Source organism: Paralimibaculum aggregatum, from assembly GCF_030270585.1.
Classification (GTDB): Bacteria; Pseudomonadota; Alphaproteobacteria; order Rhodobacterales; family Rhodobacteraceae; genus Thermohalobaculum; species Thermohalobaculum aggregatum.
In genome coordinates this window covers 115,344-169,563 of record NZ_BSYI01000006.1, presented here as the reverse complement: position 1 = coordinate 169,563, position 54,220 = coordinate 115,344, and the positions used below count along the sequence as shown (strand labels likewise).

50 protein-coding genes, 1 tRNA gene and 5 pseudogenes (1 of these 56 running past the window's edge) are annotated in these 54,220 nt (G+C 71.8%); 28 read left to right on the top strand and 28 right to left on the bottom strand.

What is annotated here, in order from left to right; translation table 11 throughout:
- Nucleotides 1-133 precede the first annotated feature (133 nt).
- The 3 genes and pseudogenes from QSJ97_RS05635 to QSJ97_RS05625 form a co-directional block, all read right to left on the bottom strand.
- Nucleotides 134-370: a hypothetical protein gene (locus tag QSJ97_RS05635; RefSeq protein ID WP_285670662.1), complete on the bottom strand. Its 237-nt coding sequence runs from the start codon at nt 368-370 to the stop codon at nt 134-136.
- 143 nt (nt 371-513) lie between these two features.
- Nucleotides 514-2,106, bottom strand: a pseudogene (gene tnpC, locus QSJ97_RS05630) (IS66 family transposase).
- A gap of 15 nt (nt 2,107-2,121) precedes the next feature.
- Nucleotides 2,122-3,245 (bottom strand): annotated as a pseudogene (locus QSJ97_RS05625) (IS3 family transposase); the annotation flags it as partial.
- Nucleotides 3,246-3,307: 62 nt separating this feature from the next.
- On the opposite strand from QSJ97_RS05625, the pseudogene QSJ97_RS24960 reads away from it, so the two are divergent.
- The 3 genes and pseudogenes from QSJ97_RS24960 to QSJ97_RS05615 all read left to right on the top strand — a co-directional run.
- A pseudogene (locus QSJ97_RS24960) lies at nt 3,308-3,418 on the top strand (IS3 family transposase); the annotation flags it as partial.
- 214 nt (nt 3,419-3,632) lie between these two features.
- Nucleotides 3,633-4,127, top strand: a complete 495-nt coding sequence (locus tag QSJ97_RS05620; protein ID WP_285670661.1) for an IS3 family transposase — start codon at nt 3,633-3,635, stop codon at nt 4,125-4,127.
- On the top strand, nt 4,091-4,672 hold the full coding sequence (locus QSJ97_RS05615; RefSeq protein WP_285670660.1) for a site-specific integrase: 582 nt from the start codon (nt 4,091-4,093) through the stop codon (nt 4,670-4,672). The genes QSJ97_RS05620 and QSJ97_RS05615 overlap by 37 nt, the downstream gene beginning before the upstream one ends.
- Before the next feature lie 89 nt (nt 4,673-4,761).
- Here QSJ97_RS05615 and QSJ97_RS05610 read toward each other — a convergent pair.
- Nucleotides 4,762-4,836 (bottom strand) — tRNA-Thr (locus tag QSJ97_RS05610).
- 230 nt (nt 4,837-5,066) lie between these two features.
- On the opposite strand from QSJ97_RS05610, the gene QSJ97_RS05605 reads away from it, so the two are divergent.
- Genes QSJ97_RS05605 through QSJ97_RS05595 form a run of 3 tightly spaced genes read left to right on the top strand, consistent with a single transcriptional unit; the run spans nt 5,067 to nt 7,108 of the window.
- Complete coding sequence (locus QSJ97_RS05605; RefSeq protein WP_285670659.1) at nt 5,067-5,273, top strand: hypothetical protein; 207 nt, start codon at nt 5,067-5,069, stop codon at nt 5,271-5,273.
- Between the two features lie 18 nt (nt 5,274-5,291).
- Nucleotides 5,292-6,572 (top strand): UDP-N-acetylglucosamine 1-carboxyvinyltransferase, encoded by a 1,281-nt coding sequence (gene murA, locus QSJ97_RS05600; RefSeq protein WP_285670658.1) that lies wholly within the window; start codon nt 5,292-5,294, stop codon nt 6,570-6,572.
- A gap of 47 nt (nt 6,573-6,619) precedes the next feature.
- Nucleotides 6,620-7,108 carry a DUF2948 family protein gene (locus tag QSJ97_RS05595; protein WP_285670657.1) on the top strand — a complete coding sequence of 163 codons (489 nt, stop codon included), beginning with the start codon at nt 6,620-6,622 and terminating at the stop codon, nt 7,106-7,108.
- Nucleotides 7,109-7,147: 39 nt separating this feature from the next.
- Here QSJ97_RS05595 and QSJ97_RS05590 read toward each other — a convergent pair whose 3' ends face one another.
- The 4 genes from QSJ97_RS05590 to QSJ97_RS05575 all read right to left on the bottom strand — a co-directional run bounded on the left by QSJ97_RS05590 (nt 7,148) and on the right by QSJ97_RS05575 (nt 12,555).
- Nucleotides 7,148-8,824 (bottom strand): ABC transporter ATP-binding protein, encoded by a 1,677-nt coding sequence (locus QSJ97_RS05590; RefSeq protein WP_285670656.1) that lies wholly within the window; start codon nt 8,822-8,824, stop codon nt 7,148-7,150.
- Nucleotides 8,821-9,645 carry an ABC transporter permease gene (locus QSJ97_RS05585; RefSeq protein WP_285670674.1) on the bottom strand — a complete coding sequence of 275 codons (825 nt, stop codon included), beginning with the start codon at nt 9,643-9,645 and terminating at the stop codon, nt 8,821-8,823. Before QSJ97_RS05585 ends, QSJ97_RS05590 begins: the two co-directional genes overlap by 4 nt.
- A gap of 155 nt (nt 9,646-9,800) precedes the next feature.
- The gene (locus tag QSJ97_RS05580; protein ID WP_285670655.1) at nt 9,801-10,760 is read right to left on the bottom strand and encodes an ABC transporter permease; all 960 of its coding nucleotides are present in this window, start codon (nt 10,758-10,760) and stop codon (nt 9,801-9,803) included.
- A gap of 217 nt (nt 10,761-10,977) precedes the next feature.
- The gene (locus QSJ97_RS05575; RefSeq protein WP_285670654.1) at nt 10,978-12,555 is read right to left on the bottom strand and encodes a trimethylamine methyltransferase family protein; all 1,578 of its coding nucleotides are present in this window, start codon (nt 12,553-12,555) and stop codon (nt 10,978-10,980) included.
- Between the two features lie 172 nt (nt 12,556-12,727).
- On the opposite strand from QSJ97_RS05575, the gene QSJ97_RS05570 reads away from it, so the two are divergent.
- From QSJ97_RS05570 to QSJ97_RS05545, 6 genes are all read left to right on the top strand, one after another.
- On the top strand, nt 12,728-13,744 hold the full coding sequence (locus QSJ97_RS05570; protein WP_285670653.1) for a GlxA family transcriptional regulator: 1,017 nt from the start codon (nt 12,728-12,730) through the stop codon (nt 13,742-13,744).
- Nucleotides 13,741-14,703, top strand: a complete 963-nt coding sequence (locus QSJ97_RS05565) for a 2-hydroxyacid dehydrogenase (RefSeq protein WP_285670652.1) — start codon at nt 13,741-13,743, stop codon at nt 14,701-14,703. The genes QSJ97_RS05570 and QSJ97_RS05565 overlap by 4 nt, the downstream gene beginning before the upstream one ends.
- A gap of 1,153 nt (nt 14,704-15,856) precedes the next feature.
- A complete protein-coding gene (locus tag QSJ97_RS05560; protein WP_285670651.1) occupies nt 15,857-16,747 on the top strand; it encodes a hypothetical protein in 891 nt (296 codons plus the stop codon).
- 91 nt (nt 16,748-16,838) lie between these two features.
- Nucleotides 16,839-17,891, top strand: coding sequence for a C4-dicarboxylate TRAP transporter substrate-binding protein (locus QSJ97_RS05555; protein ID WP_285670650.1), 1,053 nt, complete (start codon nt 16,839-16,841; stop codon nt 17,889-17,891).
- Nucleotides 17,892-17,950: 59 nt separating this feature from the next.
- Nucleotides 17,951-18,691 carry a TRAP transporter small permease subunit gene (locus QSJ97_RS05550; protein WP_285670648.1) on the top strand — a complete coding sequence of 247 codons (741 nt, stop codon included), beginning with the start codon at nt 17,951-17,953 and terminating at the stop codon, nt 18,689-18,691.
- Complete coding sequence (locus QSJ97_RS05545) at nt 18,688-20,079, top strand: TRAP transporter large permease (RefSeq protein WP_285670647.1); 1,392 nt, start codon at nt 18,688-18,690, stop codon at nt 20,077-20,079. The genes QSJ97_RS05550 and QSJ97_RS05545 overlap by 4 nt, the downstream gene beginning before the upstream one ends.
- A 29-nt stretch (nt 20,080-20,108) precedes the next feature.
- On the opposite strand, the gene QSJ97_RS05540 is transcribed toward QSJ97_RS05545, so the two are convergent.
- Nucleotides 20,109-20,465 (bottom strand): hypothetical protein, encoded by a 357-nt coding sequence (locus QSJ97_RS05540; protein ID WP_285670646.1) that lies wholly within the window; start codon nt 20,463-20,465, stop codon nt 20,109-20,111.
- 214 nt (nt 20,466-20,679) lie between these two features.
- On the opposite strand from QSJ97_RS05540, the gene QSJ97_RS05535 reads away from it, so the two are divergent.
- Nucleotides 20,680-21,342: a glutathione S-transferase N-terminal domain-containing protein gene (locus QSJ97_RS05535; protein ID WP_285670645.1), complete on the top strand. Its 663-nt coding sequence runs from the start codon at nt 20,680-20,682 to the stop codon at nt 21,340-21,342.
- A gap of 162 nt (nt 21,343-21,504) precedes the next feature.
- On the opposite strand, the gene QSJ97_RS05530 is transcribed toward QSJ97_RS05535, so the two are convergent.
- The 3 genes and pseudogenes from QSJ97_RS05530 to QSJ97_RS05520 form a co-directional block, all read right to left on the bottom strand.
- A complete protein-coding gene (locus QSJ97_RS05530) occupies nt 21,505-21,687 on the bottom strand; it encodes an ion channel (RefSeq protein ID WP_285670673.1) in 183 nt (60 codons plus the stop codon).
- A 387-nt stretch (nt 21,688-22,074) separates the two neighbouring features.
- Nucleotides 22,075-22,545 (bottom strand): annotated as a pseudogene (locus tag QSJ97_RS05525) (GAF domain-containing protein); the annotation flags it as partial.
- Complete coding sequence (locus QSJ97_RS05520; RefSeq protein WP_285670643.1) at nt 22,542-23,777, bottom strand: trans-sulfuration enzyme family protein; 1,236 nt, start codon at nt 23,775-23,777, stop codon at nt 22,542-22,544. The pseudogene QSJ97_RS05525 and the gene QSJ97_RS05520, both read right to left, overlap by 4 nt.
- A 97-nt stretch (nt 23,778-23,874) precedes the next feature.
- Here QSJ97_RS05520 and QSJ97_RS05515 point away from each other — a divergent pair, with 97 nt between their 5' ends.
- Nucleotides 23,875-25,065 carry an MFS transporter gene (locus QSJ97_RS05515; RefSeq protein WP_285670642.1) on the top strand — a complete coding sequence of 397 codons (1,191 nt, stop codon included), beginning with the start codon at nt 23,875-23,877 and terminating at the stop codon, nt 25,063-25,065.
- On the opposite strand, the gene QSJ97_RS05510 is transcribed toward QSJ97_RS05515, so the two are convergent.
- Nucleotides 25,046-25,603: a thioredoxin family protein gene (locus tag QSJ97_RS05510; protein WP_285670641.1), complete on the bottom strand. Its 558-nt coding sequence runs from the start codon at nt 25,601-25,603 to the stop codon at nt 25,046-25,048. The two genes, QSJ97_RS05515 and QSJ97_RS05510, sit on opposite strands and share 20 nt — an antisense overlap.
- 233 nt (nt 25,604-25,836) lie before the next feature.
- Here QSJ97_RS05510 and QSJ97_RS05505 point away from each other — a divergent pair, with 233 nt between their 5' ends.
- On the top strand, nt 25,837-26,013 hold the full coding sequence (locus QSJ97_RS05505; RefSeq protein WP_285670640.1) for a hypothetical protein: 177 nt from the start codon (nt 25,837-25,839) through the stop codon (nt 26,011-26,013).
- Nucleotides 26,014-26,203: 190 nt separating this feature from the next.
- Here the strand turns inward: QSJ97_RS05505 and gatA are convergent, their stop codons facing one another.
- On the bottom strand, nt 26,204-27,685 hold the full coding sequence (gatA, locus tag QSJ97_RS05500) for an Asp-tRNA(Asn)/Glu-tRNA(Gln) amidotransferase subunit GatA (protein ID WP_285670639.1): 1,482 nt from the start codon (nt 27,683-27,685) through the stop codon (nt 26,204-26,206).
- Complete coding sequence (gene gatC / locus QSJ97_RS05495; RefSeq protein WP_285670638.1) at nt 27,682-27,969, bottom strand: Asp-tRNA(Asn)/Glu-tRNA(Gln) amidotransferase subunit GatC; 288 nt, start codon at nt 27,967-27,969, stop codon at nt 27,682-27,684. Before gatC ends, gatA begins: the two co-directional genes overlap by 4 nt.
- 178 nt (nt 27,970-28,147) lie before the next feature.
- Between gatC and QSJ97_RS05490 the strand changes: the two genes are divergently transcribed.
- Nucleotides 28,148-28,843 (top strand): metal-dependent hydrolase, encoded by a 696-nt coding sequence (locus tag QSJ97_RS05490; protein WP_285670637.1) that lies wholly within the window; start codon nt 28,148-28,150, stop codon nt 28,841-28,843.
- A gap of 48 nt (nt 28,844-28,891) precedes the next feature.
- Here QSJ97_RS05490 and QSJ97_RS05485 read toward each other — a convergent pair whose 3' ends face one another.
- Both QSJ97_RS05485 and QSJ97_RS05480 read right to left on the bottom strand, forming a co-directional pair.
- Nucleotides 28,892-30,034 carry a hypothetical protein gene (locus QSJ97_RS05485; RefSeq protein ID WP_285670636.1) on the bottom strand — a complete coding sequence of 381 codons (1,143 nt, stop codon included), beginning with the start codon at nt 30,032-30,034 and terminating at the stop codon, nt 28,892-28,894.
- Nucleotides 30,035-30,267: 233 nt separating this feature from the next.
- Nucleotides 30,268-30,984: a pyrimidine 5'-nucleotidase gene (locus QSJ97_RS05480; protein ID WP_285670635.1), complete on the bottom strand. Its 717-nt coding sequence runs from the start codon at nt 30,982-30,984 to the stop codon at nt 30,268-30,270.
- 84 nt (nt 30,985-31,068) lie between these two features.
- Between QSJ97_RS05480 and QSJ97_RS05475 the strand changes: the two genes are divergently transcribed.
- Nucleotides 31,069-31,902 (top strand): class I SAM-dependent methyltransferase, encoded by an 834-nt coding sequence (locus QSJ97_RS05475; RefSeq protein ID WP_285670634.1) that lies wholly within the window; start codon nt 31,069-31,071, stop codon nt 31,900-31,902.
- A 193-nt stretch (nt 31,903-32,095) separates the two neighbouring features.
- A complete protein-coding gene (locus QSJ97_RS05470) occupies nt 32,096-32,851 on the top strand; it encodes a GNAT family N-acetyltransferase (protein WP_285670633.1) in 756 nt (251 codons plus the stop codon).
- An 88-nt stretch (nt 32,852-32,939) separates the two neighbouring features.
- Here QSJ97_RS05470 and QSJ97_RS05465 read toward each other — a convergent pair whose 3' ends face one another.
- Nucleotides 32,940-33,497, bottom strand: a complete 558-nt coding sequence (locus QSJ97_RS05465; RefSeq protein ID WP_285670631.1) for a hypothetical protein — start codon at nt 33,495-33,497, stop codon at nt 32,940-32,942.
- Nucleotides 33,498-33,669: 172 nt separating this feature from the next.
- Here QSJ97_RS05465 and QSJ97_RS05460 point away from each other — a divergent pair, with 172 nt between their 5' ends.
- Both QSJ97_RS05460 and QSJ97_RS05455 read left to right on the top strand, forming a co-directional pair.
- Nucleotides 33,670-34,239, top strand: a complete 570-nt coding sequence (locus QSJ97_RS05460; RefSeq protein WP_285670629.1) for a hypothetical protein — start codon at nt 33,670-33,672, stop codon at nt 34,237-34,239.
- Between the two features lie 49 nt (nt 34,240-34,288).
- Entirely contained in the window at nt 34,289-36,001 is a 1,713-nt protein-coding gene (locus QSJ97_RS05455; protein WP_285670627.1) for a methyl-accepting chemotaxis protein, read from the top strand.
- Nucleotides 36,002-36,031: 30 nt separating this feature from the next.
- Here QSJ97_RS05455 and QSJ97_RS05450 read toward each other — a convergent pair whose 3' ends face one another.
- The 4 genes from QSJ97_RS05450 to mdoH all read right to left on the bottom strand — a co-directional run bounded on the left by QSJ97_RS05450 (nt 36,032) and on the right by mdoH (nt 40,918).
- A complete protein-coding gene (locus QSJ97_RS05450; RefSeq protein ID WP_285670626.1) occupies nt 36,032-36,886 on the bottom strand; it encodes a D-amino-acid transaminase in 855 nt (284 codons plus the stop codon).
- A gap of 28 nt (nt 36,887-36,914) precedes the next feature.
- Nucleotides 36,915-37,898, bottom strand: a complete 984-nt coding sequence (dgcA, locus tag QSJ97_RS05445; protein WP_352231054.1) for an N-acetyl-D-Glu racemase DgcA — start codon at nt 37,896-37,898, stop codon at nt 36,915-36,917.
- Complete coding sequence (gene dgcN / locus QSJ97_RS05440) at nt 37,895-38,890, bottom strand: N-acetyltransferase DgcN (protein ID WP_285670624.1); 996 nt, start codon at nt 38,888-38,890, stop codon at nt 37,895-37,897. The genes dgcA and dgcN overlap by 4 nt, the downstream gene beginning before the upstream one ends.
- 186 nt (nt 38,891-39,076) lie before the next feature.
- Nucleotides 39,077-40,918 (bottom strand): glucans biosynthesis glucosyltransferase MdoH, encoded by a 1,842-nt coding sequence (mdoH, locus tag QSJ97_RS05435; RefSeq protein ID WP_285670623.1) that lies wholly within the window; start codon nt 40,916-40,918, stop codon nt 39,077-39,079.
- Between the two features lie 104 nt (nt 40,919-41,022).
- On the opposite strand from mdoH, the gene QSJ97_RS05430 reads away from it, so the two are divergent.
- From QSJ97_RS05430 to QSJ97_RS05420, 4 genes and pseudogenes are all read left to right on the top strand, one after another.
- Nucleotides 41,023-42,009 (top strand): zinc-dependent alcohol dehydrogenase, encoded by a 987-nt coding sequence (locus tag QSJ97_RS05430; protein WP_285670622.1) that lies wholly within the window; start codon nt 41,023-41,025, stop codon nt 42,007-42,009.
- An 18-nt stretch (nt 42,010-42,027) separates the two neighbouring features.
- Nucleotides 42,028-42,444, top strand: coding sequence for a 6-pyruvoyl trahydropterin synthase family protein (locus QSJ97_RS05425; protein WP_285670621.1), 417 nt, complete (start codon nt 42,028-42,030; stop codon nt 42,442-42,444).
- Nucleotides 42,444-43,334 (top strand): annotated as a pseudogene (locus QSJ97_RS24955) (glycosyltransferase family 4 protein); the annotation flags it as partial. The gene QSJ97_RS05425 and the pseudogene QSJ97_RS24955, both read left to right, overlap by 1 nt.
- Nucleotides 43,335-43,464: 130 nt before the next feature.
- Nucleotides 43,465-44,235: a class I SAM-dependent methyltransferase gene (locus QSJ97_RS05420; RefSeq protein ID WP_285670619.1), complete on the top strand. Its 771-nt coding sequence runs from the start codon at nt 43,465-43,467 to the stop codon at nt 44,233-44,235.
- Between the two features lie 129 nt (nt 44,236-44,364).
- On the opposite strand, the gene aroB is transcribed toward QSJ97_RS05420, so the two are convergent.
- Both aroB and QSJ97_RS05410 read right to left on the bottom strand, forming a co-directional pair.
- The gene (gene aroB / locus QSJ97_RS05415; protein ID WP_285670618.1) at nt 44,365-45,489 is read right to left on the bottom strand and encodes a 3-dehydroquinate synthase; all 1,125 of its coding nucleotides are present in this window, start codon (nt 45,487-45,489) and stop codon (nt 44,365-44,367) included.
- A gap of 24 nt (nt 45,490-45,513) precedes the next feature.
- On the bottom strand, nt 45,514-46,137 hold the full coding sequence (locus QSJ97_RS05410) for a shikimate kinase (protein ID WP_285670616.1): 624 nt from the start codon (nt 46,135-46,137) through the stop codon (nt 45,514-45,516).
- A gap of 312 nt (nt 46,138-46,449) precedes the next feature.
- Here QSJ97_RS05410 and QSJ97_RS05405 point away from each other — a divergent pair, with 312 nt between their 5' ends.
- On the top strand, nt 46,450-46,590 hold the full coding sequence (locus QSJ97_RS05405) for a hypothetical protein (RefSeq protein ID WP_285670615.1): 141 nt from the start codon (nt 46,450-46,452) through the stop codon (nt 46,588-46,590).
- Between the two features lie 19 nt (nt 46,591-46,609).
- Nucleotides 46,610-47,530, top strand: coding sequence for a tyrosine recombinase (locus QSJ97_RS05400; RefSeq protein ID WP_285670614.1), 921 nt, complete (start codon nt 46,610-46,612; stop codon nt 47,528-47,530).
- Nucleotides 47,531-47,656: 126 nt separating this feature from the next.
- On the opposite strand, the gene QSJ97_RS05395 is transcribed toward QSJ97_RS05400, so the two are convergent.
- Complete coding sequence (locus QSJ97_RS05395) at nt 47,657-48,331, bottom strand: SOS response-associated peptidase (RefSeq protein ID WP_285670613.1); 675 nt, start codon at nt 48,329-48,331, stop codon at nt 47,657-47,659.
- Nucleotides 48,332-48,497: 166 nt separating this feature from the next.
- On the opposite strand from QSJ97_RS05395, the gene QSJ97_RS05390 reads away from it, so the two are divergent.
- Nucleotides 48,498-49,397, top strand: a complete 900-nt coding sequence (locus QSJ97_RS05390; RefSeq protein WP_285670611.1) for a DUF2927 domain-containing protein — start codon at nt 48,498-48,500, stop codon at nt 49,395-49,397.
- 169 nt (nt 49,398-49,566) lie between these two features.
- On the opposite strand, the gene hslO is transcribed toward QSJ97_RS05390, so the two are convergent.
- The gene (gene hslO / locus QSJ97_RS05385; RefSeq protein WP_285670609.1) at nt 49,567-50,577 is read right to left on the bottom strand and encodes an Hsp33 family molecular chaperone HslO; all 1,011 of its coding nucleotides are present in this window, start codon (nt 50,575-50,577) and stop codon (nt 49,567-49,569) included.
- A gap of 107 nt (nt 50,578-50,684) precedes the next feature.
- On the opposite strand from hslO, the gene QSJ97_RS05380 reads away from it, so the two are divergent.
- The gene (locus QSJ97_RS05380) at nt 50,685-51,140 is read left to right on the top strand and encodes an NUDIX domain-containing protein (RefSeq protein WP_285670607.1); all 456 of its coding nucleotides are present in this window, start codon (nt 50,685-50,687) and stop codon (nt 51,138-51,140) included.
- A gap of 1,765 nt (nt 51,141-52,905) precedes the next feature.
- Here QSJ97_RS05380 and QSJ97_RS05375 read toward each other — a convergent pair.
- Both QSJ97_RS05375 and QSJ97_RS05370 read right to left on the bottom strand, forming a co-directional pair.
- On the bottom strand, nt 52,906-54,201 hold the full coding sequence (locus QSJ97_RS05375) for a glycosyltransferase family protein (protein ID WP_285670605.1): 1,296 nt from the start codon (nt 54,199-54,201) through the stop codon (nt 52,906-52,908).
- On the bottom strand, nt 54,198-54,220 hold the 3' portion of the coding sequence (locus QSJ97_RS05370) for a glycosyltransferase (RefSeq protein ID WP_285670603.1). It continues 2,350 nt past the right edge of the window; 23 of the gene's 2,373 nt are visible here — the last part of the coding sequence; the start codon falls outside the window, past its right edge — the gene reads right to left on this strand; the stop codon is at nt 54,198-54,200. The genes QSJ97_RS05375 and QSJ97_RS05370 overlap by 4 nt, the downstream gene beginning before the upstream one ends.

The window sequence follows — 54,220 nt, the reverse complement described above, 5'->3', positions numbered from 1 at the left end:
CAGCCGCCCGCACACGGATCTTCCGTGATGGGCAATGGTGTATGGCGAATGGGCCGCCGAGCCTGTGGACAGATGGGGCGGGGGCTGATCTACGTTCTGGCGCGTAACGGTTTTCGCGGAAACCGTTGAGCGCTCAGCTTCCCGCACCGTGGATATTGCCAACAGCCTGGCAGATGCGCAGGAACAGGTCGTCGGGTCTTTCGCATTTCGCCCTGTTCACCGCCCAGAGCAACCACCGAACATTGCCCTCGACATATCCAACTTCAGGATCGATGCGATCCGGGCCTGGCGCCGGATGCGTGCCGCCGGCGCCCTCTGTCCGATGGTCGACTTCGAAGCGGATGCCGGCAGCCTCGTCAGCCACATCCACCGAAGGCGCACCCCAGGCAAAGTGATGCCGAGGCATATCAACCGCGGCAACGCCACGACGCCGAGACATCGCGCGCCCATCGAGCACGTCTTCGCGGTTCAGAAGCAGCCCAGGGTAAGCGGTACGTGCGCCCCACGGTGGCTTCAGCTTGAAGCGTGCCTGAAGTTCCAGGGGAGGAGATCGTCGAGGCGCTCGTTGGGGTGTCCTCGGGAGATCGCCTCGAGTGCTGCCTTGAGATTGGCGAAGGGCTCGACGCCATCTATCTTCGCGGTCTCGATCAGCGAGGCGATGCGGCCCCGGGACCGACCGCCCTTGTCATGACCTGCGAAGAGCGCGTTTTCCTGCTCAGAGCGATCGGGCGGATCAGGTTCTCGACGCCGTTGGTGTCTATCTCGACGCGGCCGTCGGTGAGGAAGGTCTGCAGCCCGGCCCAGTGACCGTGGATATAGGCGAGCTTCTCGCCGAGGCGCAACGTGGCTGAGACGCGGGCGCGGACCTCCGCCAGCCATGTGCCGAAGCTCTCGACGAGGGGCGCGGTACGCGCCTGGCGGGCGGAGAGGCGCTGCCCGGGGCCGGCGCCGCGGATCTCGCGTTCGATCTTGTAGAGCTCGGCGATGCGGCGGAGCCCTTCGGCGGCGATTGCCGAGCCGTCGCGCTCGAAGATCTCGCGCAGCTTGCGGCGGGTGTGGGCCCAACACTGGGCCACCTGAATGGGCGCCCCGCCCTCGCGTTTTGGCTCGGTCAGCCGGTTGTGGCCGGGATAACCGCCGAAGCCTTCCAGGAACGTTCGGCATGCTCGCCGCCGCGGCCGTAGAAGTAGACGACTCCGGGTGGGTCGGCGCCGCCCCAGCTCCGGTCGTTGCACGCGAGCGCCCATAGGAAGCCGGTCTTGCTACGCCCGCGGCCAGGATCGAGCACCGGCGCTATCGTCTCGTCCATGAAGAGCTTGGTCGATTGCTTCAGGTGCTAGGCGAGCCGATCGACCACAGGGCCGAGATGGAACGCCGCCTTGCCGACCCAGCCGGCCAGCCTCGAGCGATCCAGGTTGATGCCGGAGCGCGCGAGGATCTGGCATTGTCGGTTCAAGGGGCAGTGGTCGGCGTATTTCGAGACCAGCACATGCACGATCGCGCCCTCGGTCGACGGGACCCCATTCGAATTGCTGCGCAATTCGGTATGGGAACCCGGGCGGCGCGCATTCGATCAGATGCGGGACCGCCGGCGCCTGGGTGACGCCATCGGTGCGCGCCCGGCTGGCATATTTGGGCCGGATGGTGACAACCCGCGGCTGCGCGGGCACGATATCGAGCCGCTCAGTCCGGTCCTCGCCGATCCGGTGTATCTGGCCGCAGCCGCAGGGGCAGAGCGTGCTTGCGGGCTCGATCACCTCCTCGATCCGGGGGCAGGCTCTCCGGAAGGTTTCCGAGGTTCCGATTGACATGCGCGCGCTTCTTCCGCGACGCCGATGGCGTCGCAGGAGCCCGGTCCGCCGCCTCCTGAACCTTTGCAACCGCCACTTCCAGGTCCTCGAAAGAGCGCTGGCGCTCATCCTTGGTGAGCCGTTCCGACTTCTTCCCGAGGGCCGGGTGCTGAAACTCCTGAACCAGGTGCTCAAGGCGCTTGTTGATCTCGGCCAGTTCCGCGATCCGGGCCTGCTGCACCTCGAACACCGCCCGATAGGCGGGCGGTAGCGTGAGTGGCCTGGCCCAGTTGGTCCACGTTGAGTGTTGGTGCATTGGCGTTCTCTGGTCGACGTTGATGACGGCTTCTGGTGCGGGGAGTCGATGGCCCGGGGCGCTGTGTGGGCGTTTCGTGTTGTGGTGGCGAGGCCAGTTCTCGATGACGGTCCGGGCCTCTCCGGGGATGTGGACAATTGCTCCGTCGAGGCGTTCATCGCGGAACCGCCCGTTGAAGCTCTCGACATGACCGTTTTCCCAGGGTGACCCGGGTTCGATGCAGGCGGTCCGGGCGCCGACGGCGGCAATCCGGTCCCTCACCTTCCCGGCCACGAATTCCGGCCCGTTGTCCGGCCCGTTGTCCGGCCCGTTGTCCGGGCGGATGAAGGCCGGCACGCCGCGCATGATGAAGCGACCGGAGAGGACATCGATCCCGTCGAGCGAACCCGGCTTGTGGCCGACGCGAATCGCCAGGCACGCACGGGTGAACTCGTCCGGGATGTCGAGCGTGCGGAAGGCCCGGCCATCTTCGGTGCGGCGATGCACGAAGTCGCAGGACCGGACATGGTTGCGGCGCTCCGGCCGGAGCCGGATGCAGGATCCGTCGCCCAGCCACAGGCGGCCTCGCCCCGGCCGTCTCGCCGGCACCTTCAGCCCCTCGCGTCGCCAGAGCCTCTCGACCCGGCCATCGATGACCGACCGCCCCGCCTCACGCAGGCGTGCCGCGATCCGGCGACAGCCATGGCGACCGTACGGCCTGGCCGGCTCAATCATGTCCTCCGCCAGGCGCGCTTCATCTTCGCGGCCTCGAGGCACATCGCGTCGGGTGGAGCGGTGCCGGCCGAGCCTGCGGCAGGCGCGGCGCTCGCTCACGCCAGGCGTCTGCCGCACGCTCTCGACACATTGCCGGCGGCGCGCGGGGCTCGGAAGTTTCCCCTGGCTGCCTCCGCCAGGATGAGCTTGTCCGGGGTGAGATCCGCCACCGCCTTTCGGAGCCGCTCGTTCTCTTTCTGAAGCTGTTCGGGCTCGTGCAGCTGCCCGGTCCGCATGCCACCGCAGGTCTGGCGCCAGCGGTAGAATGTCAGCTCGGGAACGCCGATCTGCCGGATCGCCTCGGCCAAGTTCATGCCCTGGCCATGCAGCACTTCGACCTGGCGCAACCTGGTGACAAACTCTTCCGGCTTGTGTCGCTCGCTCATTCTCGGCTCCTCCCCTTCTCCAATCACAAAGGTGGACCAATCCGGATCGGGCAGATCACAAGGGGCGCCATGGCGCGTCGCCTATCCATGCGGAACTGCTGGCCCGGGGGCGGCGGATTGCCCGGAAGACGGTGGCCAGTATCATGAAACAGAACGATATCCGCCCGCCGCGTCGTCGCCGCCGCGGCCCTCGCACCACCGACAGCCGGCGCGAGCCGGGCATCGCGCCGATCCCGCTCAGGTGCGATTTCCACGCCGACGCGCCCGACCGGGCCTGGCTGGCCGGCATCAGCGACGACCCGACCGGGGAGGGCTGGCTCTATCTCGCCGCCGTCAGGGACATGGCGACCATGGAGATCGCAGGCCGGGGAGATCGCAGGCCGGGCCTTGTCCGACAGCCTGAACAAGGGGCTGGCGATCGGTGCCATGCGCATGGCGCTGCAGAACCGGCGGGCGGCGCCCGGGCCGGTCTGTCACCCGGATCGCGGCGTGCACTACGCCGGCGGCGACGACCGCAGGCCGCTTTCGAGCCATGGCGCCAGGGCCTCCAGAAGCGGCAGGGGCAAATGCCTCGACAATGCGCCGATGGTTCACGCCTCACGCGCGCCGCTTCGCGACGTCTTCGGCGCGCTGAAGACGGAGATGGTCCACAGCGCCAATGTCCGGTCGCGCCGTGAGGCGAAGGCGGCTCTCCTCGAATACATCGCAATCTTCCACAACCGACAGCCCCGTTACTCCCGCATCGGCGACCGGACGCCAGAGCGGGCCAGGATCGACATGACCCACGCCAAAGCCGCAAAGAAAGGGCTCCCAGTCCGGCTTCAGGGGGAAAGCTCACCGGCAGGATGTCGCCGAACCCGGATCCGCGCGAGCGCTGGCTGACCCGGAGCGAGGCCGCCCTGCTGCTGCGCGCCGCGGCCCCGCATCTCAGGCGCTTCATTCTGCTCTCGCTCTACACCAGCACGCGAAAATCGCCGCTCCTCGCCCTGCGCTGGCTGCCCTCGATCGATGCCGGCTGGATCGATCTCGAGCGCGGCGTGCTGCACCGGCGCGGGCCGGGCGAGCGGCGCACCAGGAAACGGCGCGAGGCTGTCCGCCTGCCTCGCCAGGTGCCGATGCAGGCCCGGATCTGGGCGCGCGACGGCGCCGCCCATGTCATCCACTTCCGCGGCCGGCCGGTGCACTCGATCAAGACCGGTTTCGCCGCCGCCAGGATCGCCGCCGGCCTGCCCGATGTCACGCCCCACGATCTGAAGCGCACCGCGGTGACCTGGGCCTTCCAGGGCGGCATGACCCTGCCCGACGCCGCGGACGACTTCTCGACCGACAGCGCGACGCTCGAACGGGTCTACCGCGCCCACAGCCCCGACCACCAGGCCCGCGCGGTGCGGGTGATCGAGCGCGGCGGGCGCGACGAAACTGGATGATATCCGGATTTTCCGTGAAGGCAGGGGCAGTCACGATTGCCGAGAAACCACTTAACGCCTTGAAAGTTCAGAGTGTTTTGCCTGACTGATGGTGCTGCCGGAGAGACTCGAACTCTCGACCTCTCCCTTACCAAGGGAGTGCTCTACCACTGAGCTACGGCAGCAGCCGTTCCCTGATCCGGTGACCGGGTCGGTCGGGCAGGAGGCGGGCGCAGGGAAATCCCACCTCCATGGCATCCGGGCGTGCCGCTCTCATCCCTCTCGAGGAGGCCCTTGTCAAGGGAGCGCGACCGCCGCTGTGCCACACCGGCTTCGGGCGCCCTGATGCCCCGATGCTCGGCGGAATGCAAGGGCAAACTGGACCGCCGCGGCGCCCCGCGATATGGGAGGTGAAATGACCGACGGGGATGACAGCAAAACCGGCAGGGGCGGCGCCCGGGGCGCCGATGCGCGGGCCGAACGGCTCGCCGCGGCGCTCCGCGACAATCTGCGCCGGCGCAAGGCACAGGCGCGTGCGCGCCGCGAAACCGCCGCCGGAACGCCGTCCTCCGGCCCCGATGCAGCCGCACCGGGCGACGATACCCTCCCCGGAGAACGCTGAGGCAGCAGAGGCCGCACCATGGACAGAATCAGGATCGAGGGCGGGCAGCCGCTGAGCGGGCGCATCGCCATCTCCGGGGCAAAGAATGCCTGCCTCACATTGATGCCGGCGGCGCTGCTGACCGACCAGCCGCTGATGCTCACCAATGCGCCGCGGCTCGCCGACATCGCCACCATGTCGGCGCTGCTGCGCTCGCTCGGCTGCGAGATCGCGAACCTGCAGGGCGGCCGCGTGCTGGCGATCTCGGCGGCGAATCTCACCAGCGACACGGCGCATTACGACATCGTGCGCAAGATGCGCGCCTCGATCCTGGTGCTCGGGCCGATGCTGGCGCGGCACGGGCGGGCGCGGGTCTCGCTGCCGGGCGGCTGCGCCATCGGCGCGCGGCCGGTGGACCTGCACCTGAAGGGGCTCGAGCGCCTCGGCGCCAGCCTCACGCTGGCCGACGGCTATGTCGAGGCGGAGGCGCCGGGCGGGCTGGTCGGCGCCGAGGTCGCGTTCCCCTTCGTCTCGGTCGGCGCCACCGAGAACCTGCTGATGGCGGCGACGCTGGCCCGCGGCACCACGGTGCTGAAGAACGCCGCGCGCGAGCCCGAGATCACCGATCTCGCCGCCTGCCTCACCCGGATGGGCGCGCGGATCGAGGGCGCCGGCACCGACACCGTCACCATCGAGGGCGTGCGCAGCCTCGGCGCCGCCACGCATCCCGTGCTGCCCGACCGGGTGGAGCTCGGCACCTACATGATCGCGCCCGCCATCGCCGGCGGCTCGGTGGTGCTGACCGGCGCCGAGCGCGGCCTCGTCGGCGCGCTGATCGAGCGGCTCGAGGCCGCCGACATCGCGGTGGAGGACGTGCCCGAGGCCGAGGGCGGGGGCCTGCGCGTCTCGCGGCGCAACGGGCGCATCCTGCCGGTGGAGATCGCCACCGCGCCCTTCCCCGGCTTCCCCACCGATCTCCAGGCGCAGATGATGGCGCTGCTCTGCCTCGCCGAGGGCGAGAGCCATATCGACGAGCGGATCTTCGAGAACCGCTTCATGCATGTGCCGGAGCTTGCGCGAATGGGTGCGCGTATCGATATCCATGGCGGCAGCGCGAGGATCACCGGGGTCGAGCGGCTCAAGGGCGCGCCGGTGATGGCGACGGATCTGCGCGCCTCGGTCAGCCTGATCCTCGCCGGGCTCGCGGCCGAGGGCGAGACCGTGGTGAGCCGGGTCTACCATCTCGACCGCGGCTACGAGCGGCTCGAGGAGAAGCTCGGCGCCTGCGGCGCGCGGATCGCGCGGCTGTCGGAGGACTAGGAACGCAAGCGGCACGTCCCGCGGGGGCGGCGAAAGGAAACGACGCGATGGATGCACGCTTCGAAGAGGTCGGGCACAGCGACCGCCCGCTGCGGCTGCGCGCCGAGAGCATCGACGATCTCGCGGTGATCTCGAGCCTGGTGCAGGACGCGCTGGCCCGCACCGGCGACATCAGCTGGGCGAAGTCGCGGCGGCGGCTGGTGCTGCTGCTCAACCGCTTCCGCTGGGAGGACCGGGCGGCGGCCGAGGCGGAGGGGCGCCCGCCGGAGCGGGTGCGCACCATGCTGATGATCGACGGCGTCGAGACCGTGCGCGCCCGCGGCGTCAGCCCGCAGGACCCGGAGACGGTGATCGGCCTGCTCACCCTCGCCTTCGCGGGCGCCGACGACCCGGAGGACCCCTCGGGCGTGCTGACCCTGGCGCTGGCCGGCGACGGCGACCTGGCGGTCGGGGTCGAGGCGCTCGACGTCACGCTGGAGGATGTCACCCGGCCCTGGATCTCGACCACCGGCAGGGTGCCCGCGCACGAGGACTGACCGGGCGCCCGCCGCCCGGCGCGCCCGCCATCGCCGGGGTCAGTTGCCGGCGGAATCCATCCGCCGCGAGGCCAGCGCCCGCTCGAGCCAGCCGAGCTTCATCTCCGGCACCGATTTCAGCAGCAGGTCGGTATAGTCGTCGAAGGGCGGGGAGAGCACCTCGTCCTTCGGACCGAAACGCACCACCCGGCCCATGTACATCACCGCGATGCTGTCGGAGATCGCGCGCACCGTCGCGATGTCGTGGGTGATGAAGAGATAGCTGACCCGGGTTTCGGCCTGCAGCTCCATCAGCAGCTTGAGGATGCCCTCCGCCACCAGCGGGTCGAGCGCCGAGGTCGGCTCGTCGCAGAGGATCAGCTCCGGGTTCGCGGCCAGCGCGCGGGCGATGCAGACCCGCTGCTTCTGCCCGCCGGAGAGCTCGGCGGGGTAGCGGTCGGCAAAGCCCTGCCCCATCTCGATCTGGTCGAGCAGCTCGGCCACCCGCCGCGCCCGCTCGCCGCCCTTCAGCCCGAAATAGAAGCCGAGCGGGCGGCCGATGATCTCCGCCACCGTCTGGCGCGGGTTCATCGCGGTGTCGGCCATCTGGTAGATCATCTGGATCTGGCGGAGCTGCTCCTTGCTGCGGCGCGAGAGCGCCGGCGGCAGCGGCTCGCCCTTGAAGCTGACGGTGCCGGCGCGCGGCGGCAGGAGCCCGGTGATCACCCGCGCCGTGGTCGACTTGCCCGAGCCCGATTCGCCCACCACCGCCAGCGTCTGGCCCTTGGGCAGGTGCATCGAGACATCGAACAGCACCGGCACCTCGCCATAGGCCGCGTCGATCCCCTCGAGCTGCAGCAGCGCGCCGGACTGGTCCTCGGCCTGGGGCTTGATGTCGGAGCGGATCGAGAGGAGCTCGCGCGTGTAGGCCTCGCGCGGCGCCTCGATCATCTGCTGCACCGGGCCGTATTCCACCGTGTTGCCGTGGCGCAGTACCATGATGTCGTCGGAGATCTGCGCCACCACCGCGAGATCGTGGGTGATGTAGATCGCCGCGACATCGGTTTCCTCGATGGCGCGCTTGATGGCCGCGAGCACGTCGATCTGGGTGGTCACGTCGAGCGCCGTGGTCGGCTCGTCGAAGACGATGAGATCCGGCGCCGGGCAGAGCGCCATCGCGGTCATCGCGCGCTGCAGCTGGCCGCCGGAAACCTGGTGCGGGAAGCGCCGGCCGAAGCTGTCGGGGTCCGGCAGGCCGAGGGTCTCGAACAGCATCCGCGCCCGCTCGCGGGCCTCGCGCCGGCTCATCAGCCCGTGCTTGAGCGCCGCCTCGACCACCTGGTCGCCGAGCCGGTGCGCCGGATTGAAGGCCGCCGCCGCCGATTGCGCGACATAGGTCACCCGCCGCCCGCGCACGCCCCGGATGCCGGATTTCGGCAGGGCGAGGATGTTCTCGCCGTGGAGCCAGACCTCGCCGCCGGTGATGCGCACCCCGCCGCGGCCATAGGCCAGCGCCGCGAGCCCGATGGTGGACTTGCCCGCCCCCGATTCGCCGATCAGGCCGAGCACCTTGCCCTTCTCGATCGCGAAGCTGACGCCGTGCACGATCTCGATGTCGCGCGGCGGCTCGTTCGGCGGATAGACCGTGGCGCCGATATGCAGGTCGCGCACCTCGAGCACGGTGCCGGGGGCGGTTGCGGCGGCGCTGTCGGGGCCGGTTCCGGGAGCTTCGCTCATCCGCGGCCTCCCTTCAGGCTGGCGGTGCGGTTGAGCATCCAGTCCACCACCATGTTGACCGAGACCGCCAGCAACGCGATCGCCGCGCCGGGATAGAGCGCCGCCGGCACCAGGAAGATGATCCCGTCCTTGTTGTCCTTGACCATGCCGCCCCAGTCGGCCTCCGGCGGCTGGATGCCGAGCCCGAGGAAGCTGAGCGTCGAGAGGAACAGCACCGCGAAGGCGAATCGCAGGCCGAACTCGGCGATCAGCGGGGTCCAGACATTGGGCAGGACCTCGCGGAAGATGATCCAGAGCCAGCCCTCGCCGCGCAGACGCGCCGCCTCGACATAGTCCTGCACCACGACATCCACCGCCACGGCGCGGCCGAGCCGGTAGACCCGGGTCTGGTCGATCACCGCCATCACCAGCACCAGGATCACGATGTTCTGCGGCAGCGCCGCCAGCACCACGAGGGCGAAGATCAGCGTCGGGATCGCCAGCAGCATGTCGTTGATGCGGCTGAGGATCTGGTCGGTCCAGCCGCCCACCACCGCGGCGGTGAAGGAGAGCAGCATCCCCGCCGAGAAGCTGAGCAGCGAGGCGATCAGCGCCACCGCGATGGTGGTCTGCGCGCCGAAGATCAGCCGCGACAGCATGTCCCGCCCGAGATTGTCGGTGCCGAGATGGCAGGTGCCGGCGCGCTCGGTGCCGTCGTCGGCGGTGGAGAGGCAGTCGGTCCCCGGCCCCTGCCAGACATCGCCGACGATCTCGCGCTCGCCGAACGGGGCGATCGCATCGGCATAGACCGCGACGAAGCCGAAGAGGATGCAGCCGAGCATGGCGACCCGCGCCGACCAGGGCAGCCTGGCCCAGCCGCGCAGCACGAGCAGCAGCGCCGCGAAGGGCACGATGTCGACCGCCGCGGAGAACAGCCGGATCAGCACCCGCATTGCCGTGCCGTCGCCGACGGCGTCGAGAAAGGCCAGCGTCTCGGTCATTTCGGGTGCCTCAGCCGCGGATTGGCGAGGATCGCGCCGACATCGGCCAGCATGTTGAGGATGATGTAGACCGCGGCGAAGACGATGCCGCAGGCCTGCACCACGGGAATGTCGCGCACCGTCACGGCATCGACGAAATACTGCCCCATGCCGGGATAGGCGAAGATCACCTCCACCACCACGACGCCGACCACCAGATAGGCGAGGTTGAGCGCCACCACGTTGATGATCGGCGCCACCGCGTTCGGCGCGGCATGCTTCCAGATGATCCGCAGCATCGACAGGCCCTTGAGCTCGGCGGTCTCGACATAGGCCGATTCCATGATGTTGAGGATCGCCGCCCGGGTCATCCGCATCATGTGCGCGATCACCACCACCACCAGCGTCATCGCCGGCAGGAAGACCAGCTGCACGTTCTCCCAGACGCTGGCCCGCGGATCGGGAATGATCGGCGGCCCGTCGCCGATGCCGAACTGCAGCGCGAAGAAGAAGATGAAGAGATAGCCGACGAAGAACTCCGGCATCGAGATCGCCGCCAGCGACAGGATGTTGATGATGCGGTCCGGCAGCCGGTTGCGGTAGAACACCGCCAGCACGCCGAGGCCGACCGAGATCGGCACCGCGAAGACCGCTGCCACCGCGGCGAGGAACAGCGTGTTCGCCAGCCGCTTGCCGAGCTGTTCGCTGACCGAGCTGCCATTGGCCCAGCTCTCGCCGAAATCGCCGATCACCACCCCGCCGAGCCAGTCGAGATAGCGCAGCATCACCGGCTGATCGAGGCCGAGCTCGCGGCGGATGTTCGCCACCGCCTCAGGGGTCGCCGCCTGGCCGAGGAAGTTCTGCGCGAAATCGCCGGGCAGCGCCTCGACGCCGAGGAACAGCAGCGCCGAGATCGCGAGGATCAGCACCACCCCGATCCCGATGCGCTTGAGGATGAGGGCGAGCACCGGGCTCATGCGGCGACGGGGCTCCACGGCCCGGGTCCGTGGCCGCGAAGCCGGGGCTGGCGGCACGGCGGGTGGCGCAGGTCGGTCATCGCTCGGCGTGTCCCTGTCGGCCGCCGGACAGCGCCGGCGGGCATGTCTTGGCTGTCGTTGCCCCGAGTGTGCCTCCGGGTAGCGGGACTGGCAAGACACCCGGCGCCGCAGGGTGCCGCAGGACGCCGCAGCGGGCTCAGATGCCGTCGCGGGCGATCTCCTCCCGGCGCGTCGCGACATAGGCGGCGAGCGCCTCCGAGCGGTCCTCCGGCAGCGCCGGCTCGGCATAGTCGGCCAGCGCCTGCTGCCAGGCCGCGGTCGCCCGCTCGGTCGCGGTCTTGGCGCCGTCCGCGACCCAGGTCTCGTGGTTGCGCCAGTCCGCCAGCATCGGCGTGAAGAAGGCGGTCTCGTAGCGCGCCAGCGTATGCGCATCGCCGAAGAAGTGGCCGCCCGTCGGCACCCGTGCCAGCGCCGCGAAGCCGAGCGTGTCGTCGTCGACCTCGGTGGGCGCGAGGAAGGCGTAGATGTGGTTCAGCATCTCGGCATCCAGCATCACCTTCTCGAACGAGGCGCAGAGCCCGCCCTCGAGCCAGCCGGCGCCGTGATAGAGCATGTTGGCCCCGCCCATCACGCAGCCCCAGAGCGACATCTGCGTCTCCCAGACCGCCTGGGCATCGGCGGCGTTGGAGGCGTTTGACGGCGTCGCGCGATAGGGCAGGCCATAGCGCCGGGCGAGCTGGCCGCTGGCGATGTTGGCCTTGGCATTCTCCGGCGTGCCGAAGGCCGGGGCGCCGGTGCGCATGTCGACATTGGAGGTGAAGGCGCCATACATCACCGGCGCGCCGGGGCGGGCGAGCTGGGTCAGCGCGATGCCGAACAGCGCCTCCGCGGTCTGCTGCGCCAGCGCCGCCGGCAGGGTCACCGGCGTCATCGCCCCCATCAGCGTGAACGGCGTGATCGCGGTGGCCTGGCCGTGGCGCGCCATCTCGATCAGCCCGTCGGCCATGGCATCGTCGAAACGCCGCGGCGAGTTCACCGAGATGATCGTCGAGACCGCGGGCTCGGCCGCCATCTCCTCCAGCGTCATGCCCTTGGCGATGGCCATCATGGCGATGCCGTCGCGGGCCCGCTGCGGGCCGATGGCGGTGCAGTGGAAGCTCTTGTCGGTCAGCCGGATATTGGCGTCGTAGCAGTCGAGATGGCGGGTCTCGGCGGGCAGCTCGATCGGCGCCGCGACCTGGTTGCCGAGCATGTGGATCGCGTTGAGCTCATGCGCGAGGCGGATGAAGTTCCGGTAGTCCGGCAGGTTGGAGGGGCGCCGGCCGCGGATGCAGTCATGCACCGCCGGCGGGCCGGCGACCAGCGTCGAGACCATGCTGCGCCCGCCGATCTCGAGCGCGCGGGCCGGGTTGCGCGGGGTCAGGCTGAAGCGCCGCGGCGCCCGGGCCACCAGCTCGAGCAGCAGCGCCCGGTCGAGCCGCACGGTGCCGCTGGCCTCGTCGACCTCGGCGCCGGCCGCGCGAAACAGCGCGCGCGCCGGCGCGCTCATCAGCTCGATGCCGAGCTCCTCGACCACGCGCATCGCGGTCTCGTGGATCGCCTCGATCTGGTCCTCGGAGAAGATCTCCACCGGCTTCAGCGGGTTCTCGATCCGGCTCCAGGCCGGCTGCACCAGCCCTGCCTTGCGCGAGCGACGGCCGCGGCCGCGGCGGCCTCCGGAGGTGTCGTCCTCGGCCGCCCGGGCCGCAGGCATCGGGGTGGGGCGGATGGTCATGGCGCTGATGTCCTCGTGCTGGTCCCTGGCCCGCCAGCCGTGCCGGCTGCGTGCGCCGCCCAGTCTCGCGGAAAACTGTCGCGCTTGCCGCAAAATATGCGACAAACGACACCAGTCCCTGGCGCACAGCACCGGGGCCCCGATATCATGACCCTTCTGCCAGAGGACCCGGATGCGCCCCGCCGACCGCACGCTGACCACCATCGCCTTCCTGCTCGTGCGGGAGTTCTCCATGCTCTCCGTGGTCTCGGCGCTGGAGCCGCTGCGCGCGGCCAACCGCCTGCTCGGCCGGCGGCACTACGAATGGCTGCTGATCTCCGACGACGGCGGGCCGATCAACGCCTCCAACGGCATGGTGCTGGCCGCCGATGGCAGCCTCGGCGATCTCGGGCGCGACCTCGTGCGCACCGATTTCCTCTTCGTCTGCGCCGGGCTCGACCACGACCCGCCGAACCGCGCGCGGCTGCATTCGGTGCTGCGCCAGGCGGCGCGCAACCGGGTGATCCTCGGCTCGCTCTCGTCCGGCACCTTCGTGCTGGCCCGCGCCGGGCTGCTTGAGGGCTATCGCTGCACCGTCCACTGGGAGTTCCAGCCGGCCTTCGAGGAGGAGTTCCCCGAGCTCGACTGCACCTCCGGCCTCTATGCCATCGACCGCGACCGCTGGACCGGCTCCGGCGGCATCACCGGGCTCGACATGATGCTGCAGCTGATCGAGCGCGACCACGGCCCGGCGATGAGCCGCTCGGTGGGCAACCAGTTCCAGATCGACCGCATCCGCAACTCCGCGGTGCACCAGCGCCCGGGCGCGCTGGAACGGCTGGAGACCCTGCCGGCGCCGATCCAGGAGGCGATCGCGGTGATGCTCGCCAATGTCGAGAGCCCGCTCAAGATGAGCGAGATCGCCGCCGAGGTGGGGGTCAACCTGCGCCGGCTCGAGCGGCTCTTCCAGTCGCATCTCGAGATGGCCCCGGCGCAATACTACCGCCGCCTGCGGCTCGAGAAGGCGCGCGAGCTGCTCATGCACACCAATCTTTCGGCGCTGGAGATCAGCGTGCTGACAGGCTTTTCCTCGAGCTCTCATTTCGCTATGGCCTATTCCCGCGCCTTCGGGGTGCGCCCTTCGGCGACGCGCCGCACCGACACGAACAACGAACAAGACCACGACCCCAAGGGAGGGCCCGAGACATGACTGCCAAGCCCAAGGTGATCCTGACCCGCAAATGGCCCGCCAAGGTCGAGGCGGTGATGCAGGAGCGCTTCGACACCCAGCTCAACACCGCCGACCGGGCGATGAGTCCCGGCGAGCTGCGCGCCGCGCTCAACCTCTACGACGCGGTCTGCCCGACGGTGACCGACAAGATGGGCGCCGACGTGCTCGAGCACCCGGCGCGGGCCAAGATCCTCGGCAATTTCGGGGTCGGCTTCAACCACATCGACACCGAGGCGGCCAGGGCCGCGGGGCTGGCGGTGACCAACACGCCCGGCGTGCTCACCGACGCCACCGCCGACATCGCGCTCACCGTGCTGCTCAACGTGATGCGCCGCACCTGGGAGGGCGAGACGATGCTGCGCGCCGGCGACTGGACCGGCTGGCGCCCGACCCAGCTGATGGGCCGCTCGCCCCAGGGCAAGGTGCTCGGCATCATCGGCATGGGCCGCATCGGCAAGGCCATGGCCAAGCGCTGCCACCATGCGCTCGACATGGAGATCGTGTTCTACGACGCCTTCCCGGTGAACGATCCCGGCGTGCCGGCGACCCAGCTCGGAACCGTCGACGAGGTGCTCGCGGCGGCCGACGTGGTGTCGCTGCACTGCCCCGGCGGCGGCGAGAACATCCACCTGATCAACGGCGCCCGGCTGGCCAGGATGAAGCCCTCGGCCTTCATCGTGAACTCCGCCCGCGGCGACATCATCGACGAGGCGGCGCTGGTCACCGCGCTGCAGGCCGGCCAGATCGCCGGCGCCGGCCTCGACGTCTTCGAGCGCGAGCCGGCGATCACCGAGGCGCTGAAGGGCATGGCCAATGTCTGCCTGCTGCCGCATCTCGGCTCGGCCACCACCGAGACCCGCGAGGCGATGGGCATGACCGTGGTGGAGAACCTCACCGCCTTCTTCGCCGGCGAGGAGCCGCCGAACCGCGTCGCCTGACGCCGCCCGCCGGGCCCGCCCCCGCAGGGCGCGCCCGGCCCCGGGTTTCCGCAATATTGAACCGGTATGGTTCCGGTATGGGTTCGGTATGGCAGTCCTGCCGGCCTCCGCCTCCCGAGCGCCGCCCGACCTCGCCCTCCCCCGGGATCCGCCCGCCGCCGGGGTCCAGCGTTCGGACCGAACCTCCCCGTGGCGCTTCGCCGGGCCGAACCTCCCCACGTTCAGAGTACGGACCGAACTTCCCCGTGGTGCATGGCCGGGCCGGACCTCCCCGCATCCGGGGTCGGGGCCGGCCTCGCCGCGGCGCATGGCCCCACCCAACCTCTCCGCATCCGGGGTTGGGGGCGAACCATCCCGCGGCGGGTTGCCGGACCGCAGTTCCCTGCATCGGGGGGGCGGGACGAGCCTTCCCGCAGCACATGGCCGGATCGAACCTGGCCGCATCCGGGGTTGGGGACGAACCGCCCCTCGGCGCAGCTTTGGGCCGCACCCGCCCGCATCCGGGGGCAGCGGACCGAGCCATTCTCCTGACGCTCCCGGTGGAGGGTCTGTTCGCGTGGGGTCGGCCGGCCCTCTGCGGTGCAGCTCCGCCGCGCCCTGCCCAGGGGGGGGCCCGTTCGCCTCGCGGGTGCCTTGCCGGCAGCCCATCGGGACCGGCTCGTCTCGCCTGCGCTTCCCGGGCAGCCTGCGAGACCGTCCGGGCGATCCGTTCCCGTGCGCCATCCTGCGCCCTGGCCATGAAGCTGGCCGGGCCTTGCCGGGAGACCCTGCGGTATCCCCTCCAGAGCTCCGGAGGAGATGCGCCACGGCGGGCCCGGGGGCTGGACAGCGCTCGGGCGTAGCGCGGGGTGCCTCGGGGACGGGCCAGAGCTTACCGGGAAACCCGTCGGCATCCCGCCCAGGGCTCCGAACGGAGGGTGCCACGGCGGCTCCCGGGGACTGCGCGGAGCGCGGGGTGCCTCAGAGCCGGGCTGGCCTGCGGGGCGGTTCGCGAGCGGGCCGACCCGGCCCCTGCCTCGCTTGGCTGCGGGCGGGCGGCGGCGGCGGGGACGGCGGGCGGGGGCTCGCCGGTCGGTTGCGGACCGCGAATTGATTACGCTGCGGAAGCCTTGCAGAATCTCCCTTTCGATGCGCGATTGATGCGAGGTGACGGATGCTCGCGAAAGCTCCTTTCCGGCGCCTGGCCGCGGCGGCGCTGCTCGCCCTGGCCCCCGGCCTGCCGGCGCTGGCGGCGCCCTATGGCAGCTCGGATTACGGCGTCGCGCTCAGCCATGTCTATTTCGACCCCAACGTCCAGCAGCCTGCAATCGATGGCGGGGAGACCACCCATGCCACGCTGACCAGCAATTTCGTGCGCCCGGTGCCGCCGCCGGACAATGTGCCGATCACGATCAGCAACAGCGCCGATCTGCGCACGGGGGAGATCAAGTTCGACATGCCGGGCTGCATCTGTGGCGGGCAGGCGAACATGAAGGACATCCTGTTCTTCGACCTCACCGGCTCGACGACCGCCGACATGTTCGAGGTGATGTTCACGGTGACCGTCGCGGGCAGCATCGGCAAGAGCCCCTTCACCAATCCGCTCGACCCCGCGATGGCGAGCTTCTCGTTCGGCGTCGGCGGAACGGGTGTGTTCGAGCAGGGCTTCGGCATCGCCGGCACCTGGACGACCGCGGAGCCGCTGGTCGACCTCGCCGACCCGGCGAACTTCTCGGTCACGACGAACAGCGGCAACACGGTCTCGGTCGGGCCCGGCGTGTTCTCCGGCAAGGGCATCCTCTTCGGCGGGGCGATGCGCCAGCTCAGCCTCGGGCTGACCATGACCGCCGGAGACATCGCCGCCATCGGCGACACCGCGACGCTCAGCATCGCCAGCCCGGTGCCCTTCTCCACCGCCTCCGGCGTGCTGCTCAGCCAGGCGGCCGCGGTGCCGCTGCCGCCGGGCCTCGTGCTGCTGCTGGCCGGGCTCGGCGGGCTCGGCCTCGCCGCCCGGCGGCGCGCCGCCCGAGCGCGGCGCCCCCTCCCGCAGCGTTCACCCGGCTAAAAACGGTTGGGTTTCCCGCGTCGGCGCTTTAGGTTGCCGGATACGCGCCGCGAGAGCGCATGCCCATTCGACAACACGGGAGCGTAACGACATGAAGATGACCCTCCGCACTGCCGTCGCCGCAGCCTGCCTGATCGGCTTCGCCGCCGAGGCCTCGGCGCTGACCTGGAACGTCTCCGTCTGGGGCAAGCGGCGCGCCTTCACCGAACACATCCACAAGCTCGGCGACCTGCTGGCGGAGAAGACCGGCGGCGACTTCACGCTGAACATCTCCTATGGCGGCCTCTCGAAGAACCGCGAGAACCTCGACGGCATCGAGATCGGCGCCTTCGAGATGGCGCAGTTCTGCGCCGGCTACCACCGCGACAAGAACCCGACGATCACCGTGCTGGAGCTGCCCTTCCTCGGCGTCGCGACGCTGGACGAGGAGGTCGCCGTGGCGCGCGCGGTCTACGAGCACCCGGCGACCCAGAAGGACCTGGCGCGCTGGAACGCCAAGCTGCTGATGACCTCGCCGATGCCGCAGTACAACCTCGCCGGGATGGGCGAGCCGCCGGCCATGCTGGAGGATTTCGAGGGCATGCGGGTGCGCGCCACCGGCGGCCTCGGCGATGCCTTCCGAACCGTCGGCGCGACGCCGACCAGCGTGACCGCGACCGAGGCCTATGGCGCGCTCGAGTCGGGCGTCGTCGATGCGGTGGCCTTCGCGCAGCACGCGCATCTGTCGTTCCGCACCATCGATCTCGCCAAGTGGTGGACCACCAACCTCAACCCCGGCACGGTGAACTGCCCGGTGGTGGTGAACATCGACGCCTATGAGAGCCTCTCGGACGAGCAGCGCGCCGCGCTCGACAGCTCGATCGAGGAATCCATCGCCCACTATCTCGCCAACTATGGCGAGCTGCTGAAGAAGTGGGAGAGCATCCTGGCCGAGAAGAACGTCGAGAAGGTGGTGATCGCCGACGACCAGATCGCGGCCTTCCGGGCCAAGGCGGCCGACCCGATCCGCGCCGAGTGGATCGCCAGCATGGAGGCCCAGGGCATCCCCGGGCAGGAGCTCTACGACCTCACCCAGGAGGTGCTGAAGAGCTGCCACGAGGCGGACGAGGCCATGACCCCCTCGGGCGTCAAGACCGCCTGCTGATCCGCAAGTAGTTCCGGGCGCCGCGCCTTTCCGCCGCGGCGCCCGAGGAGACGCGCCCCATGTCCGGCCAGTCCGTCCTCGAAGATGCCAGCCCGGCGAGCCGCGCCGACCGGGCACTCTACCGGCTCGAACAGGCGCTCACCCTCGGCTCCGGCATCCTGATCCTCGCGGTCATGCTGGTCTCGGTGGTCAACATCCTCGGCCGCAAGGGCAAGGAGAAGGCGCTCGACTGGGGCTGGGACGGCATCGCCGCCTTCCTCGGCCCGGTGCCGGGCTTCGTCGACTGGATGGTGACGGCGGTGCCGGTGATCGCCTTTCTCGGCATCGCCGGCTGCCAGCGCCTCGGCGGGCATATCCGCATGGACATCCTCGTCGGCCAGCTCAAGGGCCGCGCGCTCTGGCTCTTCGAGATGGTGAGCTGCCTGCTGATGCTGGCGCTCTGCCTCGTGCTGATCCAGGGCAGCTGGCTGCATTTCGAGCGCAGCTTCGACTTCGCCGCGCCGCTCTGGTCGCGCGACAGCACGATCGACATCAACCTGCCGGTCTGGCCGGTGAAGCTGCTGGTGCCGGTGATGCTGGGGCTGCTGGCGCTGCGCCTCTGCCTGCAGATCTGGGCCTACTGGCGGGCCTTCCTGAGCAATGCCGAGCGGCCGGTGGCGGTGCCGCTGATCGAGACCGCGGCGGAGCAGGCCGCGCATGAGGCGGAGTCGGTCTCGGGCGCGGATGTCGATGCCGAGCTGGAAGCCGGAAACGGCGACGGAAACGGAAATGGCGGCCGCCCCGGGGGATCGCAGGCATGACCACCTTGGATACCTCGCTCGTGCTCGCGGGGGTGCTGATCCTCCTCGTGCTGGTGGGCATGCGGGTGGCTTTCGCCACCGCGCTGATCGGCTTTCTCGGGCTCTTCCTGCTGTTCGCCTTCGAGCGCGGACAGGGCATGGAGCGCGGCTTCACCACGGCGCTGAAGATCGCCGGGCAGGTGCCGCACTCGAAGATGTCGACCCATGTGCTGAGCCTGATCCCGACCTTCATCCTGATCGGCTATCTGGCCTATTACGCCGGGCTCACCAAGGCGCTGTTCGAGGCCGCCAAGCGCTGGGTCGGCTGGCTGCCGGGGGGGCTCGGGGTCTCCACGGTGTTCGCCACCGCGGGCTTCGCGGCGGTCTCCGGCGCCTCGGTGGCGACCTCGGCGGTGTTCGCCCGCATCGCGATCCCGGAGATGCTGAAGCTCGGCTACGACAAGCGCTTCGCGGCGGGCGTGGTGGCGGCCGGCGGCACGCTGGCCTCGCTGATCCCGCCCTCGGCGATCCTGGTGATCTACGCGATCATCACCGAGAGCTCGGTCGGCCAGCTGCTGATGGCGGGCTTCCTGCCCGGGCTGGTCTCGGCGCTGATCTATGGCGGGCTGGTGATCGGGCTGGCGCGGATGCGCCCCAAGCTCGGGCCGCCGGTCACCGGCTTCACCTGGGCCGAGCGCTTCGAGAGCCTGCCCGGCGCACTGCCGATCCTGTTCGTCGTGTTCATCATCATCTTCTGCATCTATGGCGGCTGGGGCACCCCCACCGAGGCCGGCGCGCTCGGCGCCTTCGTGGTGCTGGTGATGGCGATCTCCCGCGGCATGCGGGCGAGGCAGCTCGGCTCCGCGCTGATCGAGAGCGCCAAGCTCACCGCGATGATCTTCACGATGATCTGGGGCGTGCTGATCTATGTGCGCTATCTCGGCTATGCCGACCTGCCGGGCGCCTTCGCCACCTGGATCTCGGGGCTCGAACAGTCGCCGATGATGACGCTGCTGATGATCCTCGGCGCCTATGTGGTGCTGGGGATGTTCATGGACGCCATCGGCATGCTGATCCTGACCCTGCCGATCACCTTCCCGGCGGTGATCGCGCTGAATGGCGGGCCCAATGTCACCGCCGAGGCCTCGGCGCTCGGCATGACCGCGGACCAGTGCGGCATCTGGTTCGGCATCATCGTGGTGAAGATGGCCGAGCTCTGCCTGATAACCCCGCCGATCGGGCTCAACTGCTACGTCGTCGCCGGCGTCGCGGGCGAGCGGCACGGCATCTCGGTGCAGGACGTGTTCCGCGGCGCCTCGCCCTTCTTCCTGGCCGATGCGGCGACGGTGGCGGTGCTGATCGCCTTCCCCGGCATCGTGCTCTGGCTGCCGGCGCAGGTGATCGGCTGACCGCGCGGGGGGCGCCCGGCGGGGCGCCCTCAGTCGGCGAAGCGGGCCAGCAGCAGGATCGAGCCCACCGCCATGGCGACGCCGAGCATCTCGCGCGGGCGCAGGTTCTCGCCGAACACGAAGACCCCCATGCCGGTCATGAACAGCACCGTCAGCAGCGCGTACCAGACGCCGACGGCGGCCATGCTCGCCCCCTGCAGCGCCAAGGCGAAGCCGAGCGCGGTGAGCGCATAGCAGCCGGCGCCGATGGCAAAGGGCAGGTTGGCGACGGGCTCCGCCCGCAGCGAGGCGAGCTTGAGGAAATAGTCTCCCACCATGGTGACGACGGCGATGAACGCCATGAGGAAGATCGGGCGCAGGGCCTGATCGCGCAGGAACTCGAGCATGGGTCTCGGCCTCGTGTCGGTGAGCCCCCCAACGCCGCGGCTCTGTGATGTCCCGGGGGCAGGCTAGCAAATCCGGACGATTCGCGGAATGCGAAATGCAGCCCGTCTGCCCGATCCATCAGCCGCCCGCGGGTCCGACCGCACGAAGCGCGATTTGACGTGGCGGCGCGGCGCCGGGAGGATGGCGCGCAACAGGGGTTTTCAGGAGGCAGGCATGTATACCCTCACCATCGGCGACAAGGCCTATTCCAGCTGGTCGATGCGCGGCTGGCTGCTGCTCGCGGGCTTCGGGATCAAGTTCGAGGAGGAGGTGGTGGAGATGTACACCCCCGCCTTCGACGCGATGCAGGCGGCCCATGCCCCGGCCCGGCAGGTGCCGCAGATCGCCTGGCGCGAGGGCGGCCGGGCGCACCGGCTCTGGGACAGCTTGGCGATCGCCGAGACCCTGGCCGAGCGGCACCCGGCGGCCGGCCACTGGCCGCGCGACTGGGCGCTGCGGATGCAGGCGCGGGTGCTGGCGGCGGAGATGCATTCCGGGCTCTCGGCGCTGCGCGGCGCCTGCCCGATGAACCTGCACCGGCACATGCGCCCGCTGGCCGCGCCGCCGGAGGGGCTGGCGCGCGATCTCGAGCGGCTCGGCGATCTCTGGGACTGGGCGATGCGCGAGGGCGGCGGCCCCTGGCTCGCGGGGCCGGCGTTCAGCGCCGCCGACGTGTTCTACGCCCCGGTGGCCTCCCGGCTGGTCTCCTATGCGCTGACCGACGACCGCACGCGCGGCTATGCGCAGATGCTGATGGAGCAGGAGGCGGTGGCCCGCTGGTGCCGCGAGGCCCGCGCCGCGCCGCGCCGCATCGCCCGCTACGACGAGCTGGCCTGAGCCGTTCCGCGCCGAGCCCGGCCGGAGCGCGGCACGGGGCGGAGCGCGGCACGGGGCGGAGCGCGGCACGGGGTGCGAGCCGGCCGGAGCGGGAAAACGCACCGCCGGCGCGTCTTTCCGGGCGGGCATCCGGGTGCCCCCCGCCCCGGCCCCGGGCGGGCCTCAGTCCTCCTTCGGCTGGCGTTCGGTCGGGGCGACCGAGGTCATCAGCCCCAGCGTGATGCCGACGAAGAAATACGACAGCAGCCCCTGCAGCATGGCGAAGACCCGGGCCGGGCCGTAGGGCACGCAGTCGCCATAGCCGACCGTCGAGAAGGTGATGGCGGAGAAGTAGAAATCCGTCATCCCCCCCGGCACGCAGCTGGTCAGGTTGTCGGCGCCCTCGACCAGCCCGCCGCCGGGGCCGTATTCCAGCATGCTGTAGATCCCGGCATAGCCGACAATCATCAGCCCGGCATGGCCGAGCATGAAGAGCACGGTCGGCAGCGGATCGACCTTGCCGTGGAAATAGGCGCGGATGATCAGGAAGACCGGGATCATCATCGTCACCGCCTGCACGGTGCAGGCGATCAGCTCGGGCACGCTCGCCCCCGGCGCCTCGATCACGCTCTCGACCGGCCAGGACAGCAGCGCCAGCGCGAGATGCAGGCCGAGCAGGACCGGCCCGTAGAAGACGTCGTCCTCGAAGATCACCCGGCGCAGCCCCTCGCGCTCCGGCTCGGCGGGCGGCGGGCGGGCGAAGACATCCGACACCATCGTCTCCAGCGCCGCGGCATCCGCGGCGTCGAACCGGTCGGGCAGGTCGCTGTCGATGTCGAGCACGCCGATCAGCCGGCCCTCGTGGTCGCGCACCGGCACGACGATCTCCGAGCGGGTCGAGGCGGCACAGGCGATATGGCCGGGAAAGGCCTCGACATCCGGCACGATCAGGGTCTGCCCCTCGCGCGCGGCGGCGCCGCAGACGCCCCGCTCGAACGGGATCACGAGGCAGCCATGGCCGCCCTGATAGGGGCCGATGCGCAGCAGCTCCGGCTCGGTGACGCGGTAGAAGCCGACCCAGTCGAACCCCTCCACCCCGTGGAACAGCTCGCAGGCCACGGTCGCCATGCAGGCGATCTCGTCATGCTCGTTCTCGGTGAGCGCGGCGATGCGCGCGGCGAGCGCGGGCCAGTCCGGCCGGAGGCGCTCGGCGGCTTCGTTCATGGCGCCGCCATCCCGCCTGCAGGGGCCGGAGCGGGGGCCGGGTCGGGGGCCGCCGCGCCGGCGGCCGCCACCGCCGCCTCGAACTCGGGCAGGATCAGGCCCGGGTCCTCGATGCCGACCGAGACCCGGATGAAGCCCTCGGTGATGCCGATCGCCTCGCGCGCCGCCGGGCTCATGCCGCGATGCGAGGAGGAGGCCGGGTGCGAGAGCGTGGTGGCGACATCGCCGAGGGTGGGGGCGAAGGGCAGGTGCTCGGCGGCACGCAGGAAGCGGTTGGCCACAGCGCGCCCGCCGCGCAGCCGGAAGCTCACCATGTAGCCGCCCTCGTCGCCGCAGATCGCGCGGGCGCGGTTGTGGTCCGGATGGTCCGGCCGGGCGGGATAGAGCACCGCCTCGACGCCGGGCAGCGCGGCCAGCCGGTCGGCCAGCGCCGCGGCATTGGCCTGCGCCCGCTCGAAGCGCAGGTCGAAGGTGTGCAGCCCGCGCTCGGCCAGCCAGCAGTCGAAGGGCGCCGGCGTCAGGCCCCAGCTCGCGCTGATGTCGTAGACCCGCCGGGCCGCCTCCGGCGCGCGCGCGCCGACATAGCCGAGGGTGACGTCGGCATGGCCGGCGAGCAGCTTGGTGACCGAGTGAATGACATAGTCCGCCCCCTCGGCCAGCGGCCGGTAGAGCCGCGGCGTGGTGAAGGTGTTGTCCACCGCCAGCGCCACGCCGCGCGCCCGGCAGGCGGCGAGGATCGCTGGCATGTCGGCCACCCGCAGCGTCGGGTTCGCCACCACCTCGACCAGCGCCAGCCGCGTCTCGGGCCGGATCGCCGCGGCAAAGGCGGCGCCGTCGGTGGCATCCACCAGGCTCACCGAGACCCCCATGCGGGGCAGCTCCTCGTTGAGCAGCCGCAGCGAACGGCCATAGAGCTGGTCCCCCGCCACCACATGGTCGCCCGCCTTCAGCACGGCGAGGAAGACCGCGCCCACCGCCGCCATGCCGGAGCCCATCAGCACGCCGCCGGCGGCGCCCTCCATCCAGTCGAGCTTCTCCGCCAGCACCTGCCAGTTGGGATGGCCCTCGCGGCCATAGGTGAAGCCGGCGGCGCCGCCCTCGTAGATCGCGTCCAGCGCATCGGCATCCGGCGCCCAATAGGCCACGGCGGGCGAGAGCGGCGTGCCGAGCGGCCGGGTGGCGCTTTCGGGCGGCGCGCTGCGGCGCACCACGGAACGGTGATCGCTCGTCATCCGGCGGCATCCCCCTTGCGCTTTCCGGCTTCTTTCCCCCGAGTTAAACTGCCGCCGCCGCAACGGTCAATCGCGCGGCGCTGCAGGGTGGGACGAGATGACCAAGCGCCGGGCCGTGGGGCTCCTGATCCTCGCGGAGATCCTGGCCATGGGCCTCTGGTTCTCCTCTGCCGCGGTGCTGCCCGAGATGGGGGCGGAGGCCGGGCTGCCGGCCTCGCGGCTGGCCTGGCTCGCCACCGCGGTGCAGCTCGGCTTCGCCGGCGGCGCGCTCGGCTTCGCGGTGCTGGGGCTGGCCGACCGCTACGACCCGCGCGCGGTGTTCTTCCTCTCGGCGATGGTGGCGGCGGCGGCCAATCTCGCGCTGCTCTGGGCACCGCTCGGCGGCTGGACGGCGATCCTGCTGCGGGCGGTCACCGGCGCGGCGCTGGCCGGGGTCTATCCGGTGGGGATGAAGATCGCCGTCGGCTGGGGCCAGCGCGACCGGGCGCTGCTGGTGAGCCTGCTGGTCTGCGCGCTGACGCTCGGCTCGGCCTCGCCGCATCTGATCGCGCTCGGGAGCGCGGAGGCCGGCGGCACCGACTGGCGCGCGGTGATCGCGGCCTGCTCGGGCTTCGCGGCGCTGGGCGGCGTGCTGGCGCTGCTGATCGGGCTCGGCCCGCATCACGCGCGCGCCGCCCGGCTCGATCCCGGCGCGATCCGGCTGGCCTGGACCGAGCCGCGCATCCGCTACGCCTTCCTCGGCTATCTCGGGCACATGTGGGAGCTCTACGCGCTCTGGGCCTGGGTCGGGCTGATCGCGCAGCTCTCCTTCGCCGAGGCCGGGATCGTCGAGGCCTGGCCGGCCCGGCTCACCGCCTTCGCCGCCATCGCCCTCGGCGGGCTGGCCTGCATCCCGGCGGGCTGGCTGGCCGACCGGGCGGGGCGGGCGCGCACCGCGCTCGGCTGCCTCCTGCTGTCCTGCGCGGCCGGGCTGGCCACCGCGGCGGCCTTCGGCGGCAGCCCCTGGCTGGCGGCGCTGCTGCTGATCGCCTGGGGCATCGCGGTGATCCCCGACAGCGCGCTCTACTCGACGCTGGTGGCCGATGCCGCGCCGCCGGAACGCGCCGGCTCGCTGATGACGCTGCAGACCGCGCTCGGCTTCCTGCTGACGGCGGCGACGGTGCAGACCCTGCCGCTGGTCGCCGGCGCCCTCGGCTGGCCCGGGGCGCTGGCGCTGCTGGCGATCGGGCCGGCCGCCGGCGCCTGGGCGATGCGGCGGCTGATCCGGCTCAGGCAGCCTTCCACTTGATCGAGCAGCCCATCGAGGGGATCTGCTCGGCCGGCCCGCGGCCGGTCTCGACGACGCCCTTCATCGCCTCGAAGAGATCGCGGCGGAGATCCGGGCTGCCCGGGCGCGGGCCGGAGGCGTCGAGCCGGCCGCGGTATTGCAGCCCTAGCCCGGCGTCGTAGCCGAAGAAATCCGGCGTGCAGACCGCGCCATAGGCCCGCGCCACCGCCTGGCTCTCGTCGTGCAGGTAGGGGAAGGGGAAGCAGTGTGCCGCGGCGAACTCGGCCATCTTCTCGAAGCTGTCCTCGGGGTGGCTGGCAGCGTCGTTGGCGCAGATCGCGGCGACGCCGATGCCGAGGGCCTGCAGCGCCCGCCCGTCGCGCACCAGCCGGTCCGCCACCGCCTTCACATAGGGACAGTGATTGCAGATGAACATCACCAGCAGACCTTGCGGCCCGGCGATGTCGTCTCGCGCATAGGTTGCGCCATCGGTGGCCGGAAGGCGGAAATCCGGCGCTGGCGTGCCGAAATCGCAGATCGGGGTGGTTTCGAGGGCCATGGGTCTCTCCTCTGAAAGCGGAAGTCCGTGCAGGGGATGCAACAAGTTCCTAATACAGCGCCGCAATTCTGTTCGCAATTTGCCTAGAAATTGGCCATTTCTCGCCTTGGTTGTGCCATGAACTCTCGGCGCAAAAGTGACGAATCGCTAACAATTTGTCCTTGCCTATGGTAAACGATCTCCATGGGTGTGTGAGCGTATGGGTGACCGATTCCAACGGTCGGAGTGTGTGGATGGAGTTCGAGAACGCGCCTAGATTCATCGAAGGTTTGAACATGTCGACCAGCGAGCTGATGCTGGTCGCGCTGCTGGTTCCGCTGATGATTGGCCTGATCGTCGGAATCGAGCGGGAGCTGGCGCTGTTCGCCGCGTTTGCCGGCGTCATCGCCGTGCTCGTGGCAGGCTTCTGAGGCCGGAGCAGCCCCGGAAGAGACGGCCGCGGAAGGGCGGACGCCCCCCGAACGCCGAGACCGAAGACCGAGCCTTTCCAGGAGACCCGCGCGCCGCGCCCGCGGCGCCGCGAGGAAACCAGGCACCCGCTTCCGGTTCGCCCGGGAGCGGGTGTTGCCATGCCGTGACCGCGCGCGGGAGGGAGGCGCCTCAGCGCCACCAGCTCTCCGGCTTGTGGCCGAAGCCCGCGGCGCGCTCGAGCGCGAAGGCGGTGTCGAGCAGCTCCGCCTCGCCCCAGGGCCTGCCGATCAGCTGCAGCCCGAGCGGCAGCCCCTCGCCCGAGAGCCCCACCGGCACCGAGATGCCCGGCAGGCCGGCGAGGTTCAGCGTCACCGAGAAGACGTCCTGCAGGTACATCTTCACCGGATCGCCCTCCATCTCGCCGAGCGGGAAGGCGGCGGAAGGGGTGACCGGGGTCAGGATCGCGTCGACCTGCCCGAAGGCCGCCTCGAAATCCGCGCGCACGAGGCTGCGGATCTTCTGCGCGCGCAGGTAGTAGGCGTCGTAGTAGCCGGCCGAGAGCACATAGGCGCCGATCATCACCCGGCGCTGAACCTCGCGGCCGAAGCCCTCGGCGCGGCTCTTCTCGTAGAGATCGACGATGCCGTCGCCCTGGCCGAGCGACGCCCGGCGGCCATAGCGCACGCCGTCATAGCGCGCGAGGTTCGACGAGGCCTCGGCGGTGGCGATGATGTAGTAGGCCGGCAGCGCATGGGGGGTGTTGGGCAGCGAGATCTCCACCACCTCGGCCCCGGCATCGCGCAGCATCTCGGCGCCGCGGTCCCAGAGCGCGGCGATCTCGTCCGGCAGGTCGGCGCCGTATTCCTTCGGCAGGCCGATGCGCCTGCCGCGCATGTCGCCCTTGAGCGCCGCCTCGAAGTCCGGCACCTCGCGGGGCGCGGAGGTCGAGTCCTTCGGGTCGTGCCCGGCGATCGCGCCGAGCAGGATCGCGGCGTCGCGCACGGTCTTGGTCATCGGGCCGGCCTGGTCGAGCGAGCTGGCATAGGCGACCATGCCCCAGCGCGAGCAGCGGCCATAGGTCGGCTTGATGCCCACCGTGCCGGTGAAGGCCGCGGGCTGGCGGATCGAGCCGCCGGTGTCGCTGCCGAGGGCGGCGAGGCAGAGATCCGCCGCCACCGCCGCGGCCGAGCCGCCGGAGGAGCCGCCCGCGGTGAGCGGCGCGGTGTCGCCCGCCCGCCGCCAGGGCGAGACCGTGGCGCCATAGACCGAATGCTCGGTGGTGCTGCCCATGGCGAACTCGTCCATGTTGCACTTGCCGAGGGCCACCGCGCCGGCCTCTCGGAGCTTCATGGTCACCGTGCTCTCGTAGGGCGGCACGAAATCCTCGAGGATGCGCGAGGCGGACTGCGTGCCGAGCCCCTCGGTGCAGTAGACATCCTTGATGCCGATCGGCAGGCCCAGCACCGGACCGTCCTCGCCGGCGGCGCGGCGCGCATCGGCGGCATCGGCGGCGGCGAGCGCGCGCTCGGGATCGACGCGGACGAAGGCGTTCAGCGCCGCGGCGCCCTCGATCGCCGCGAGGCAGGCCTCGGTCAGCGCGCGCGCGGTGGTCTCGCCGGCGCGGAGCTTCTCGCGCGCCTCGGCCAGGGTCAGGGTTGCCAGCTCGCTCATTCCACCACCTTCGGCACGGCGAAGAAGCCCTCGCGGGCATCCGGGGCATTGGCCATCACCTTGTCGCGCATGTCGCCGGAGGTGACGGTGTCCTCGCGCATCGGCAGCGCCATCGGGGTGACCGATGTCATCGGCTCGACGCCGGAGACGTCGACGGCCTGCAGCTGCTCGACCCAGCCGAGGATCTGCGATAGCTCGCCGGCGAGGCCGGGCAGGTCGGCCTCCTCGACGCGGATGCGGGCGAGCCCGGCAATGCGCCGGGCGGTGTCGGTATCGATGCTCATGGCGCGGGCCTCCCAGGGCAGCGGATGCGGCGCGGATCGCTCGGGGTTTAGCGGCGGCGCGGCGGGACGGCAAGGGGCCGGGCATGGACTGTGGCGTGCCAGGCGCTAGGATCGCCCCGGGCCGCGGCCCCCGCCCGCCCTGCCGTCCCCCGGGGCCGCCGAACGAGAGGAGACCGCGATGAAGATCACCTGGCTCGGCCATGCCGGCTTCCGCATCGAGACCGGCAGCGAGGTGCTGCTGCTCGACCCCTGGCTCAGGGGCAACCCGGCCTTCGACGAGGCCCGCTTCGACGAGGCCATCGCCGGCGCCACCCATGTCCTCGTGACGCACGGCCATGGCGACCACGCCTCCACCGTGCCGGAGATCGCCCGGGCCACCGGCGCCGCCGTGGTCGGGATCTATGACTGGGTGAGCTGGATGAGCGCCGCCGAGGGCTTCGAGGGCATCGGCATGAACAAGGGCGGCACCGTGAGCCTCGGCAGCACCCGGGCCACCATGGTCAACGCGGTGCATTCCTCCTCGGTCGCCGGGCCGGGCGGCCAGCCGGTCTATGCCGGGGCGGAGGCGGGCTATGTGCTGAGCGCGGGAGAGACTGTGCTCTACATCGCCGGCGACACCGACGTGATGGCGGATATGGGGATCATCGCCGAACTGCACGCGCCGACCCATGCGATCCTGCCGATCGGCGGGCATTTCACCATGGATGCCGAGCGCGCCGCCTTCGCCTGCCGCAGGTTCTTCGCGTTCCGGGGCGTGATCCCGAGCCACTACAAGACCTTCCCGCTGCTCGCGCAGTCGGCCGAGGCGTTCGCCCGGCTGGTGGCGCCGGTGCCGGTGCATGCCCCCGGCGTGATGGAGAGCGTGGAGATCTGAGCGCCGCGCGGCGGCCGGCCGCGCGGGCACCGGCGCCGGCCGGCCGCCTCAGCGCCGGCGGGCCACCGGCATCAGCAGGATCGTGGTCGCCATCATCAGGACCAGCGAGACCTTCGGCACCAGGGTCGGATCGGACTTCATCATCCGCCTGGCCTTGCCGAAATCCCATTTCGCATCCGGTTCGGGATCCGGCGCGCGCACCTTCTCGGGCTTGAAGGCCGGGTTGGGCTTGAACTGGATCTCGAGCGTGAGCGAGACCTTGGCGGTGTATTCGGTCTTGCCCATCTTGCCCTTCACCGCCTGGCTGCCGAGCGCCGCCTTGATCTTGCCCTGCTGCGGCTCGAGATCGACGTTGAAGCTCATGCCGTTCACTTCGGTGTTGACCACCGTGAAGCCGATATTGCCCTTCTTCTGCTCGATATCGAGGGTGAACTTCGACGAGAGCCCGCCGAGATCCCTGGTCATCTCGGCCTCTAGGCTCTTGAGATTGACGCTGGCATCCATGGTTCCGGGGCGCGTCGCCTCGCCGGCGATCTTGCCCTCGAGCCGGGCGATCACGATGAAGGGCCCGCAGGGCTGGGTCACCGTCTTGCTCACGCTCTTGTCGACATCGATCGTGAAGCTGGGCAGCGGCATCTCGGCGGCCGGCACCTTCACGCCGGCGACCGGCGCCACCTTCGGCGGGTTGATCCAGTTCGGCACCCAGATGCGCGGGCAGCGGATCTCGTAGCCCGCCGGCACGGGGAAGGCCTTGTCGACCCCGAGCAGCTTGGGGTTCTCCTTCCAGATCGCGTTGGCATAGACATCGTGGCCATAGACCTGCTCGGCGATCCGGAACACCGTCTCGCCCTTCTTCAGCCAGTGCGAGCTGCCGCCGCGGTTCTCGCCGTCATATTTCGCGGTGACGCTGGCGAAGGGGGTCTTGCCCTTCGGCGCCACCACCTCGATGCCGACGGTGAACATGCCATAGGCCGATTTCTGCTTGCCCCAGGCCTTCTTCATCACCCTGTCGTAGAGCGCGAGGATCTTCTTCTCCGGCGGCACCGGCCAGGGCTGCGAGGAGCCGGTGATCTTCGCGGCCTCCTTCTGCGTCGCCTTGTCGTTGAGCGCCGCCGTGATCAGCTTTCCCAATGTGGCCGAGGCGGATTTCTCGTCCTCCTTCAGCCGTTTCATGAATTCCGTATCGCTCACACGAACCTCCCCGCCGTCGCCGGCCCAGCGCCCGAACCAATGCCCCTTCCCCTGAGGAAACCGAGCCTATCAGACCCGGCGGGGCGTTTCATCGCGGAATGGCGGCTTGCCCCGCCATGCCGTCGCGCATGGCCGGCGATGGCGCGGTCAGGGGCGGCCCGGCGGCCGGCTCACGAAGCGTTGAGGGGGCCGTGTGCGGCGCGTGAAGGGCCCGCCCGCCGGGGTTCCGGCGCTCAGCCCGCCGCCTGCGCCTCGAGAAAGCGCGTGAGGTCGCCGATCCGGGCATCGACATGCGGGTGCTCGCCGCCGGCGTCGCGGTGGTCGAGCCAGACGGTGGTCATGCCGAGGCGCTTCGGCTCCACGAGGTTGACCACCGTGTCCTCGATCATCGCCGCCCGGGCCGGGTCGATGCCGGCCTCGCGGATCACGTGCAGATAGGCCGGCCGCTCCGGCTTCGGCACGTAGTTCTTGTCCTCGATGGCGAAGATCCGCTCGAAGGCGCCGGCCAGCCCGCGCGCCGCCAGCACCCGCTCGGCATGGCGCCGGGCGCCGTTGGTGTGGATCACCTTGCGCCCGGGCAGGCCGGCGACCGCTGCGGTCAGCGCCGGGTCGGGCCCGAGGCCGGAGAGATCCACCGCATGGGTCTCCTCGAGGAAGGCCGCCGCCTCGACGCCGTGATCCTCCATCAGCCCGTGCAGGGTGATGCCGTCGCGCTCCCAGTAATGCGCGCGCATCCGGTCGGCCTCGGCCTCGGAGACCTTGAGGAAGCGCATGATGAAATCGGTCATCAGCCGGTCGATCTGGCCGAGCAGCCCGGCCTCGGGCGGGTAGAGCGTGTTGTCGAGATCGAAGATCCAGGCCTCGACGCCCGCGATCCGGCACCGTTCCGCGCCCGATCCTGCGGGCGCCGCACCCGCGCCGCCCCTGCCCCGTGCGCCATCCCTGGCCATGCTGGACCCCTGACCCTGCCTTCGATAGGTTCCGCCCAGCCTCGCCCGTGTTGCGGCGCGGCGTCAAGCGAAGGGGTGCGGGACATGGCCGACATGAACGACTGGGAAGGCCGCCTCGGGCGCGCCTGGGCCGAGCTCAACGCGGCGACCGACCGCCAGCTTGCCGAGGTCGCCGAGATCCTCGCGGCCCGGCTCGAGCCGCACCCCGGCGAGCGCGTGCTCGATCTCGGCTGCGGCGCCGGCACCACCTCCGCCGGGCTCGCCGCCGCGGTCGCGCCGGGCGGCATGGTGACCGGGCTCGACATCTCGCCCGACCTGCTGGCGCTGGCCCGGCAGCGCCATGCCGGCGTGCCGGGGCTCGCCTTCGTCGAGGCCGATGCGGCGCGCCACGCCTTCCCGCCGGCCGGCTTCGACGCGCTGCATTCGCGCATGGGCTGCATGTTCTTCGACGACCCGGCCGCGGCCTTTGCCAATATCCGCACCGGGCTGATCCCCGGCGCGCGCATCGCCATGGCGGCCTTCGCCGACCCGGCCGACAACCCCTGGGCGACGGTGCCGATCGAGGCCGCCGCGCCGCTGCTCGAGCCGACGCCGCCGGCCCCCGGGGTGCCCGGGCCGTTCGCCTGGTCCGACCCCGCGGTGTTCCAGGCCGCGCTCGCCGCCGCCGGCTTCCGCGAGATCGCCCATGAGCCGCGCGAGGTGCGCTTCGCCATCGGCGTCGACGGGCCGGGCAGCCCGGTCGACCGCGCCATCGCGCTGATGACCCGGATCGGCGTGCTCGCCCGCCGCCTGGCGGTGGCGCCGGAGGGCACCGAGGCCCGGCTCCGTCCGCTGCTGGAGGCGGCGCTGGCCCCGCATGTCGATGGCGACTGGGTGCGCCTGCCGGCACGCTTCTGGCTGATCACCGCCCGCGCCTGAACCGCGCCGCAGGGTCATCCGGCCCGCCGTTCCGCCGGCGCCACAGCGCGGCGGCAAACGCGATCCGTTACGCAGCCGCGGCAAAACTCCGCTTGCGTCGGCCCGGTCGCGGATATAGCTGCGGAACAAGGCGCCCGCCTCGTCGCGGCGCCGGGCTGCGACGCATCGGGGCGCGCGAGCGGTGGAGGTGGCCATGTTCCGGGCGGGAAAATTCAGGGCACGGATCGCGCAGGGGGCGGAGGATATCCGCGCCTGCCAGCGGCTGCGCTATCTCACCTTCATCGAGGAGCGCGGCCTCGCCTCCTCGGCCGATCCGCACGGGCTCGACGCCGACGAGTTCGACCCCGCCTGCTCCCATCTGATGGTGGAGGAGACCGCCTCGGGCCAGCTCGTCTGCTGCTTCCGCATGCTGCCGCTCGAGAGCGGCTCGGAGATCGGCCGCAGCTATTCCGCGAAGTATTACGAGCTCTCCAACCTCGCAACCTTCCCCGGGCGCATGGTGGAGATGGGCCGCTTCTGCATCCACCCGGCCTGGCGCGACCCGAACATCCTGCGCGTCGCCTGGGGCGCGATGACCGCCTATGTCGACCGCGAGAAGGTCGAGCTGCTGTTCGGCTGCTCGAGCTTCTACGGCAACGATGCCGAGACCTATGCCGACGCCTTCGCGCTGCTGAAGGAGAAGCACATCGCGCCGAAGCGCTGGCTGCCGCGGGTCAAGGCGCCGAAGGTGTTCCGCTTCGCCCGCGCCTTCCGGCTGAGGAAACCCGACCTGAAGCTGGCGCTGAAGCGCATGCCCCCGCTCCTGCGCACCTATCTCACCATGGGCGGCTGGGTCTCCGACCATGCGGTGATCGACACCGAGCTCAACACGCTCCATGTCTTCACCGGCGTCGAGATCGGCAAGGTCCCCCCCGGCCGCGCCCGCATCCTGCGCCGCAGCCCGACCTGAGGCGTAGTAAACCTTATTCGTACGGTCGAATAAGTCGATTATATTCGCACCACCAGCCGTCTCCGAATCCGCCGCTGACAGCTTCCCTCTAGCATACCTCGATTTCATCTGGGGTTAGATTTTGAGAAATTTGCAACGGATCCACTGAAATTATTTTGTAATTCTCGCCCACATAGCCAAATGCACACAATATTTCTCGATCCGACATGGAAGCAACCGCAATCTCCACATGCGGGATGAAGGTACCGACGATGGTACCGCCGCGGAGCCGCCCATAGGAGGAGTGGAGTTCCAGATGCCCCGGCCGGCGAGCACTCCATTCGAGGCGCATGGCGAGCTCGCCCTCCTTGGCCTCCTGGCGCAGGATCACCTGGGCGACCGTGCGGCTGACGCGGCCCTGCACCGCGGCAGCGAGTCGGCGCATCAGGATCGTCCCGAGCGCGGGGCATCTCTCGCCCGAAACTAGGTCCGATGCGCCGGCGAGGTAAAGGTCCACCGCGCGGCTCACGCCGGCGCGGTTGCGCTCTTCTTGAAGTTGCGGCGCGATGCGCTCGGCAAGTTGGTCCATGCCATCGTCCAGCGTTGCCGCCCGGGCGACACCGCCGAGGCCAACGGCGAGAAGCACCGCCATCCAGATTGCACGCATGTGGCTCTCCCGAAGGACATGATTCGATACCGGAAACAATGATGCGCGGGCGCAGGCGCCGCCGCAACGTCAGCCACGGTTAACCGAACGCCAAGGCTTCGGCGCTAGCTCTGGTGGCGCAACGAAGCGCCGCGCGCGGCCAGCGCCCGGCCGAAGCACCGGGAGTCCGTCCATGCCGTTCCGCCGCCCTGCCCTGGCCCTCACCGCCCTGCTCGCCGCCGCCCCGGCCGGCGCCAACGAGTTCACGCCGCTGCTCGAGGCGCTGGTCGACAGCGATATCCGCGCCGTGGTGCAGGACCCGGTGCTGATCGCCGCGATTCGCGCCCAGAATGCCGAGACCGCCGGGCTGACCGAGACCGAGATCCTCGCCCGCGACCAGGACTGGCGCGCCCAGGTCGGCACCGCCGAGACCCCGCTGATCAACCGCGTGCTCTCCGGCCCGGCCGCCGAGCATCTGCGCGCCGCGGCCGAGGCTTCCGGCGGGCTCTTCACCGAGATCTTCGCGATGGACGCGGTGGGGCTGAATGTCGCCGCCTCCGGCGTCACCTCCGACTACTGGCAGGGCGACGAGGCCAAGTGGCAGGAGACCTTCCCCACCGGCGCCGCCCATATCGGCGAGATCGAGCTCGACGAGTCGACCCAGGCCTACCAGGCCCAGGTCTCCGTCGTGGTGCGCGATCCCGAGACCGGAAGCCCGATCGGCGCCGCCACCTTCGGGGTGAATGTCGAGCTCCTGCAGTAAGCTCCCCCGGGCCGCCCCGGCGCGCGCCCTGCCAGCACGGGAACCACCGATGATCCAGCGCAGAACCGGCGGCGGCGGGTCGCGCCTCGGCCTCGCCCCGAAGATCCTCCTCTACGTGGTCAGCGCGATCCTGCTCACGGTCGGCGCCGGCATCGGCACCGGGGTCTGGAGCACCTGGAGGCTCGCCGAGCGCGCATTGCAGGAGAAGGCGGCCGTGGTCAGCGGGCTGATCGCCGGCAATGCCGGCGGCGCCATCCGCTTCGGCAAGCTCGAGCCGCTGGCCGCGGTCTTCGACAGCATCATCGCCGAGAGCGCGGACTCGATCGCCGCGATCGCCGCCTTTGATCTCGAGGGCCGGCCGGTGCTCGCGCGCCGGGCGGAGGAAGCGGCCGGAGCGGGGGCGAGTGGGGAGAGTGCCCCCGGCGCGGCCATGCCGCTCGCCGCCGAGCACGCCGCCGTCGTCGCCCGGGTCGGCGCCACCGGCGCGCCGGAGCGCGATGCCCGGGGCGATGTCTATTTCCGCGCGGTGCGCTTCGGGCCCAGGGAGCAGGTTGTCGGCGTGGTCGCGGTGACCGCGGCGGCGGAACAGGCCCGCGCCGCGGCGATCGGCGCCGGGCTGCGGCAATCGGCAGCGGCGCTCGGCATCGGTGCGCTGGTCCTGGGGCTGGTCTATCTCGGGCTCAGGGGCGCGGTGTTCCGGCCGCTCGGCTGGCTCGCACGCGCCTCGACCGCGGCGATCACCGGCGAGGCGCTCGACCTGCCCGGGCGCGAGCGCGGCGACGAGATCGGCGCCGCCCGCCGGGTGATCGAGGAGCATGCCGAGAACATCCGAATCAATGCCGAAGCCGCCGAGCGCATCGCTCAGGGCGACCTCACCGCCGAGATCGCGGCGCGCTCGGAGAACGACCGGCTCGGCCAGGCGCTGGCCCGCATGGCCGCCTCGCTCAACGCCAAGCTGCATCGCGCAGCCGGGAATTCCGAGGCGCTGGCCGAGACCTGCCGCGCGCTCAACACCACCGCCGGCACGATTCGCGACGGCGCCGCGCGCCAGGCCGCCTCGGCGCAGGACGCCTCCGCCGCCATCGAGGAGATGACCGCGAACATCCGCCAGTCGGCCGACAACGCGGCCCAGACCGAGGAGATCGCCAACCGGTCGGCGGTGGATGCGCGGCGCTCCGGCGAGGCGGTCGGCAACGCGGTCGACGTGATGAAGACCATCGCCGAGAAGATCACGATCATCCAGGAGATCGCCCGCCAGACCGATCTCCTGGCGCTGAACGCGGCGGTCGAGGCGGCCCGCGCCGGCGCGCATGGCAAGGGCTTCGCGGTGGTCGCCTCGGAGGTGCGCAAGCTGGCCGAGCGCAGCCAGCGCGCGGCCACCGAGATCGGCGCGCTTTCGGCGCAGACGGTGACCGTCTCGGTCGAGGCCGGGCGCATGCTGGAGACGCTGGTGCCCAATATCGAGCGCACCGCGGGCCTCGTGCAGGAGATCTCCGCGGCGACCAGGGAGCAGAACATCGGCGCCGAGCAGATCAACCGGGCGATCCGCGATCTCGACCGGGTGATCGGCCAGAATGCCGAAAGCGCCGACAGCGCCGCCGGCACGACCGCGGGGCTCGCCGCGCGCTCGGAGGAGCTGCGCGCGCTGGTGGCGGAGTTTACCCTGGCGCCGGCGCGGAGCGGCGGCGCGGGCGAGGCGGCGCTCGACCGCGCCTTCCTCGAGGCGCCGGCCGCGGCCGCCCCGGCGCGGCGGCGCGCCTGAGCCCCCGGCGCGGCGGGGGCTCGCGGCGGCTCAGATGCTGGTCGCCTTGGCGGCGGCGATGTAGATCTCGCGCAGCCGCTTCGCCAGCGGGCCGGGCGTGCCCTCGCCCACCGGCACGCCGTCGATCTCGACCACCGGCATCACGAAGATCGAGGCGGCGGTGGAGAAGGCCTCCTTCGCCGCCTGCGCCTCGGCCAGCGTGAAGGGGCGCTCCTCGATCACCATCTGCGCCTCGCGCGCCAGCCGCAGCACGCTGGCCCGGGTGATCCCGTGCAGGATGTCGTTGGAGAGCTGGCGGGTGACGATGGTGCCCGCCCCGGTCACGATATAGGCGTTGTTCGAGCTGCCCTCGGTGACATAGCCGTCCTCGACCATCCAGGCATCGTCGGCGCCCTTCTCCCTGGCGATCATCTTGGCGAGGCTCGGATAGAGCAGCTGCGTGGTCTTGATGTCGCGCCGGCCCCAGCGCAGGTCCTCCACCGAGGCGACGCGGATGCCGGTTTCCGCCGCCTTCGGCGTCTCCAGCGCCTTGGCCTGGGTGAACAGCACCAGCCCGGGCTCGGCGCCCTCCGGCCAGGCGAAGTCGCGGTCCGCCGCGCCGCGGGTGACCTGCAGGTAGATCGTGCCCTCGGTCAGGTCGTTGCGGCGGATCAGCTCGCGGTGGATCTCCAAGAGCGCCGCGTCGTCCACCGGCGCGGCCATCTTCAGCTCGGCCAGCGAGCGATGCAGGCGCGCGACATGGCCCTCGAACTCGCAGATCCGGCCATCGAGCACCGACGTGACCTCATAGACCGCATCGGCCATCAGGAACCCGCGGTCGAAGATCGAAACGCGGGCTTCCTCCTCGGGCACATAGGCGCCGTTCACATAGACAATGCGGCTCATCCTCGTCTCCTCATCCAGGCGGTTCGGCTCAGCCCCAGAGCGCCGGCGGCGCCGGGTGGATGCCGGCCTCGTCATAGATCATCGGCGTGTCGCGGTCCTCGGCGAGCAGCAGCGGCGCGTCGAGATCGACCACCTGCGCGCCCTGCGCCGCCAGCACCCCGGGCGCCATCGACAGCGAGGAGCCCACCATGCAGCCGATCATGATCTTCATCCCCGCCGCCTCGGCCGCCGCCTTCAGCGCCAGCGCCTCGGTCAGCCCCCCGGTCTTGTCGAGCTTGATGTTGATCATGTCGTACTTGCCCGCAAGCGCCGGCAGCGTCGCACGGGTATGGGCGGCCTCGTCGGCGCAGACCGGGATCGGGCGCGCGATGCCGGCGAGCGCGCCGTCGTCATCCGCCGGCAGCGGCTGCTCGACCATCTCGACCCCGAGATCGGCGAGCTCCGGCGCGATCGCGGCATAGTCGGCGGCCGACCAGCCCTCGTTGGCATCCAGCACCAGCCGCGCCTTCGGGGCCCCCGCGCGCACCGCGCGCAGCCGGTCGAGATCGCCGGGGCCGCCGAGCTTGATCTTGAGCAGCGGACGATGCGCGTTGGCCTCCGCCGCGGCGCGCATCTTCTCCGGCTCGTCGAGGGAGAGGGTGTAGACGGTGAGCACCGGGCCGGGCTCGACCAGCCCGGCGAGCTGCCAGACCGGGCGGCCGGTGCGCTTCGCCTCGAGATCCCACATCGCGCAGTCGAGCGCATTGCGCGCCGCGCCCGCCGGCATCGCCTCCTGCAGCGCCGCGCGGGTCAGCCCGCCGGCAATCGCCGCGCGCATCCCCTCGATCTGGGCGGTGACGCTCTCGACGCTCTCGCCATAGCGCGAATAGGGCACGCATTCGCCGCGCCCCACCCGGTCGCCCTCGACCAGCCGGACCTCGACCACCACCGCCTCGGTGCGCGAGCCGCGCGAGATGGTGAAGGTTCCCGCCATCCGGAAACGGCGGGTCTCGACCTCGAGCGCGGCGCTCACAGCGCCTCGGCCAGGCGGCCGGCCCCCTGGCGGAACGGGTCGATGCAGGGCAGGCCGAGTTTCGCCTCGGTCTCGGCGAGATAGGCCATGGCATCCGCCTCGGACAGCGCGGCGGTGTTGATCGCGCAGCCGATCACGCGGCAGTCGGGGTTGACCCGCCGGGCGAGCTGCAGCGCCAGCGGCTGCAGGTCCTCGAGCCCCGGCACGTCGTAATGCGGCAGGCCGCGCATATGGGTCCGGGTCGGCTCGTGGCAGAGCACCAGCGCATCCGGCTGCCCGCCATGGATCAGCGCCATGGTCACGCCCGAGAACGAGGGGTGGAACAGGCTGCCCTGGCCCTCGATGACATCCCAGTGGTCGTCGTCGTTGTCCGGGGTCAGCGCCTCGACCGCACCGGCCATGAAATCCGCCACCACGGCATCGAGCGGCACGCCCTCGCCGGTGATCAGGATGCCGGTCTGCCCGGTCGCGCGGAAGCTGGCCTTGCGGCCGGCCTCCAGCATCGCCTTCTCGAGCGCCAGCGCGGTGTACATCTTGCCGCAGGAGCAGTCGGTGCCGACGGCGAGCACGCGCTTGCCGGTGCGCCGCTTGCCGTCGCCGATCGGATAGGGCCGGTTCGGCAGGCGCACGTCGTGCAGCATCCGGTCGTTGCGCGCGGCGGCATTGACCAGCGGCACTTGGTTGCGCAGCAGCGTGTGCAGGCCGGCGGCGACGTCCATGCCCTGCTCGAGCGCCTCGACCAGCACCTTGTTCCAGGCCTCGGAGATCACGCCGCCGCGGTTGGCGACGCCGATCACCAGCGTCTTGGCGCCGGCGGCGATGGCCTCGGGCACGGTCATGTCCGGCAGGCCCATATCGGCGTTGCAGCCCGGCAGGCGAAGCTGGCCGACGGCGGCGTCCGGGCGCCAGTCCCGGATGCCCTGGGCAACCTTGGCCGCGAGCGGGTCCGGCGCATCGCCGAGAAACAGGAGATAGGGTTGGGCGAGCGACATGGGTTTCCTCCGCCGGGCAGGGGGCCGCGTTGCGGACCGCGCACACGACGGGCGTCGCGCGGTCCGGGTTCGGCCGACCTTAAGCGGGAAGCCCGGCGATTGCCAATGAGGCCAGAGGGAAAGAATGCGTGGACCACCGGACCCGGCGGCAGCGGGCGCGGCGCGGCGCCGCTGCCCGCCCGGCGCTCAGGCCGCCCGCGCAGTCGTCTCGGGCTGCGCCACCCGGCCGAGCCGCGCCAGCATCTCCGCGCCGGCGATCTCCTCGGGCACCGCGCAGAGCCCGGTCCGCGCCGCCCAGGCACCGACCCGCGGCGCCGCCGACCAGACCGCGAGCGGGATCGCCAGCCCGAGCCCGAGCAGCATCGGCGCCGCCCAGAGCAGCAGCCCCGGCCCGACCATCCCCGCCAGCACCGCCGTCAGCACCGCGGCGGCCAGCATCTGCGGCCAGAGCCCGCGCGCCGCATCGCCCCAGGTCAGGCGGTAGACGTCGCGGTTCTGCCCGTTCCAGGTGACGGTTCGCCCGAACATCAGCCCGATCAGGAAGAGCGTCACCCGGAACGCCACCACCGGCGCCGTCAGCATCGAGAACACCAGCTCCACCAGGCCGCCGGCGGCAAAGCGCAGCCGCCCGCCATAGGCCGCGGCGCCGCCCCGGCGCAGCGCGATGTCGAGCAGCCCCGCCAGCTTCGGAACCAGGCTCACCGAGATCATCACGAAGAACATCGCGATGCCCATCGCGGCGTCCATCCCGGTATCGCCCTCGAACACCTTGGCGGCGGCGGCCAGCGTCATCAGCATCCAGGCCGGGCCGCCGAAATACATCATGATGGCGGCGAAGATCTGGAAGCGCGAGGTCGGCCGCAGGCCCTTCAGGCCGAGCAGCGACCAGTACTGCATGTTGCCCTGGCACCAGCGCAGGTCGCGCTTGGTGAAATCCTGCAGCGTCGGCGGGTTCTCCTCCCAGCTCTCGCCCTCCACCGGCATCACCCGCACCTCGTAGCCGGCGCGCCGCATCAGCGCCGCCTCGACCTGGTCGTGGCTGAGGATGTGCCCGCCGAGCGGCGGCCCGCCGGGCAGCAGCGGCAGCCGGCAGTGGCGGCGGAAGGCGCCCATGCGGATCGCCGCGTTGTGCCCCCAGTAGGGCCCGCAGTCGCCCTGCCACCAGGCCGCGCCCATGGTGAAGCTGCGCATGCCGTGGCGCATGCCGAACTGGAAGATCCGGGCGAAGGCACTCTTCGCCGGGGCGCCGACGACGAGGCTCTGCAGGATGCCGATGCGCGGATGCGCCTCCATGATCCGCACCATGCGCAGGATCGCCGGGCCGGACATCAGGCTGTCGCTGTCGAGCGGCACGAAGAGATCGTAGCCGAGCCCCGCGCCGGTCACGAAGTCGCGGATGTTGCCGGCCTTGAAGCCGGTGTTGTCGCGGCGCCGGCGATACTGCGCCCGGCTGCCGCCGAGCGCCGGGCGGAGCGCGGCGAAGAGACGCTCCTCCTCGGCGGCGGTCTCGGGGTCGGTGGTGTCGGACAGCACGTGGATGTCGAACTGCTGACCCCAGCCGGTCTCGTCGAGGCTCTCGCGGATCGCCACCAGCCGCTCGAGCGAGCGCAGCGGCGGCTCGTTGCGCAGCGTCATCACCACCGCGGTGCGGCTCTGGATCGGCGCGACGCTGTCGCCGGCGGCCAGATGCGGGGCGACCTCGGCCAGCCCGTCGCGCCGGCCATGCAGCAGCCAGAGGCCGAAGAGCGCGTTCCACATGCCCATCACGGTCCAGGGCGCGCCGACGAGGAAGGCGCCGAGAATCACCCAGTCGGCGATGCTGAGCCCGCCGGGCGCAAACACCGAATGGATCGCCCAGGCCAGCGCCGCCACGCTGGCGATGTTGAGCGCCAGCATCAGCGCCCGGCGCGTGGCGAGCACGCGCTTGTCCTGCAGGCCCGCCGGCGTGGTCTCCGGATGCTCCCGCTGCCGGCGCAGGCGGGAGAGGGGAAGGGGCGCCGTCCCCCCCAGATGGGTCTCGACGCTCATTGGACAGCTCCTTTGCGGTGTCCGGCCGGCGCGTCAGGCTTGGCCCTGCACGCCGTTCCGGCGATATAGCTTGGCCGCGATGCAACGCAACGGGAGGTTCGGCGATGGCCGAGACGACGGACGCATTCTGGTATGTCGGCGATGGCCGGGGCGAGATCCGGCCCACCGCCCTGCCTCCCCTCGCGCCCGGCTGGGTCGAGGTGGAAACGACGCATTCGGCGCTCTCCCGCGGCACCGAGCGGCTGGTTGCCCAGGGCCGCGTGCCGGAGAGCGAGCGGGCACGGATGCGCGCCCCCTTTCAGGAGGGAGATTTTCCGCATCCGGTGAAATACGGCTATGCGGCGGTCGGCCGCGTGGTCGCCGGCGCGGGCCCGGAGGCGGCGGCGCTGATCGGCCGCGAGGTCTTCGCGCTGCATCCGCATCAGGCGCGCTTCCGGGTGCCTGCCGCAGCGGCCCTGCCGCTGCCCGAGGGGGTTCCGCCCGAGCGCGCGGTGCTCGCGGCCAATGCCGAGACGGCGCTCAACGCGATCTGGGATGCGGACATCGCGCCGGGATCGCGCGTCCTCGTGGTCGGCGCGGGGCTGCTCGGCTGCCTAGTGGCGGGGCTGCTGGCGCCCCGGAACGATCTCGAGGTGGTCATCGCGGACGTTATAGCCTCGCGCCGCAGCATTGCCGGTGAACTTAACGTGACCTTTCGGCAGGCGACGGAAACCGGCTCGGGCTACGTTGTGGCCATTCACACTTCCGCGAGCGCGGCCGGGCTGCAGACGGCGCTCGACGCACTGGATTTCGAGGGGCGCGTGGTGGAGCTGTCCTGGTACGGCGACCGGCCGGTGGAGGTAAGTCTCGGCGGCGCCTTCCATTCTCGCCGGCTGCGGCTGATCTCCTCGCAGGTCGGCCATGTCGCGCCGGCGCGGCGTGCCTCGACCTCGCGGCGCGACCGGCTGGCCTGCGCGCTCGCCGCGCTCGCCGCGCCGCGCTTCGACGCACTGGTGACCGAAACTGTCGCTTTCACATCGTTGCCCGAAAGGATAGATCGCTTGCTGGCACCGGATGCAGCGGGTATCGCGACTTGCATCAGGTATGATTGAACGAGCCTGGGAGAGCCCATGTACGCCGTCGAGGTCCGCGATCACATCATGATCGCCCATTCCCTGCCCGATCCGGTCTTCGGACCGGCGCAGGCGCTGCATGGCGCCACCTATGTCGTCGATGTCGCGTTCTTCCGGGAGACGCTGACCGAGGCCGGCATCGTGGTGGATATCGGCCGCGCGCACGAGGCGCTGAAGGCGACGCTGACACCGCTCAACTACGCCAATCTCGACACGCTGCCCGCGCTCGCCGGCAAGCTGACCACCACCGAGTTCCTGTGCCGGCACATCTTCGACGCCATCGCCGCCGCGGCCCGCGCCGGCGAGCTCGGTCCCGGCTCGGAGGAGATCGACCGCATCCGCGTCACGCTCAACGAGAGCCATGTCGCCCGCGCCTGGTTCGAGGGCGGGCTCGGCATGGCCGGCACCGACTGATGAGCGGCATGCCGCCGCGCGCGCTGCTGGCGGTGCCCGGCGCCCTCGCGACGCCGACCGGCGGCTATGGCTATGCCCGGCGGCTGCTGGCCGAGGCGCATGGTGCCGGGCTGATCCTGCGCCACTGGCCGCTGCCCGGCGGCTTTCCCGCGGCCCCGCCGGCGGTGCTCGCGGCCACCGCCGAGCGCCTCGCGATGCTGCCCGCGGGCTGGCCGGTGATCGTCGACGGGCTGGCGCTCGGCGCGCTGCCGGCGGAGATGCTGCCGGCAGCCACCCCGGTGATCGCGCTTTGCCACCATCCGCTCGGGCTCGAGAGCGGGCTCGACCCGGCCGCCGCAGCGCGCCTCGTCACCTCCGAGACCGCGGCGCTGGCCGCCTGCGCCCATGTGCTGACCACGAGCCATGCCACCGCCGCGATCCTCGCCGAGCGATTCGGCGTCGCGCCCGGGCGCATCACCGTCGCGCCGCCGGGCACCGATCCGGCGCCGCAGGCCGGCGGCAGCGGCGGACCGGGGGTCGCCCTGCTCGCGGTCGGCAGCCTGACGCCGCGCAAGGGACACGACGTGCTGATCGACGCGCTGGCCGGGCTCGCCGATCTCGACTGGCATCTCACGGTGGTCGGCCCGGCGCCGGACCCGGCGCTGGCCGCGGCGCTGGCCGGCCGGGCCGAGGCGGCGGGGCTCGCCGGCCGGATCCGTTTCGCGGGGCCGCTGGAGCCGGGCGCCCTGGCGGCGGCCTATGCCGCTGCCGATCTCTTCGTGCTGGCCTCGCGCTACGAGGGCTATGGCATGGCCTATGCGGAGGCGATGGCGCACGGGCTGCCGGTGGTCGGCTGCAGCGTCGGCGCTGTGGCCGAGGCGACCCGCGGCGCCGCCTGCCTGGTGCCGCCCGACGATGCGCCGGCGCTGGCCGCGGCGCTGCGCCCGCTGATCGCCGATCCGGCGGCGCGGCCGGCCTGCCCCGCTGGCCCGACACCGCGGCCATCATCGCCGGCGCCGTCGCCGGGGTCATGGCCGCCGCATGACGGGCTTTGCCGCCGACTGGCTGCGCCTGCGCGCCTCCGCCGACCGCCGTGCCCGCAACCGGCAGCTGGCCGCGGCGCTGCAGCGCCATTTCGCCGGGCATCGCGCGGTGACGGTGCTCGATCTCGGGGCCGGCAGCGGCAACAACATGGCGGCCACCGCGCCGCTGCTGCCGAAGAGCCAGCACTGGCGGCTGGTCGACAGCGACCCGGTGCTGCTGGCCGCCGCGCGGCCGGCGCCGGGGGTGGTGCAGACCACGCTGCGCGCCGATCTCGCCCGCGGCATCGGCCCGCTGCTGGTGCCGCGGCCGGATCTGGTGACCGCCTCGGCCTTCTTCGACATTGCCGGCGCCGCCTGGATCGACCGGCTGGTGGCCGATCTCGCCGGCGCCGGGCTGCCGCTCTACGCGGTGCTCAGCTATACCGGGCACGAGCGCTGGGACCCGCCCCATCCGGCCGATGAGGCCGCGCTCGCCGCCTTCCATGTCGACCAGCAGCGCGACAAGGGGCTCGGCCCGGCGCTCGGCCCGGCGGCGGCGGCGCATCTCGCGGCGGCGCTCCAGGCCGCCGGCTACCGCGTCGAGCAGGGCGCCAGCGACTGGCAGCTCGAGGCGACGCGGGATGCCGGCCTGATCGCCGCGCTCGCCCGCAGCAGCGCCGCGGCGGTGGCGCCGGCGCTCGGCCCGGCGGCGGCGGACTGGGGCACCGCACGCGAGCGGGCGTCGCGGGTGACGATCAGCCACACCGACATCCTCGCCCTGCCCGGCTGAGCCGCCCCGGCAGCCGGATGCGCCGGCCCGCCGCCTCCCATGGGTGGGCTCTCGAAACCGCGGCCAGAGGGCGGATGGTCGTCAGGGTGGGGGCGGCGGCGGGCCGGCCTCGCCGATCGGGCGCCGGCCTCAGCCGCGCTCGGCGAGCGCCTCGGCCAGCACCGCACGGATCGCCTCCATATCCGCCTCTCGGGTCAGGAATGCCTCGCCAATGTCGCGCGCGAGGATGAAGGCAAGCCGCCCCTGGCGGACCTTCTTGTCCTGCCCCATCAGCCGGATCAGCCCCTCGGCATCGGGAAGCTCGCCCGGGATGTCGGCAAGCCGGCGGACCATTCCCATATCGGCGAAATGCGCGGCGACGCGGCTCGGCGCCTCCTGCGGGCAGAGCCCCATCCGCGCCGAGGCGGCGAAGGCGAGCCCGGTGCCCACCGCCACCCCCTCGCCATGCAGGAGCCGCGCCGAATAGCCGGTCGCCGCCTCCAGCGCATGGCCGAAGGTATGGCCGAGATTGAGCAGCGCCCGTTCGCCGCGCTCGCGCTCGTCGCGGCCCACGATCGCCGCCTTCATCGCGCAGGAGCGCCGCACCGCCTCGGCCCGCAGCACCGCGTCGCCGTCGCGCAGGCCCGGCCCGTTGGCCTCGAGCCAGGCGAAGAACCCGGCATCGCCGAGCAGCCCGTATTTCGCCACCTCGGCATAGCCGGCCAGCAGCTCGCGCCCCGAAAGCGTCTCCAGCACCGAGATGTCGGCCAGCACCAGCCGCGGCTGGTGAAAGGCGCCGATCAGGTTCTTGCCCTGCGGCGCGTTCACACCGGTCTTGCCGCCGACCGAGCTGTCGACCTGGGCGAGCAGCGTCGTCGGGATCTGCACGAAATCGACGCCCCGGCGCAGCACCGCCGCGGCAAAGCCCGCCAGATCGCCGATCACCCCGCCGCCGAAGGCGATGATCAGGTCGTCGCGCTCGACCTCGAGCGCCAGCAGCCGCTCCACCAGCCAGGCGAGCTGGTGCATCGACTTGCTCGCCTCCCCGGCCGGCAGCACCACCGCATGCGCCTCGATCCCGGCAGCCCCGAGCCCGGCCTCCAGCGCCGGCAGATGCAGCGCCGCCACGGTCGCGTCGGTCACGATCACGGTGCGCGGGCGCGGCAGCAGCGGACCGATCAGCGCCCCCGCCTCGGCCAGCAGCCCCGGCCCGATCTCGATCCGGTAGCTCCGATCGCCGAGACCCACCTCGACCGTCACCCGCTCCGCGCCCATGCGCTCCCTCCCGCCTGTTCCGCCTCAGCCCGCCGGCGCCAGCACCGGGCCGCCGGGGCCCTCATGGGCCTCCAGCGCCGCGATGATCCGCCGGGCCATCGCCTCATGGCTCTGATCGCGCAGGCTGTCCACGTGGCAGTCGGCCTCGGCATAGACCGGGTAGCGCTCTTCGACCAGCCGGCCGAGGATCTCGCGCGGGTTGCCCCGGTTGAGCAGCGGCCGGTGCGTGCGCCCGGCGGTGCGCGAGACCAGCGTGTCGAGATCGGCGCGCAGCCAGACCGAGACCGCCCGCCCGGCGATGGTGGCCCGCGTCTCGGCATTCATGAAGGCGCCGCCGCCGGTGGCCAGCACCAGCGGACGGTCCTCGAGCAGCCGCTGGATCACCTTGCGCTCGCCGGCGCGGAAATCCGCCTCGCCGTAGCGCTCGAAGATCTCGGCGATGGTCATGCCGGCGGCGCGCTCGACCTCGTTGTCGCTGTCGCAGAACGGCGCGCCCAGAAAATCGGCGAGCCGCTGGCCGACCGAGCTCTTGCCGGCCCCCATCAGCCCGATCAGCACCACCGGGCGCAGCAGCCGGCCGGTGCCCGCCTCTGCCGGCCCTGTCGCGGCCGGTGGCCCGGGGGCGTCCCGCTCGCCTGTCTCGCCCATGCCCGATGGCCTCCCCTTCCGCCCTGCCGGCGTGTCGTTGTCGCTCCCCCGCGCATAGCGCGCGCCCCGCGCGCTGGCCAGCCCTTCGCCGCAGGCCCGCGGGCCGCCGGCGCAGCGCTGTCGTCATTGCCCCGGGGCGGGGTAACGCGATAGGCTGCCGCGCGAGCAGAACCGGGTCAACCCGGACGGCGATCTCGCGCGGCGAGGGGCGAGCGACGGAGAGCAGGTGCCGGCCCGCACGGGCCGGCCGCAGGGCGAGCGGGGCCGGCGCGATCGCGGCGGCCGGGCGGACCAGCAGGCAGAGGACCCGCAATGGGACGACTACTGAAATACGTGCTTTGGGTTGTGATCCTCGGGCTGATCGCCCTCGTCGCCTATGCCGCGCTCTGGGAGCTGCCGGCGCCGGTCGAGGAGATCACCGTGCCGCTGCCGCTGCCCGCGGGCTCCGGCTGAGCCGGCCGGGGATGCGGGGGTGAGCGCAGCCTGGATCGAGGCCTTTCTCGAGGCGCTCGCCGCCGAGCGCGGAGCCCGGGCCAACACGCTCGCCGCCTATGGCCGTGACCTCACCGATTTCCGCGCCCATCTCACCCTGCGCGGCAGCGATCTCGCAGAGGCCGACCGCGACGCGATCGAGGGCTACCTGGCCGGGCTCGAGGCGGCGGGGCTCGCCCCCAGCACCCGCGCGCGCCGGCTCGCCTCGATCCGCGGGCTCTACCGCTTCGCCTGGTCCGAGGGCTGGCGCGCCGACAATCCCGCCGCGCGGATCCGCAGCCGCCGCCCGCCCCGCCCGGTTCCCGGCGTGCTCGACGAGGCGGCGGTGATGCGCCTGCTCGAGGCCGCCCGATGCCCGGCCGGCAGCGCCGCGGCGCAGCTCCGCGCGCTGCGCCTGCGCTGCATCGTCGAGCTGCTCTACGCCACCGGCCTGCGGGTGAGCGAGCTGGTCTCGCTGCCGCTGGCGGCGACGGCGGGCGACCCGCGGATGCTGCTGGTGCGCGGCAAGGGCGGGCGCGACCGCATGGTGCCGCTCGGCGCCGAGGCGCGGGCCGCGCTGGCGGAATGGCGGGCGGTGCGCCTCGCCGGGGGCGCCTCCCCCGGCCCCTGGCTCTTCCCGGCCAATGGCGGCAGGGGCCACTTCTCCCGCATCGCGGTCTGGCAGCAGCTCAAGCGGCTCGCGGCACAGGCCGGGATCGACCCGGCCGAGGTCACGCCCCACGGCCTGCGCCACGCTTTCGCCACCCACATGCTCGCCAATGGCGCGGATCTGCGCAGCATCCAGGCGCTGCTCGGCCATGCCGATCTCTCGACGACCGAGATCTATACCCATGTGCTCGACGCCCGGCTGAAGGCGCTGGTCTTCGAGCATCACCCGCTGGCGGCCCCGGGCACCGGCTGAGCTGCGGCGGACAGAGGCGCCCGCGTGGCCCGCGCGGGTGGGGGGCGGGCGGGCGCCACCCGGCGCGGCGGCGCAGGGGTGGGCGGGGCACGGGCCGCGCGGGCGCCGGCGGTCGCGCGCATGCCGTCAGAGATCGAGCCCCGCGCGCTCGATCTGCTCCGGCCCGTTCTCCGAGACCCGGCCGACCCGCGGATCAACCTGCCAGAGCCGCACCCGGTCATCTGGCGGCGGCCGCATCAGCGCGTCGCCGCCTTCGCCGCACGAGAGCCAGGCCTCCCAGTCCGTCTCGGCCAGGATCACCGGGCTGCGCGGATGCAGATGCGCCGTCGCCGGCCCCGCCGCGCAGGTCAGGATGGTGACGGAGGTCAGCCGCTCTCCCGCAATCTCGGCCTCGGCCCAGAGCCCGGCAAAGGCGATGCCGGGGGCGTTCCGCTCCAGCGTCACGAACCAGGGCTGCCTTGCCCCCTTGCGTCCGGTCCATTCGTAGTAGCCGAGCGCCGGCACGAGGCAGCGCGCGCGTTTCCAGGCATCGCGGAACATCGGCTTGGCATGGGCCTCCTCGGAGCGCGCATTGAAGGTGCTGGCGCGCAGCTCGGCGAGCGGCTTCGACCACCAGCGCGGCACCAGCCCCCAGCGCGCCAGCCGCTGCTGCCGCGGCGCCGCCGCGCCGGTGACGATGGCCACGGCCTGCGTCGGCGCGACATTCCAGTTCGCCGCCGGCCAGGGGCCCTCCTCCGCGGTGGCGAGCCACTCCGCCCAGGCCGCCCCCTCCGGCACCCCCACCGCAAATCTGCCGCACATCGCGCCTCTCCGTTCCTGCCGTGCCCCATCCCGCCCCCGGGGCGGCACGCTGTCAATCGTCGTCGACCCCGGCGCCTGTGGGCGCGGCGCATCGGCCGGCCGCGCAGGGCGCCCCGCGCGGCCCTGCCGTATTGATCTCGCGGCAAAACTCGGGCTCACTTTTCCCATGATCCGCCCTGCCGCCCTGCTGCTGTCCTGTCTGGCGCTCGCCGGCTGCGCCGGCCCCGACCGGCCCGGCCCGACCGCCGTGGAGACCGTCTGCATCTCCGTCGGGCTCTGCTCGGCGCCCGACATGGTGGCCGACTTCGCGCGCTGGGACGCCGATCTGCGCGCCGCCGGCAAGCTCCGCGCCGAGCGCGCGCCGATCGATGCGCCCTATACCCGCGAGGACCTCGCGCACAACTTCGCCAAGATCGGCTTCGGCTCGGAATTCGAGATCGTCGATGGCGGCTATTCGCCGCTCGACAGCAATGCCGAGGCGCCGCTCACCCGCTGGGGCGGGCCGATCCGCTATGCCCCCTTCGGCGATTTCGACGCTGCCGACACCGCCGCGATCGACGGGTTCGCGGAGCGCCTCGCCGATGTCACGCGGCTCGATATCGGCCCGGCCGGGCGCGAGCCCAACCTGCTCGTCTTCTTCCTCGATGCGCGGGGCCGCCGGCAGGTCTCGGAGCTCTTCGCCGAGGAGCCGGACTATCGCCCCCTCGCCGATCTCTTCGAGGCCTGGGCGGCGGATCCGAAATGGCCCTGCGCGGCGGAGTTCTACTACCACGCGCCGACCAGCGACCGGGCGCACGAGATCTATTTCGCCGTCGTCTACATCCGCACCGAGGTGACCGGGATCTCGCGGCGCTCCTGCATCGAGGAGGAGATCGCGCAGACGCTGGGCCTGGCGCGCGACGACCCGAGCCTGCGGCCCTCGATCTTCAACGACGACGAGGAATTCGCGCTGATGACCGAGCATGACGCGGCGCTGCTCAGGCTGCTCTACGACCCGCGGCTCGAGCCGGGCATGACCGCGGCCGAGGCGATGCCGATCGTGCACCGCATCCTCGGCGCGGAGTGAGGGCGGCGGCCCGCGCCCGCGCTCCCCGTGCCCCGCCCACCCCCGAGCCGTCGTTCCCGGCCGCACCCTGCCGCCCCCCATCCGCGCGGGGAGCGCGGGCGCTCCGATCCGGCGGGCGGCGCGCGGCCCGGCTGCCCGCGGCACCCGCAGGCGGCGCGCCCTCCGCCGTTCAGCCGCCGCCGCGCCGAGCCTCCGCCTCGAAGCCGAGCTCGCCCGGGTCGAACCGGTAGTGCGCCGAGCAGAACTGGCAATCCGCCGTCACCGCACCGCTCGCATCGGTCATGCTCGCGATGTCCTTGTCGGAATACATCGCCATCGCCGCCCGGACGCGCTCGGCCGAGCAGGTGCAGCCGAAGCGCACCGCCTGCGGCGCGAAGACCCGCGCGCGTTCCTCGTGGAACAGCCGCGTGAGCACCTGCACCGGCGTCACATGCGGGCCGATCATCTCGTGCTCCTCGACGGTGGCGGCGAGGATGTTGACCCGCGCCCAGTCGTCCTCGCGGCTGCCCATGGCGGCGACATCGTCGGCGGTCATCAGCCCCTCCTCGCCGGTGGGCGCATCCGGCGCCTGCCCGGGCGCCGCCTCGGGCAGCAGCTGCAGCATCAGCCCGGCGCCGCGCCAGCCGACCGAGCCGCCCGGCGCCTGCGCCGCCGCCGAGAGCACGAGAAAGCGCGTCGCGAGCTGCTCGGACTGGGCGAAATAGGTCTCCGCCGCCTCGGTGAGCGTGCCCCCGGTGAGCGGCGTGATGCCCTGATAGGGCGCCATGTCGCGGCCCTGGTCGATGGTCACGCCCAGCACCCCGCCGCCGAGCAGGTCGCCCGGCGTGCTGCCGGCAGCGGCCAGCTCCGCGGCATCGAAGCGGGCATAGGCGCGCATCCGGCCGGGCGCGCCCTCGGCCTCCGGCGCGAAATAGTCGGTCGCGATCAGCCGCACCGGCCCCTCGGCCCGGACCTGCAGCGAGAAGCGCCAGCGCAGCTTGATCGCCTGCCCGATCAGCCCGGTCAGCAGCGCCGCCTCGGCCACCAGCGCCGAGACCGCCGGCGGATAGGCATGCTGGGTCAGGATGGTCTGCAGCGTGCGGTCGAGCCGCAGGAAGCGGCCGCGGATCTGCGGGCGCTCGAGCTGGAACGGGATCAGGCTGTCATCGCCCCGGGGGGCCTCGGCGACGGGATCGGTCATGGCACCTCGCTTTCTCGCCCGGGCTGGGCCACCGCGCCCTTACGCGATTCCGCCGGTGCCATGCAAACGGGTTTGCATGCGCGGCCCGTCCATGGCACGGAGCGGCCATGCGGCGGATCGGCGAGCAGGTGCGGAACGGGGTGCGCTACCGCGACCGGCAGGGGGCCTACGGGCTGATCCTGCGGCGGGGGCGGCTGCTCTGCGTCTGGCAGGCGGGCGAGCTGCAGCTGCCCGGCGGCGGCATCGATCCGGGCGAGAGCCCGATCGCCGCGCTGCACCGCGAGGTGATCGAGGAGACCGGCTGGCGCATCGCCGGGCCCGATGGCGGGCTGCCGCGCCGGGTCGCGGCCTTCCAGCGCTATGTCTGGCTCTGGGACTACGAGTACTGGGCACGCAAGGTGCAGGCGATCTATCTCGCCCGCGCGGTCGCACGGCTGGGGCCGCCGCGCGAGCCGGGCCACACCCCGGTCTGGCTCGCGCCGGAAGAGGCCGCCGGCACGCTGCACATCAAGGGCGACCGGATGGCCGTCGCCGCCGCCGCGCGCGCCGGGCTGCTGCGCTGAGCGCCCAGGCCCCGTGGCGTCTTTCCCTTCCGATCCTGCACCTGTCAGGCCCGGTTCGTCCCGGCCCGCGGCAGCGCCGCCCTCCCGGCCGTCTAGCTCGCCCTGCGCCGGCATTCGCTAGCCGGCGCAGCATCGGGAACACCGCGCGATCCGGGGCGGCGGCCCATTGCAGCGGCGCCTTAGGTTGCGCGAGCATTGCCTCGATGGGATTGGCTGCGGAGCGGCGGGACGTGCAGCCGCGCGCCAGCGGCCTAGGTGACATCGCGGACGCCCCGGCCCTTGTGGCGCGCAAGGTTATCCAAGATCACCACCTCACCGGGCCAGAGCGTCGGCGCAAAGACGTGCCCGGCATGGACGCAGCCGGGCCGTCATGGGCTGACGCCCCGCCCCAGCGCATCAGTGTCGCGATCCCGTGCGTCCGGCTGCCACCGCCACAGAGCCGACGGCGCCGTGCGCATCCGGTGCCTTGGAGCGGGTCCGGCGTGCCGTTCGATCATCGCGGCAACGGATCTGGTGGCTGATGGATCGGTCGTCTCCGACCTCCTTCGCAGATTGCTCGGGAGACGGCGACCCTAGCCCTGACGATCTACTGCGGGTCCATGCCCGTGCCTCGCCGCAGGGACCTTCGGGGTCCGATGATGCGGAGCCGTAGCGCTCCCGCCAAGGCGAGGCGGCCCCACCGTCCGCGAACACTCCGACCGAGCAGATGCGCCGCGAAAGCTCGCGCATGTTCCGCTCCACCGGGTTCCTGGCGCGCAGTCTGATTTGGTGAGCAACCCGGAAGATGTGTGGCGCTGGCTCTCGGCCGTAAGGGCATCGACGGGCTCCGCCGTGCGACGGAAATGTTGGCGGCCAAACTCCCCCGGTCATGCCCCTCGACGGCCACCCCGCTTGCACCACCAACTCGGCCGGAATGTCCGACACCCCGCCAGAGGCCAGCCGGCGCCTTCAAGGCTGCGCAAGCGATCTGGCTGGCACGGAGTGGCCGCTGATCGGCCCCTTTTTGCCGGCTCTGGGGCAGAGTGCCGACCGGACTGAATCGACCTTTATGGGGGATGAACGCGCTCCCCCACATGGGCTCCATCGACCGCCCGGCGCCGCTTCAACGACCGGTATCCTGTCCCCCAATCCCGCAAACACGCGGGGCATGAGGCGAGCCCTGCGAGCTGCGGCCCGCGCGGCGTCGCGGGCGACATGATGGTGATGGGGGCAGGCGCCGCATCGCGGCCGCCTCCCTCGGGGTGATGGTGGAGCCAGCCATGCATCGAACCGACATCTTTGATCGTGATGGGGCGGCGGACTTGCAGGCATCGCGCCGCCAGGCATTTCCCGGCCACGCCACGACATGGGAGATGATGGCCATGCCCGGCCCGAACTCGAGGCGGAATCACGCGTGGCCTCTGGCGGTTCTCGGCCCGCCAGAGGCTTGGAAAGATCCGGAGCCCCCGCAGCGATATTAATCGGCGGCCCGGATCGCCTCTCCAGCCGGCGCCTTGCTGCCCTCGGAGAGCTTCTGGCCTGGCCCCTGGGCAGCCCGAAAGACGCCACCGACCGGGACGGGCTGCGAACGGGCCTCAACGGTGCCGGCCTCACCGTACTGACCCGGCCTGCGACTGGCTTCTCGGTCATGGCTGGCGGGTGCCATCGGGGCCCTACCGGCTCGGTGCGTTGGCCGGCCGTTCACGCGGCGCGCGGCGCCGCGGGCGGGCGGGAGCGAGCCGGCATCGGGAACGGGCCATGCCCGACGCCCACGTTCCGCGCGCGTTCAGCCGGTCTCGAGCAGGCGGGCGAGCCGGTCGGTGGCCAGCCGCGTGCGCGCGGTGTCGCCCAGCAGCCGTCCGGCGCGGGCGGCAAGGAGCGCGTCGCGCGCGTCCCGCTCGTAGCGCGCCGCGGCCTCGAGCAGCCCCTCGGCATAGCGTTCGGGCGTGTGGCGGGCGATGAGCCGCGCCCGGCCCGCCGCCCCGACCGCCGCGCCGCGGGCGCGATCGGCGTCGATCTCCGCGACGAGCGCCGACAGCGCCGCCACCTCGCCCTCGATGGGGATGCGCAAGACGCTCTCCGCCGGCAGGTCGCGATACCAGCCGGTATCGCTCACCGCCGCCGCCGCCGAGGCCGCCCAGATCCGCAGCTGCGAGCCCGAGGCCTCGCCCATCGTCGGGTAGCGCAGGTTGAACACCAGATGCGCCGCCGCCAGCGCCGCGTCGAGCTCGGCCTCCGCCGCGAAGCCGCGAAGCTCCACCCGGTCGGCCAGCCGCAACTCGGCGATCTTGCCGCGGACATGCGCCTCGTCCCAGAGCGTGCCGAAAACCTCGAGCCGGAAATCCACCCGGTCGCGCAGGCTGGCCAGCGCCTCGAGTACCTGGTCGAGCCGGCGATTCGGGGCGAGGTAGCCGAACTGCACGAGCCGGAGCGGGCCGTCCGCCGCGCGCGCCGCCGGCCGCTCGGCCCCCGGCGCGAAGGGCAGGTCGAGCCCGTAGGCCGGCACCAGGCCGCTGCGCGCGATCGCCGCCTCGCCGGCCGGGGTGTGGCTGAGCGCCGCCACCGCCTTCGGCAGCGCGATCTCGAAGAGCGGGAATCGCACCGCCGCCTCGTGCGGGCGCAGCCGGTCGGCCAGCACCTCCTCTGCTGCCCGCGCCCCGGCCTCGCCGTGGCGACGCGCCATCTCGGCGCGGTAGAGCCCGGGGGACAGATGGCCATGCTCGATCATGCCGCGCAGCAGGTCCTGGATCGCGATGTCGTGCAGCATCACGATGCCGGGCACCCGGCGCGCGAGCAGCAGCGGCCCGGTGTGGAACAGCCAGGAATTGCCGATCTGGAAGACCGGGATCTCCGGCCCGTCGACCGGCGGCAGCCCGTCCAGCGGCATCGGGAAATCGGTATGCGGGTCGTAGCGGCGCACCGTCGCATGGGCCTCGAGGGCGGGGTCCCAGTCCTCGGCATCGGTCCAGAGCACCACCTCGGCACGGGCGGCCAGCGCCGGCAGGATGCGGGCGGTGTAATGCGCGATATCGGTCCGCGCCGGCGGCAGCGGGCCGACCCAGTGGAACCGCGGCCGGCTCATGCCGCCGGGTTCGGAGCGG

What these genes read in the sequence shown, in the direction of transcription:
- QSJ97_RS05480 (WP_285670635.1), bottom strand. Translation starts at nt 30,984, where the DNA reads ATGGCCAGGGATGGCGCACGGGGCAGGGGCGGCGCGGGTGCGGCGCCC.
- QSJ97_RS05615 (WP_285670660.1), top strand. Translation starts at nt 4,091, where the DNA reads ATGTCGCCGAACCCGGATCCGCGCGAGCGCTGGCTGACCCGGAGCGAG.
- QSJ97_RS05595 (WP_285670657.1), top strand. Translation starts at nt 6,620, where the DNA reads ATGGATGCACGCTTCGAAGAGGTCGGGCACAGCGACCGCCCGCTGCGG.
- hslO (WP_285670609.1), bottom strand. Translation starts at nt 50,577, where the DNA reads ATGACCGATCCCGTCGCCGAGGCCCCCCGGGGCGATGACAGCCTGATC.
- QSJ97_RS05585 (WP_285670674.1), bottom strand. Translation starts at nt 9,645, where the DNA reads ATGCTCGGCTGCATCCTCTTCGGCTTCGTCGCGGTCTATGCCGATGCG.
- QSJ97_RS05380 (WP_285670607.1), top strand. Translation starts at nt 50,685, where the DNA reads ATGCGGCGGATCGGCGAGCAGGTGCGGAACGGGGTGCGCTACCGCGAC.
- QSJ97_RS05375 (WP_285670605.1), bottom strand. Translation starts at nt 54,201, where the DNA reads ATGAGCCGGCCGCGGTTCCACTGGGTCGGCCCGCTGCCGCCGGCGCGG.
- QSJ97_RS05540 (WP_285670646.1), bottom strand. Translation starts at nt 20,465, where the DNA reads ATGCTCGAGTTCCTGCGCGATCAGGCCCTGCGCCCGATCTTCCTCATG.
- QSJ97_RS05580 (WP_285670655.1), bottom strand. Translation starts at nt 10,760, where the DNA reads ATGAGCCCGGTGCTCGCCCTCATCCTCAAGCGCATCGGGATCGGGGTG.
- QSJ97_RS05425 (WP_285670621.1), top strand. Translation starts at nt 42,028, where the DNA reads ATGTACGCCGTCGAGGTCCGCGATCACATCATGATCGCCCATTCCCTG.
- QSJ97_RS05390 (WP_285670611.1), top strand. Translation starts at nt 48,498, where the DNA reads ATGATCCGCCCTGCCGCCCTGCTGCTGTCCTGTCTGGCGCTCGCCGGC.
- QSJ97_RS05570 (WP_285670653.1), top strand. Translation starts at nt 12,728, where the DNA reads ATGCGCCCCGCCGACCGCACGCTGACCACCATCGCCTTCCTGCTCGTG.
- QSJ97_RS05450 (WP_285670626.1), bottom strand. Translation starts at nt 36,886, where the DNA reads ATGAGCCGCATTGTCTATGTGAACGGCGCCTATGTGCCCGAGGAGGAA.
- QSJ97_RS05430 (WP_285670622.1), top strand. Translation starts at nt 41,023, where the DNA reads ATGGCCGAGACGACGGACGCATTCTGGTATGTCGGCGATGGCCGGGGC.
- QSJ97_RS05510 (WP_285670641.1), bottom strand. Translation starts at nt 25,603, where the DNA reads ATGGCCCTCGAAACCACCCCGATCTGCGATTTCGGCACGCCAGCGCCG.
- mdoH (WP_285670623.1), bottom strand. Translation starts at nt 40,918, where the DNA reads ATGAGCGTCGAGACCCATCTGGGGGGGACGGCGCCCCTTCCCCTCTCC.
- QSJ97_RS05475 (WP_285670634.1), top strand. Translation starts at nt 31,069, where the DNA reads ATGGCCGACATGAACGACTGGGAAGGCCGCCTCGGGCGCGCCTGGGCC.
- QSJ97_RS05395 (WP_285670613.1), bottom strand. Translation starts at nt 48,331, where the DNA reads ATGTGCGGCAGATTTGCGGTGGGGGTGCCGGAGGGGGCGGCCTGGGCG.
- QSJ97_RS05530 (WP_285670673.1), bottom strand. Translation starts at nt 21,687, where the DNA reads ATGACGGATTTCTACTTCTCCGCCATCACCTTCTCGACGGTCGGCTAT.
- QSJ97_RS05420 (WP_285670619.1), top strand. Translation starts at nt 43,465, where the DNA reads ATGACGGGCTTTGCCGCCGACTGGCTGCGCCTGCGCGCCTCCGCCGAC.
- QSJ97_RS05590 (WP_285670656.1), bottom strand. Translation starts at nt 8,824, where the DNA reads ATGAGCGAAGCTCCCGGAACCGGCCCCGACAGCGCCGCCGCAACCGCC.
- QSJ97_RS05410 (WP_285670616.1), bottom strand. Translation starts at nt 46,137, where the DNA reads ATGGGCGAGACAGGCGAGCGGGACGCCCCCGGGCCACCGGCCGCGACA.
- QSJ97_RS05470 (WP_285670633.1), top strand. Translation starts at nt 32,096, where the DNA reads ATGTTCCGGGCGGGAAAATTCAGGGCACGGATCGCGCAGGGGGCGGAG.
- gatC (WP_285670638.1), bottom strand. Translation starts at nt 27,969, where the DNA reads ATGAGCATCGATACCGACACCGCCCGGCGCATTGCCGGGCTCGCCCGC.
- QSJ97_RS05575 (WP_285670654.1), bottom strand. Translation starts at nt 12,555, where the DNA reads ATGACCATCCGCCCCACCCCGATGCCTGCGGCCCGGGCGGCCGAGGAC.
- QSJ97_RS05405 (WP_285670615.1), top strand. Translation starts at nt 46,450, where the DNA reads ATGGGACGACTACTGAAATACGTGCTTTGGGTTGTGATCCTCGGGCTG.
- QSJ97_RS05465 (WP_285670631.1), bottom strand. Translation starts at nt 33,497, where the DNA reads ATGCGTGCAATCTGGATGGCGGTGCTTCTCGCCGTTGGCCTCGGCGGT.
- QSJ97_RS05490 (WP_285670637.1), top strand. Translation starts at nt 28,148, where the DNA reads ATGAAGATCACCTGGCTCGGCCATGCCGGCTTCCGCATCGAGACCGGC.
- QSJ97_RS05520 (WP_285670643.1), bottom strand. Translation starts at nt 23,777, where the DNA reads ATGACGAGCGATCACCGTTCCGTGGTGCGCCGCAGCGCGCCGCCCGAA.
- QSJ97_RS05455 (WP_285670627.1), top strand. Translation starts at nt 34,289, where the DNA reads ATGATCCAGCGCAGAACCGGCGGCGGCGGGTCGCGCCTCGGCCTCGCC.
- gatA (WP_285670639.1), bottom strand. Translation starts at nt 27,685, where the DNA reads ATGAGCGAGCTGGCAACCCTGACCCTGGCCGAGGCGCGCGAGAAGCTC.
- QSJ97_RS05505 (WP_285670640.1), top strand. Translation starts at nt 25,837, where the DNA reads ATGGAGTTCGAGAACGCGCCTAGATTCATCGAAGGTTTGAACATGTCG.
- QSJ97_RS05535 (WP_285670645.1), top strand. Translation starts at nt 20,680, where the DNA reads ATGTATACCCTCACCATCGGCGACAAGGCCTATTCCAGCTGGTCGATG.
- QSJ97_RS05515 (WP_285670642.1), top strand. Translation starts at nt 23,875, where the DNA reads ATGACCAAGCGCCGGGCCGTGGGGCTCCTGATCCTCGCGGAGATCCTG.
- QSJ97_RS05460 (WP_285670629.1), top strand. Translation starts at nt 33,670, where the DNA reads ATGCCGTTCCGCCGCCCTGCCCTGGCCCTCACCGCCCTGCTCGCCGCC.
- QSJ97_RS05605 (WP_285670659.1), top strand. Translation starts at nt 5,067, where the DNA reads ATGACCGACGGGGATGACAGCAAAACCGGCAGGGGCGGCGCCCGGGGC.
- QSJ97_RS05545 (WP_285670647.1), top strand. Translation starts at nt 18,688, where the DNA reads ATGACCACCTTGGATACCTCGCTCGTGCTCGCGGGGGTGCTGATCCTC.
- QSJ97_RS05565 (WP_285670652.1), top strand. Translation starts at nt 13,741, where the DNA reads ATGACTGCCAAGCCCAAGGTGATCCTGACCCGCAAATGGCCCGCCAAG.
- murA (WP_285670658.1), top strand. Translation starts at nt 5,292, where the DNA reads ATGGACAGAATCAGGATCGAGGGCGGGCAGCCGCTGAGCGGGCGCATC.
- QSJ97_RS05560 (WP_285670651.1), top strand. Translation starts at nt 15,857, where the DNA reads ATGCTCGCGAAAGCTCCTTTCCGGCGCCTGGCCGCGGCGGCGCTGCTC.
- QSJ97_RS05550 (WP_285670648.1), top strand. Translation starts at nt 17,951, where the DNA reads ATGTCCGGCCAGTCCGTCCTCGAAGATGCCAGCCCGGCGAGCCGCGCC.
- aroB (WP_285670618.1), bottom strand. Translation starts at nt 45,489, where the DNA reads ATGGGCGCGGAGCGGGTGACGGTCGAGGTGGGTCTCGGCGATCGGAGC.
- QSJ97_RS05555 (WP_285670650.1), top strand. Translation starts at nt 16,839, where the DNA reads ATGAAGATGACCCTCCGCACTGCCGTCGCCGCAGCCTGCCTGATCGGC.
- dgcN (WP_285670624.1), bottom strand. Translation starts at nt 38,890, where the DNA reads ATGTCGCTCGCCCAACCCTATCTCCTGTTTCTCGGCGATGCGCCGGAC.